This window comes from Streptomyces sp. NPDC050508, from assembly GCF_040655155.1.
Lineage (GTDB): Bacteria > Actinomycetota > Actinomycetes > Streptomycetales > Streptomycetaceae > Streptomyces.
In genome coordinates, this window is sequence record NZ_JBFAJJ010000019.1 from 1 (window position 1) to 57671 (window position 57671).

General features: G+C 70.9%; 45 protein-coding genes and 2 pseudogenes (1 of these 47 running past the window's edge). 32 read left to right on the forward strand and 15 right to left on the reverse strand.

Annotation, left to right across the window (positions count from 1 at the left end; all coding sequences use genetic code 11):
- Positions 1-93: 93 nt before the first annotated feature.
- The gene (locus AB0I69_RS39150) at positions 94-1119 is read right to left on the reverse strand and encodes an Lrp/AsnC family transcriptional regulator (protein WP_363100526.1); all 1026 of its coding nucleotides are present in this window, start codon (positions 1117-1119) and stop codon (positions 94-96) included.
- A gap of 115 nt (positions 1120-1234) precedes the next feature.
- Here AB0I69_RS39150 and AB0I69_RS39155 point away from each other — a divergent pair, with 115 nt between their 5' ends.
- From AB0I69_RS39155 to AB0I69_RS39170, 4 genes are all read left to right on the forward strand, one after another.
- Complete coding sequence (locus AB0I69_RS39155; RefSeq protein WP_363100527.1) at positions 1235-2794, forward strand: AbgT family transporter; 1560 nt, start codon at positions 1235-1237, stop codon at positions 2792-2794.
- 48 nt (positions 2795-2842) lie between these two features.
- Positions 2843-4027, forward strand: a complete 1185-nt coding sequence (locus AB0I69_RS39160) for a M20 family metallopeptidase (protein ID WP_363100528.1) — start codon at positions 2843-2845, stop codon at positions 4025-4027.
- Positions 4028-4108: 81 nt separating this feature from the next.
- Complete coding sequence (locus AB0I69_RS39165; protein WP_363100529.1) at positions 4109-4849, forward strand: hypothetical protein; 741 nt, start codon at positions 4109-4111, stop codon at positions 4847-4849.
- 135 nt (positions 4850-4984) lie between these two features.
- Positions 4985-6640: a carboxylesterase family protein gene (locus tag AB0I69_RS39170; RefSeq protein ID WP_363100530.1), complete on the forward strand. Its 1656-nt coding sequence runs from the start codon at positions 4985-4987 to the stop codon at positions 6638-6640.
- A gap of 10 nt (positions 6641-6650) precedes the next feature.
- Here the strand turns inward: AB0I69_RS39170 and AB0I69_RS39175 are convergent, their stop codons facing one another.
- Positions 6651-7880: a chitinase gene (locus AB0I69_RS39175; RefSeq protein ID WP_363100531.1), complete on the reverse strand. Its 1230-nt coding sequence runs from the start codon at positions 7878-7880 to the stop codon at positions 6651-6653.
- Positions 7881-8115: 235 nt separating this feature from the next.
- On the opposite strand from AB0I69_RS39175, the gene AB0I69_RS39180 reads away from it, so the two are divergent.
- The 4 genes from AB0I69_RS39180 (at position 8116) to AB0I69_RS39195 (ending at position 13810) form a co-directional block, all read left to right on the forward strand.
- Positions 8116-11490: a pyruvate carboxylase gene (locus AB0I69_RS39180; RefSeq protein ID WP_363100532.1), complete on the forward strand. Its 3375-nt coding sequence runs from the start codon at positions 8116-8118 to the stop codon at positions 11488-11490.
- A 99-nt stretch (positions 11491-11589) separates the two neighbouring features.
- Positions 11590-12189, forward strand: coding sequence for an isochorismatase family protein (locus AB0I69_RS39185; protein WP_363100533.1), 600 nt, complete (start codon positions 11590-11592; stop codon positions 12187-12189).
- 10 nt (positions 12190-12199) lie between these two features.
- On the forward strand, positions 12200-13105 hold the full coding sequence (locus AB0I69_RS39190) for a DJ-1/PfpI family protein (RefSeq protein WP_363100534.1): 906 nt from the start codon (positions 12200-12202) through the stop codon (positions 13103-13105).
- A 90-nt stretch (positions 13106-13195) separates the two neighbouring features.
- The gene (locus tag AB0I69_RS39195) at positions 13196-13810 is read left to right on the forward strand and encodes a DinB family protein (protein ID WP_363100535.1); all 615 of its coding nucleotides are present in this window, start codon (positions 13196-13198) and stop codon (positions 13808-13810) included.
- A 234-nt stretch (positions 13811-14044) separates the two neighbouring features.
- Here AB0I69_RS39195 and AB0I69_RS39200 read toward each other — a convergent pair whose 3' ends face one another.
- Positions 14045-15289 (reverse strand): cytochrome P450, encoded by a 1245-nt coding sequence (locus tag AB0I69_RS39200; protein WP_363100536.1) that lies wholly within the window; start codon positions 15287-15289, stop codon positions 14045-14047.
- A gap of 206 nt (positions 15290-15495) precedes the next feature.
- On the opposite strand from AB0I69_RS39200, the gene AB0I69_RS39205 reads away from it, so the two are divergent.
- Positions 15496-16956 carry an aldehyde dehydrogenase family protein gene (locus AB0I69_RS39205; RefSeq protein WP_363100537.1) on the forward strand — a complete coding sequence of 487 codons (1461 nt, stop codon included), beginning with the start codon at positions 15496-15498 and terminating at the stop codon, positions 16954-16956.
- Between the two features lie 76 nt (positions 16957-17032).
- Here AB0I69_RS39205 and AB0I69_RS39210 read toward each other — a convergent pair.
- The 3 genes and pseudogenes from AB0I69_RS39210 to AB0I69_RS39220 form a co-directional block, all read right to left on the reverse strand.
- Positions 17033-17481, reverse strand: a pseudogene (locus tag AB0I69_RS39210) (SDR family NAD(P)-dependent oxidoreductase); the annotation flags it as partial.
- A gap of 97 nt (positions 17482-17578) precedes the next feature.
- The gene (wrbA, locus tag AB0I69_RS39215) at positions 17579-18181 is read right to left on the reverse strand and encodes an NAD(P)H:quinone oxidoreductase (RefSeq protein ID WP_363100657.1); all 603 of its coding nucleotides are present in this window, start codon (positions 18179-18181) and stop codon (positions 17579-17581) included.
- Positions 18182-18301: 120 nt separating this feature from the next.
- Positions 18302-18745, reverse strand: a pseudogene (locus tag AB0I69_RS39220) (YceI family protein); the annotation flags it as partial.
- 162 nt (positions 18746-18907) lie between these two features.
- Here AB0I69_RS39220 and AB0I69_RS39225 point away from each other — a divergent pair.
- The 4 genes from AB0I69_RS39225 (at position 18908) to AB0I69_RS39240 (ending at position 23250) form a co-directional block, all read left to right on the forward strand.
- Positions 18908-19456: a MarR family winged helix-turn-helix transcriptional regulator gene (locus AB0I69_RS39225; protein ID WP_363100538.1), complete on the forward strand. Its 549-nt coding sequence runs from the start codon at positions 18908-18910 to the stop codon at positions 19454-19456.
- A gap of 72 nt (positions 19457-19528) precedes the next feature.
- A complete protein-coding gene (locus AB0I69_RS39230; protein ID WP_363100539.1) occupies positions 19529-20320 on the forward strand; it encodes an acetoacetate decarboxylase family protein in 792 nt (263 codons plus the stop codon).
- 373 nt (positions 20321-20693) lie between these two features.
- Positions 20694-22010: an MFS transporter gene (locus AB0I69_RS39235; protein ID WP_363100540.1), complete on the forward strand. Its 1317-nt coding sequence runs from the start codon at positions 20694-20696 to the stop codon at positions 22008-22010.
- 283 nt (positions 22011-22293) lie between these two features.
- A complete protein-coding gene (locus tag AB0I69_RS39240) occupies positions 22294-23250 on the forward strand; it encodes a DUF4232 domain-containing protein (protein ID WP_363100541.1) in 957 nt (318 codons plus the stop codon).
- 240 nt (positions 23251-23490) lie between these two features.
- Here the strand turns inward: AB0I69_RS39240 and AB0I69_RS39245 are convergent, their stop codons facing one another.
- Both AB0I69_RS39245 and AB0I69_RS39250 read right to left on the reverse strand, forming a co-directional pair.
- Positions 23491-24627 carry a 4-hydroxy-3-methylbut-2-enyl diphosphate reductase gene (locus tag AB0I69_RS39245; RefSeq protein ID WP_363100542.1) on the reverse strand — a complete coding sequence of 379 codons (1137 nt, stop codon included), beginning with the start codon at positions 24625-24627 and terminating at the stop codon, positions 23491-23493.
- Positions 24628-24799: 172 nt separating this feature from the next.
- The gene (locus AB0I69_RS39250; protein WP_363100543.1) at positions 24800-26188 is read right to left on the reverse strand and encodes a hypothetical protein; all 1389 of its coding nucleotides are present in this window, start codon (positions 26186-26188) and stop codon (positions 24800-24802) included.
- Between the two features lie 220 nt (positions 26189-26408).
- Between AB0I69_RS39250 and AB0I69_RS39255 the strand changes: the two genes are divergently transcribed.
- The 8 genes from AB0I69_RS39255 to AB0I69_RS39290 all read left to right on the forward strand — a co-directional run bounded on the left by AB0I69_RS39255 (position 26409) and on the right by AB0I69_RS39290 (position 34297).
- A complete protein-coding gene (locus AB0I69_RS39255; protein ID WP_363100544.1) occupies positions 26409-27392 on the forward strand; it encodes an acyltransferase domain-containing protein in 984 nt (327 codons plus the stop codon).
- A gap of 29 nt (positions 27393-27421) precedes the next feature.
- Entirely contained in the window at positions 27422-29278 is a 1857-nt protein-coding gene (locus AB0I69_RS39260) for an acyl-CoA dehydrogenase (RefSeq protein ID WP_363100545.1), read from the forward strand.
- Positions 29275-30369, forward strand: a complete 1095-nt coding sequence (locus AB0I69_RS39265; protein ID WP_363100546.1) for a ketoacyl-ACP synthase III — start codon at positions 29275-29277, stop codon at positions 30367-30369. Before AB0I69_RS39260 ends, AB0I69_RS39265 begins: the two co-directional genes overlap by 4 nt.
- Positions 30366-31208: an SDR family oxidoreductase gene (locus tag AB0I69_RS39270; protein ID WP_363100547.1), complete on the forward strand. Its 843-nt coding sequence runs from the start codon at positions 30366-30368 to the stop codon at positions 31206-31208. The genes AB0I69_RS39265 and AB0I69_RS39270 overlap by 4 nt, the downstream gene beginning before the upstream one ends.
- Positions 31205-32338, forward strand: a complete 1134-nt coding sequence (locus AB0I69_RS39275) for a beta-ketoacyl-ACP synthase III (protein WP_363100548.1) — start codon at positions 31205-31207, stop codon at positions 32336-32338. The genes AB0I69_RS39270 and AB0I69_RS39275 overlap by 4 nt, the downstream gene beginning before the upstream one ends.
- Entirely contained in the window at positions 32311-32571 is a 261-nt protein-coding gene (locus AB0I69_RS39280) for a phosphopantetheine-binding protein (protein WP_363100549.1), read from the forward strand. Before AB0I69_RS39275 ends, AB0I69_RS39280 begins: the two co-directional genes overlap by 28 nt.
- On the forward strand, positions 32568-33782 hold the full coding sequence (locus AB0I69_RS39285; RefSeq protein WP_363100550.1) for a beta-ketoacyl-[acyl-carrier-protein] synthase family protein: 1215 nt from the start codon (positions 32568-32570) through the stop codon (positions 33780-33782). The genes AB0I69_RS39280 and AB0I69_RS39285 overlap by 4 nt, the downstream gene beginning before the upstream one ends.
- A 62-nt stretch (positions 33783-33844) precedes the next feature.
- Positions 33845-34297 carry a MarR family transcriptional regulator gene (locus AB0I69_RS39290; RefSeq protein ID WP_363100551.1) on the forward strand — a complete coding sequence of 151 codons (453 nt, stop codon included), beginning with the start codon at positions 33845-33847 and terminating at the stop codon, positions 34295-34297.
- 94 nt (positions 34298-34391) lie between these two features.
- Here AB0I69_RS39290 and AB0I69_RS39295 read toward each other — a convergent pair whose 3' ends face one another.
- The 3 genes from AB0I69_RS39295 to AB0I69_RS39305 all read right to left on the reverse strand — a co-directional run bounded on the left by AB0I69_RS39295 (position 34392) and on the right by AB0I69_RS39305 (position 37631).
- On the reverse strand, positions 34392-35930 hold the full coding sequence (locus tag AB0I69_RS39295; protein WP_363100552.1) for a GMC family oxidoreductase N-terminal domain-containing protein: 1539 nt from the start codon (positions 35928-35930) through the stop codon (positions 34392-34394).
- Between the two features lie 97 nt (positions 35931-36027).
- Complete coding sequence (locus AB0I69_RS39300; protein ID WP_363100553.1) at positions 36028-36906, reverse strand: LLM class F420-dependent oxidoreductase; 879 nt, start codon at positions 36904-36906, stop codon at positions 36028-36030.
- Between the two features lie 173 nt (positions 36907-37079).
- The gene (locus AB0I69_RS39305) at positions 37080-37631 is read right to left on the reverse strand and encodes a DUF308 domain-containing protein (RefSeq protein ID WP_363100554.1); all 552 of its coding nucleotides are present in this window, start codon (positions 37629-37631) and stop codon (positions 37080-37082) included.
- A gap of 233 nt (positions 37632-37864) precedes the next feature.
- Between AB0I69_RS39305 and AB0I69_RS39310 the strand changes: the two genes are divergently transcribed.
- The 6 genes from AB0I69_RS39310 to AB0I69_RS39335 all read left to right on the forward strand — a co-directional run bounded on the left by AB0I69_RS39310 (position 37865) and on the right by AB0I69_RS39335 (position 47564).
- Positions 37865-40360 carry a lysylphosphatidylglycerol synthase transmembrane domain-containing protein gene (locus tag AB0I69_RS39310; protein ID WP_363100555.1) on the forward strand — a complete coding sequence of 832 codons (2496 nt, stop codon included), beginning with the start codon at positions 37865-37867 and terminating at the stop codon, positions 40358-40360.
- 161 nt (positions 40361-40521) lie between these two features.
- Positions 40522-43206: a LuxR family transcriptional regulator gene (locus tag AB0I69_RS39315; protein ID WP_363100556.1), complete on the forward strand. Its 2685-nt coding sequence runs from the start codon at positions 40522-40524 to the stop codon at positions 43204-43206.
- A 131-nt stretch (positions 43207-43337) separates the two neighbouring features.
- A complete protein-coding gene (locus AB0I69_RS39320; RefSeq protein WP_363100557.1) occupies positions 43338-45977 on the forward strand; it encodes an AAA family ATPase in 2640 nt (879 codons plus the stop codon).
- A 102-nt stretch (positions 45978-46079) separates the two neighbouring features.
- Entirely contained in the window at positions 46080-46733 is a 654-nt protein-coding gene (locus AB0I69_RS39325; protein WP_363100558.1) for a BON domain-containing protein, read from the forward strand.
- Between the two features lie 33 nt (positions 46734-46766).
- Positions 46767-47027: a hypothetical protein gene (locus tag AB0I69_RS39330; protein WP_363100559.1), complete on the forward strand. Its 261-nt coding sequence runs from the start codon at positions 46767-46769 to the stop codon at positions 47025-47027.
- A 63-nt stretch (positions 47028-47090) separates the two neighbouring features.
- Positions 47091-47564, forward strand: a complete 474-nt coding sequence (locus tag AB0I69_RS39335) for an SsgA family sporulation/cell division regulator (protein ID WP_363100560.1) — start codon at positions 47091-47093, stop codon at positions 47562-47564.
- A 67-nt stretch (positions 47565-47631) separates the two neighbouring features.
- Here AB0I69_RS39335 and AB0I69_RS39340 read toward each other — a convergent pair whose 3' ends face one another.
- On the reverse strand, positions 47632-47940 hold the full coding sequence (locus AB0I69_RS39340) for a WhiB family transcriptional regulator (RefSeq protein WP_363100561.1): 309 nt from the start codon (positions 47938-47940) through the stop codon (positions 47632-47634).
- A 65-nt stretch (positions 47941-48005) separates the two neighbouring features.
- Positions 48006-48494 carry a DUF1003 domain-containing protein gene (locus AB0I69_RS39345; protein ID WP_363100562.1) on the reverse strand — a complete coding sequence of 163 codons (489 nt, stop codon included), beginning with the start codon at positions 48492-48494 and terminating at the stop codon, positions 48006-48008.
- 242 nt (positions 48495-48736) lie between these two features.
- Here AB0I69_RS39345 and AB0I69_RS39350 point away from each other — a divergent pair, with 242 nt between their 5' ends.
- The 3 genes from AB0I69_RS39350 to AB0I69_RS39360 all read left to right on the forward strand — a co-directional run bounded on the left by AB0I69_RS39350 (position 48737) and on the right by AB0I69_RS39360 (position 53561).
- Positions 48737-49213, forward strand: a complete 477-nt coding sequence (locus AB0I69_RS39350; RefSeq protein ID WP_363100563.1) for a hypothetical protein — start codon at positions 48737-48739, stop codon at positions 49211-49213.
- Between the two features lie 265 nt (positions 49214-49478).
- The gene (locus AB0I69_RS39355; RefSeq protein WP_363100564.1) at positions 49479-52319 is read left to right on the forward strand and encodes an AAA family ATPase; all 2841 of its coding nucleotides are present in this window, start codon (positions 49479-49481) and stop codon (positions 52317-52319) included.
- A 12-nt stretch (positions 52320-52331) separates the two neighbouring features.
- A complete protein-coding gene (locus AB0I69_RS39360) occupies positions 52332-53561 on the forward strand; it encodes a helix-turn-helix domain-containing protein (RefSeq protein ID WP_363100565.1) in 1230 nt (409 codons plus the stop codon).
- A 228-nt stretch (positions 53562-53789) separates the two neighbouring features.
- On the opposite strand, the gene AB0I69_RS39365 is transcribed toward AB0I69_RS39360, so the two are convergent.
- Positions 53790-54785 (reverse strand): phospholipase D-like domain-containing protein, encoded by a 996-nt coding sequence (locus AB0I69_RS39365; protein WP_363100566.1) that lies wholly within the window; start codon positions 54783-54785, stop codon positions 53790-53792.
- 352 nt (positions 54786-55137) lie between these two features.
- Here AB0I69_RS39365 and AB0I69_RS39370 point away from each other — a divergent pair, with 352 nt between their 5' ends.
- Together AB0I69_RS39370 and AB0I69_RS39375 are read left to right on the forward strand one after the other, a co-directional pair.
- A complete protein-coding gene (locus AB0I69_RS39370) occupies positions 55138-55668 on the forward strand; it encodes an FABP family protein (protein ID WP_363100567.1) in 531 nt (176 codons plus the stop codon).
- Between the two features lie 158 nt (positions 55669-55826).
- Entirely contained in the window at positions 55827-57239 is a 1413-nt protein-coding gene (locus tag AB0I69_RS39375) for a condensation domain-containing protein (RefSeq protein WP_363100568.1), read from the forward strand.
- Here the strand turns inward: AB0I69_RS39375 and AB0I69_RS39380 are convergent.
- Positions 57226-57671 carry the 3' end of a discoidin domain-containing protein gene (locus tag AB0I69_RS39380; protein ID WP_363100569.1) on the reverse strand. 2683 nt of this gene lie beyond the right edge of the window, so 446 of the gene's 3129 nt are visible here — the last part of the coding sequence; its start codon lies beyond the right edge, outside the window; the stop codon is at positions 57226-57228. The two genes, AB0I69_RS39375 and AB0I69_RS39380, sit on opposite strands and share 14 nt — an antisense overlap.

Genomic DNA, 57671 nt, shown 5'->3' on the forward strand with positions numbered 1-57671 from the left:
GGGGGCCCGGCGCCTCGGCCCCCGGGGGGGGGTGGGGGTGGGCGGGGGGGGGCGCCCCCGGGCGTTGGGGGGGGGGCGCCCCCCGCCTCTTGCTCACAGCAGGGTCGGTGCGTGGAACGCGCCGAGGCCGGTGGTCAGGTCGCGGTCCAGCCAGTAGCGGCGCGGTTCGGCGAGCATGACGGCGACGCTGACGCCGAGGAGGCCGGGGATCCTGGCCAGTTCGTTGTCGACGAAGAGCGCCAGGGCGGAGCGGTCGGCGACCAGGCCGGTGGCGAGCACGGACGTGTCGCTGGCGACGTGCGCGGCGAGCCGGGTCTGGGGCAACTGGTCGATGCGGCGCATCACTTCGGGAGTCGCACCCGGCGCCACCCGCAGCCGGAGGATGAACGCGGTCTGGAAGCCGAGCCACTCCGACACGATCTCCAGCCGCGGCTTGACCCAGCCCTCGTCCAGGACCCGGCGGACGACACGGTGCGCGGTGGAGGTGGCCAGGTCGGTGGCCCGGGCGATGCTCGCGGCGGACGCGCGGCTGTCCTGCAACAGCTGGGCCACGACGCTGCGTTCGGCCTCGCTGAGCGGCTTCGCCGGGGGTGTCGCGGTCGCGGTGCCCTCGGGGCGGGAGCCGGTCAGCTTCAGCAGGTCGGCGCGCTCGGTGTCGGTGAGGAACTGCGGGTCCCAGGTGATGCCCCGGCGCAGGGTGCTGAGTGCGGGCAGGGCGTTGACGCGGCGGACGCCGGGGACGGAGAACATCCGGTCGATCGCCTCGCTGGTGGCCGCCTCGGACGGGGCGTGCACGACGGCGTAGAGCGGGTAGTCGCCCGAGATCTGTGCCAGCAGTTGGAGGTGGGGCAGGTCACGGAGCCGGTGGAGGACGGCGAGGGGGGTCTCGCCGGTGATGTCGAGGAAGACGTGGACGGGCATCGCCGTGGAGTGGATGCCCCAGTCGGCCTGTCCGATCACGCGCACCATGCGGGCCTCGTGCAACCGGTCGTAGCGCCGTTTGAGGGTGCTGGCGTCGGCGGTCAGGATCTCGCCGATGTCGTCCCAGGTGGCCCGGGGCGCCAGGTGCAGCGCGCCGATGAGACGCCGGTCGAGTTCGTCGAGGAGAGGACGGGTCATAAGGCCTCACTCTAAGGTGCTGTTTAATCCCACCGTTACTTCCAAGATATAGAGAATCTCTCATCTGGATGCCATTGTTCGCAGGAACATCCCCCCGTCGCGCCAAGAGGTACCGATGAGTGTCACCTCCGCTCAACCCCAGCCTCCTTCCACCGAGCCCCAGTCGAGAGTCCTGCGCACCGCCTTCCGCGGCCTGACGGCGATCGAGAAGATCGGCAACAAACTCCCCAACCCCTTCTGGCTGTTCTGGATTCTCGCGGGGGTCGTCGCCGTCCTCAGCGCCGTCCTGGCGGCGATCGGCATGAGCGCCGTGCACCCCGGCACGCACGAGACCATCAAGGTGCAGAACCTGCTCAGCAAGGACGGCCTCACCATGGCCGTCGAGGGCGCCGTCGACAACTACGCGACCTTCCCGCCGCTGGCCACCATCCTCACCGTGATGTTCGGCATCGCCGTCGCCGAGAAGAGCGGGCTGTTCTCCGCCCTGCTGCGCCGCATGGTCGCGCGCGTGCCGGGCCGGTACCTCACCTTCGCCCTGTCGATGACGGCCATGGTCAGCCATGTCGCCGGCGACGCCGCCTACGTCACCCTCATCCCGCTCGGCGCCCTCGTCTTCCGCGCGGCCGGCCGCAGCCCGGTCCTCGGCTGTGTCGTCGCCTACGTCTCGATCGCCGCCGGCTACGACGCCTCCCCGTCGCTCACCACCACGGACGTCCTGCTCTCCGGGATCTCCACCGCCGCCGCCCACACCATCGACGCGCACTACGTCGTCACCCCGGTCGCCAACTACTTCTTCAGCCTCGGCTCGTCGATCGTGGTGGCGCTGGTGATCACCCTCGTCGTCGACAAGGTCCTCGCCCGCCGCTCCGACCTGGAACCCGACGAGCCGGTCGCCGCGCTGGGCGCCGAGGAACTCGCCGAGATCGAGGTCACCGACCAGCAGCGGCGCGCCCTGCGCACGACCGGCCTGGTCGCCGTCGGCTTCCTCGCGTTCCTCGTGGCGGCCATGATCCCGTCATCCTCACCCCTGCGCGGTGAAGGCGGCGGCATCGTCAACTCCCCGCTGATCGGCGGCATGGCGCTCGTCCTGGGCGTGTTCTTCGCCGTGCTCGGCACCGTCTACGGCCGGCTGTCCGGCACCTTCACGGCCGCCCGCGACAGCATCGGCGCGATGGTGGACGGCACCCGCTCGATGGCGCCGATCCTCGTCCTGTTCTTCGCCATCGCCCAGTTCCTCGCCTACTTCAAGTGGACGAACATCGGCAACATCCTCGCCATCAAGGGCGCCGAGACACTGCGCGACCTGCACCTGCACGGCTGGACCGTACTGGTCGGCATCGCCGTGCTGATCACCTTCATGAACCTCGTGATCACCAGCGGTTCCGCACTCTGGGCGCTGGCCGCACCGGTCCTCGTCCCCATGCTGATGCTCATCGGCATCGAGCCCGAGACCACCCAGGCCGTCTACCGCGTCGCCGACTCCGTCACCAACTGCGTGACCCCGATGAGCCCCTATTTCGTCATGGCCCTTGGCTTCATCCAGCAGTACCGCAAGTCCGCCGGCATCGGCACCCTGGCCTCCTTCACGATCCCGATCGCCGCCGTCGTGTGGGTGGTCTGGGTCGCGTTCTTCGTGGCCTGGTACCTGCTGGGCATCCCGCTCGGCATCAGCTGACCACCTCCCGAGCGACCCCGTCCGTTCGGTCGTACGAGAAAGCAGATCATGACCGCATCACCCGCACCCGCCACCCTCACCACCCGCGCCCAGGACGTCTCCTCGCAGATCGTCGAGGACATCCTGACCCTCGTCCGCCACGAGACCAGCAGCTACGACCTCCCCGGCCTCGCGAGCGGCCTGGACCTGCTGCGCGAGCTGACCGTCCAGCGGCTCGGCCGGCCGGACCACGAGCAGCGCCACCCGGGCGGCGAGTGCGGCGACACCCTCACCCTGACCTACGGCGGCACCGGCGCCGGGCATGTCGCGCTCGTCGGGCACTACGACACCGTATGGCCGACCGGGACCCTCGCCGGATGGGAGCAGCCGGAGGTGGGCGAGGACGGGCGGGAGAAGCTGAGCGGGCCCGGCATCTTCGACATGAAGACCGGGCTGGCGCAAGGGATCTGGGCGCTGAAGCTGGCCAGGGAGAGTGGCGCGCCCCTGCCCACCGTCACCTTCCTCTTCAACGGTGACGAGGAGATCGGTTCGCTGTCCTCGCGGCCGGTGATCGAGGAGGTCGCGCAGAAGGTCGACGTCACGCTGGTGCTGGAGCCGAGTGCCCACGGCGCGGTGAAGACCGCCCGCAAGGGCACCGGGATCTTCCAGGTCACGGCCACCGGCGTCGAGTCCCATGCGGGGCTCGCGCCGCAGGACGGGGCGAGTGCGATCACCGCACTGTCCGAGTTCGTCGTCGCCGCGGCGAAGGTGGCCGCCCCTGACAAGGGGACCACGATCAACACCGGGCTCATCAAGGGTGGTTCGGCCATCAACGTCGTCGCCGGGCGGGCGACCGCCGGTGTCGACATCCGGGTCAGCAGTGCGGCCGAACAGGCCCGGGTGGACGAGGAGTTGGACGCCATCAAGGTCAGCGACCCGCGCGTCGCCATCGAGATCGACCACGCCTGGAACCGGCCGCCCATGACCCTCAACGCCGCCTCCGTCCCGCTGCTCGACCTCGCTCGGGAGGTCGCCCGTGAGCAGGGGCGTGACGCCTTGCGTGACACGGCCGTCGGCGGCGCCAGTGACGCCAACTTCGTCGCCGCGCTCGGTCTGCCCGTGCTGTGCGGCATGGGGGCGGTCGGCGACGGCGCCCATGCCCAGGGCGAGTTCATCCACCCCGACACCGTGCCCGCGCAGACCGCCCTGGTCGCGGGGCTGCTGGGACGACTGGCGGAACCGCTGCGCGGCTGACCGCGACCCGTCGGGACATCCGCGGGCGACTCGGGTGGGGCGCTTCACGCGATCGATCCCTGACCGGGGACAATCGCTGCCATGACGGACGGTACGGACGGTAGGGGCGACTCCGAGAGTCGCTTGGCCAGGATCGAGCGGCTGCTGGAGGACAGCGGGCGCGATGTGGTGCCCGCGTGGCGCCGGGTGACGCGCGGGGAGACACGGTGGGCGGTGTCCGCCGTGATCCTGGTGGCGCTCGCCCTGCAGTTGATGCTGCCGCACCGGCTCGCCTTCCAGCCGTACTGGCTGCTGCCGGCCCTCGAAATCGCGCTGATGGTAGGCCTGTTCGTCGCCAATCCCCGGCGGATCGAGCCCGGCACGCGGTGGCTGCGCTGGCCGAGCCTGGTTCTGACGGGGGTGATCAGCCTGGCCAACAGCTGGTCGGCGGCCCGGTTGGTGGTGGGCCTGGTCAAGGGCACCGAGGGTCTGGGCGCAGGGCCGCTGCTGCTGACCGGCGGCGCCATCTGGCTGACGAACGTCATCGTGTTCGCCCTCTGGTACTGGGAGTGGGACCGCGGTGGGCCGTTGGCGCGGGTCATGGGGCACCACCAGTACGCCGACTTCCTCTTCGTCCAGATGCAGAGCCCGGAGACCGCGCCGCCGGACTGGGAGCCGGTGTTCCTGGACTACTTGTACCTGTCCTTCACCAACTCCACCGCCTTCAGCCCGACCGACGTGATGCCGCTCTCCCGCTGGGCCAAGATGCTGATGATGAGCCAGTCCTCGGTCTCCGTGTCGATCGTCGTCCTGGTCGTCGCGCGGGCGGTCAACATCCTCTGACAGCAGGGGAGTTGGACTGTCGAACAGCTGTCGAAACTGTCGAGTCTGTGAGTCCGGGTGTTCCGCTTGCCGCGCCCCGGCGGTCGCCCGAGCATGGTGCGACTCGCCCGTCCCCCCACTCGACAGGGAGCTCCTGTGCGCTCGCGAGACCTCAACCGCCGTGGCTTTCTCGCCGGTACCGTCGCCGCTGTGCTGGCGACCGGTCTGGACTCAGGTGTCGCGTCGGCCGCCGACCGACGCACCAGCCGGAGCGCCGACGACCCCGTGACCACGGAGTCCGGCCAAGTCACCGGAATCCAGGGCGGGTTGAAGGGCATCGTCGCCTACAAGGGCATCCCGTACGCGGACACCACCGCCGGCGCCAACCGCTGGCGCCCGCCCCGGCCCGCACCGTCCTGGGACGGGATCCGCAAGGCGAACGCCTGGGGCCCGGCCTGCCCCCAGCCCGTCACGGGTATCCCGAGCGATCAGGTACCGGACCTGGGCGAGGACTGCCTCAACCTCAACATCTGGACCGGCGCGGCCACTTCAGGAGAGAGCAGACCGGTCCTCGTCTGGCTCCCCGGCGGCCGTGACACCGCGATCTGGGCCGGGCAGGAGATCTACAACGGCTCCCTGCTGGCGAACAAGGGCGTCGTGTTCGTCAGCGTCAACCACCGCGTCGGCCCCTTCGCCGACCTCGCCCACCCCGACCTGAGCGCCGAGTCCGGGCACTCCGCATCCGGCAACTGGGGTGCCCTGGACGCCGTAGCGGCGCTGGAATGGGTGTCCCGCAACATCGCCGCGTTCGGCGGCGACCCGGACCGGGTGACGCTCGCCGGCTGGCAGAACGGGGCGAACCTCGGCAACGTCCTGCTGGCCTCGCAGGCGGCCCGAGGTCTGTTCCACCGGGCTCTGTTGCCGTCCGGCGTGCACTACACGAGGGACCCCGCGCTCGGCCAACCACCGTACGGCTACCGTACGTTGGCGGACGCCGAGACCAACGGCACCGCCTTCGCCGCCTACTTGAGTTGCTCGTCCCTCACCGACCTGCGTGCGCTCTCCGCCGACGAGATCGTGGCGCGGACCTATGCCGCCGACGCACCGGCCGACGCCACCGGCTTCGGCGACGTACTTGACGGCTACGTTCTGCCGAGCACGTACACCGCCGCCATGGAGGCGGGCAGGGAGATCGACGTACCGGTCCTCACCGGCAACTGCCGGGACGGGAACGCCGCTTCACCCACGCTGACCGAATACCAGGCCTACGCCGATGCGCAGTTCGGACCGCTCGGCCTCACGGACACCTTCCTCGACCTGTATCCGGCGACCACCGACGCCGAGGCCGCCACGCAGTACAACGCCTACGCGCGGGACGAGGAACGCGTGTCCACGTTCCTGTGGGGCGGCCAGTTCGAGGACACCGCCGGCAATCACGGCCCGGTCCACACCTACTTCTGGACCCGCGTCCCGCCGGGCCACGACGCCACCAACCCCGTTGTCGGGAGCGGAAGTTCGGGCGCCTTCGACGGGGCCGACGTCTACTACCTGCTCGGGTTCCTCTACAACACCGACCGGCCGTGGGCGGGACGTGACTACGACATCGCCGACACCGCCGCCTCGTACGTGGCGAACTTCGCGGCCACCGGCAACCCGAACGGCGGCAGCCTGGCCACCTGGCCGGCCCTCGACACGGGGACCCCGCAGACGATGGAACTCGGCGACCACTTCGCCACGCTCCCCGCAGCGGACAGCGACGCCAAGTACGCCTTTCTCAAGGCCTACTTGACGTCGCAGCCCATGTCCTACTGATCCCGCCGGATCAGCAGGAGCCCTCGTCCTGCCAGGGGCCCCACTGGGAGGCACCGGGCACCTCGTTCTGGGTCCACCACTTGGCCGCCCAGTTGTGGTTGCCGTACGACACCTCGTTGCCCTGCGTGTAGACGGCCGTGGAACTCCACGCCGTCTTGCACGTGCCGGGGGTGGGCGTCGGGGTCGGGGTCGGGGTCGGCGTGGGCGTCGAGGTCGGCGGCGTCACGCCCGCGAACTGCACCGAGTACTTGGCGAAGTCCCACGCGTTCTGCGCCACGCTGGAGCAAGTCCCGGACGTGGTACCGCCGTTGTCGACCGGACTGCACTGCCGGTCACGGTTGAGGGACCAGAACGTGAAGCGGTCCATGTTGTGGCTGGTGGCGTAGTTCAGGACGGTCTGGAAGTCCGCCTGGGTGAAGTACTCGCCGGTGTCGCTGCGCCCGTTCATCCCCGAGAAGCCCTCGTGGGCGTACGCGGTCGCCTGGTCCCAGCCGAACGTGGACTGCAGGATGGAGTTGAAGTTGGTGAGCGCGCTGGTCTGCGAGGCCGCGCCGTTGAAGCCGCCGTCGAACGGCATGATGGAGAAGTTGTTCGGCGTGAACCCCTGCGACTTCGCCTCCAGCAGCATCTGCTTGCCGAACCAGCCGGTGCCGTCCGCGGTACCGGCCGTGGTGACGGAGACGTACAGGCCCGCGTTGTTCTGCTGGAGGATCTTCGCCGCGCCGATCTCGTTGTGGATGGCCGCGGTGTTCTCGTACTCCGGCTCCTCCAGGTCGAAGTCGATCGCGTGCAGACCGTACTTGGTGATGACCTGCTGGTACGCCGCCGCGGTCGAAGCCGGGTCCGCGCAGGCCTGGCCGAGCTTGGTGCCGCCGTAGCCGCCGATGGAGACCGAGACGTCGCCGCCCTTGGCGCGGATCGTGTTGATCACCGACTGGACGGCGGTGTCCGAGGAGACCGGTGAGGTGCCGCCCCAGGTGGGGGAGCAGCCGCCGCCGTTGGGGGCGAGGACGAAGGCGAGCTGGAAGGCCTTGAGACCGGTGGCGTCCATGATGGCGCCCGCGTCCGGCGGGTTGTTGTCCGTCGGCATCAGATACGGGGCCGCGGCGTACCAGCGGTTGCTCAGCGCGGTGGCGGCGTTGGGCGCGCCCTGGGCGTTGCCCGCGAACAGTGCGGTCGTGCCCGCGGCGGCGAGCGTCACGGTGGCTGCCGCGCCCAGACATGCACGAAGACGTGTCACGTTGTGCCTCCGGTGGGAGTGGGGGAGGCGCCCAGCTTCTGGCGCTGTCGCGGCCACGTCAATGGATTGGACTGGACCAAAGCTCACTTTGGACTAGACCATACGATTTCTTTACCGTCGGCCCGGCGGACCGCGTCACGCGACACGTTTGCGACTAGTGTCCCGGCTCACATGGCGTTACAGGGGCGACGCCGACACCATGGTGCACGTCATCGGCAGGCTGAAGGGATCGGGAATGTTCCGCAAGGTGCTGGTCGCCAACCGTGGAGAGATCGCGATCAGGGCGTTCCGCGCCGGCTATGAGCTGGGCGCGCGCACGGTCGCGGTCTTCCCCCACGAGGACCGCAATTCGCTGCACCGGCTGAAGGCCGACGAGGCCTACGAGATCGGTCAGCCCGGGCATCCGGTCCGCGCCTATCTCTCGGTCGAGGAGATCGTCCGCGCGGCACAGCGCGCGGGAGCGGACGCGGTCTATCCGGGCTACGGGTTCCTCTCCGAGAACCCCGAACTCGCCCGCGCCTGCGAGGAGGCGGGCATCACCTTCGTCGGCCCCAGTGCCCACATCCTGGAGATGACCGGCGACAAGGCCACGGCGATCGCCGCCGCCCGCGCGGCAGGCGTACCGGTGCTCGGCTCCTCCGCGCCCTCCACGGACGTCGACGAACTGGTCCGCGCCGCCGAGGAGATCGGCTTCCCGGTGTTCGTGAAGGCGGTCGCCGGCGGCGGCGGACGCGGTATGCGCCGCGTCGAGGATCCGGCCACCCTGCGCGAGTCCATCGAGGCGGCGGCCCGCGAGGCCATGTCCGCGTTCGGCGACGCCACGGTGTTCTTGGAGAAGGCGGTCGTCGACCCCCGGCACATCGAGGTGCAGATCCTCGCCGACGGCGAGGGCAACGTCATCCACCTCTTCGAGCGCGACTGCTCGCTGCAACGTCGGCACCAGAAGGTCGTCGAGCTGGCTCCCGCGCCCAACCTCGACCCCGCCCTGCGTGACCAGATCTGCGCCGACGCGGTCCGCTTCGCGCGCGAGATCGGCTACCGCAACGCGGGCACCGTCGAGTTCCTCCTCGACCCGGCCGGCAACCACGTCTTCATCGAGATGAACCCGCGCATCCAGGTCGAGCACACGGTGACCGAGGAGGTCACCGACGTCGACCTCGTGCAGGCGCAGTTGCGGATCGCCTCGGGGGAGACCCTCGCCGACCTGGGTCTGTCCCAGGAGACGGTCACTCTGCACGGCGCCGCACTCCAGTGCCGTATCACCACCGAGGACCCCGCCAACGGCTTCCGCCCGGACACCGGCCGGATCAGCGCCTACCGCTCACCCGGCGGCTCCGGCATCCGCCTCGACGGCGGAACCACCCACGCGGGTACGGAGATCAGCGCGCACTTCGACTCCATGCTGGTCAAACTCACCTGCCGGGGCCGGGACTTCACCACCGCCGTCAATCGCGCCCGGCGTGCCGTCGCCGAGTTCCGCATCCGCGGTGTGGCCACCAACATCCCGTTCCTCCAGGCGGTGCTGGACGACCCGGACTTCCAGGCCGGGCGCATCACCACCTCGTTCATCGAGCAGCGCCCGCATCTGCTGACGGCCCGTCACTCCGCCGACCGCGGCACCAAGTTGCTCACCTACCTCGCCGACGTCACGGTCAACAAGCCGCACGGTGAGCGTCCCGACCTGATCGACCCGACCACCAAGCTGCCGCCGGTCCCGAGCACCGAACCCCCGGCCGGTTCACGGCAGTTGCTCGCCGAACTCGGCCCCGAGGGCTTCGCCCGGCACCTGCGCGAATCACCGACCATCGGCGTCACGGACACCACTTTCCGCGACGCCCACCAGTCGCTCCTCGCCACCCGCGTCCGCACCAAGGACCTCCTCGCGGTCGCCCCGGTCGTGGCCCACACCGTGCCTCAACTCCTCTCCCTGGAGTGCTGGGGAGGCGCGACCTACGACGTCGCACTGCGCTTCCTCGCAGAGGACCCGTGGGACCGCCTGGCCGCCCTGCGCGAGGCCGTCCCCAACATCTGCCTCCAGATGCTGCTGCGCGGCCGCAACACCGTCGGCTACACGCCGTACCCGACCCAGGTGACCGACGCCTTCGTCCAGGAGGCCGCCGCCACCGGCATCGACATCTTCCGCATCTTCGACGCGCTGAACGACGTGGGCCAGATGCGCCCCGCCATCGACGCCGTGCGCGCCACCGGAACGTCGATCGCCGAGGTCGCCCTCTGCTACACCTCGGACCTGTCCGACCCCAACGAGCGTCTCTACACGCTCGATTACTACCTCCGCCTCGCGAAACAGATCGTCGAGGCGGGCGCCCACGTCCTCGCGGTGAAGGACATGGCGGGCCTGCTCCGCGCACCCGCCGCCGCGACCCTCGTATCGGCGCTGCGCCGCGAGTTCGGCCTGCCGGTCCACCTGCACACGCACGACACGGCAGGCGGCCAGCTCGCCACCTACCTCGCCGCGATCCAGGCGGGCGCGGACGCCGTCGACGGCGCGGTGGCTTCCATGGCGGGTACGACCTCGCAGCCGTCCCTCTCCGCGATCGTCGCCGCGACCGACTACTCCGACCGCCCCACCGGCCTCGACCTCCAGGCCATCGGCGACCTGGAGCCGTACTGGGAGAGCGTCCGCAAGATCTACGCCCCCTTCGAGGCTGGCCTCGCTTCACCTACCGGACGCGTCTACCACCACGAGATCCCCGGCGGCCAGCTCTCCAACCTGCGCACCCAGGCCATCGCGCTCGGCCTCGGCGACCGGTTCGAGGACATCGAGGCGATGTACGCCGCCGCCGACCGCATCCTCGGCCACCTGGTGAAGGTCACCCCGTCGTCGAAGGTCGTCGGCGACCTCGCCCTGCACCTGGTCGGCGCCGGAGTGAGCCCCGCCGACTTCGAGGCGTCCCCCGACCGGTACGACATCCCCGACTCCGTGATCGGCTTCCTGCGCGGCGAGTTGGGCACCCCGCCCGGCGGCTGGCCCGAACCGTTCCGCACCAAGGCACTCCAGGGCCGCGCCGCCCCCAAGCCCGTACAGGAACTGAGCGCGGAGGACCGCACGGCCCTCGACAAGGACCGCCGCGCCACCCTCAACCGCCTGCTGTTCCCCGGCCCGACCCGCGAGTACGAGACACACCGCCAGACTTACGGCAACACCAGCGTCCTGGACAGCAAGGACTTCTTCTACGGCATCCGGCCCGGCAAGGAGTACACGGTCGACCTGGAACCGGGCGTCCGTCTCCTCATCGAGCTGGAGGCCGTCGGCGAGGCCGACGAACGCGGGATGCGTACCGTGATGTCCGCCCTGAACGGGCAGCTCCGCCCGGTCCAGGTGCGGGACACGGCAGCCGCCTCCGACGTCCCCGTCACCGAGAAGGCCGACCGCACCAACCAGGGGCATGTCGCCGCGCCGTTCGCGGGCGTGGTCACCCTCGCGGTCGAGGAGGGCGACGAGGTGGAGGCCGGCGTCACCGTCGCCACGATCGAGGCGATGAAGATGGAGGCGGCGATCACCGCTCCCAAGGCCGGCCGGGTCGCCCGCCTCGCCATCAACCGCATCCAGCAGGTGGAGGGCGGCGACCTGCTTGTCGAACTGAGGTAGGGGGATGGTGACAGGCCGCGTCATCGGTGACCGGATCGGTCCGGTCCCGGACCCGATGCGGCCTGTCGCCACCCCGCCCGCACGGCGCAGTCTTGGCACATGACCCGAGCACTGATCGTCATCGACGTCCAGGAATCCTTCCGCGCCCGCCCGCTGTGGGAGACCATCTCCGACCCGAAGATCGCCGACCAGGCCAACCGCCTGGTCCAGCTCGCCCGCCGCGCCGGAGACCTGGTCGTGTGGGTACTGCACTCCGAGCCCGGCAGCGGCGACGTCTTCGACCCGGCCCTCGGCCACGTCCGGCTCATGGACGGACTGGAGCGCGCGGACGGCGAACCGCTCCTCCACAAGACCTCGCACAACGCCTTCACCACCACCAACCTGCAGCAACTCCTCACCGAGCGGGGCGTCCGCGAGCTCACCGTCTGCGGCATCCGCACCGAGCAGTGCGTCGAGACCACCACCCGCGTCGCGAGCGACTTCGGCTACCAGGTCACCTTCGTCACCGACGCGACCGCCACCAACCCCATCCCGCACCGCGACGCCCCCGCCGACCAGACCGTCGCCGAACTCCTCGCCGACCCCCGCACGCTCCCCGCCGACGAGATCATCCGCCGCACCGAGTACGCCCTCGCCGGCCGCTTCGCCACCATCGCGACGGTCGACGAACTGGAAGCCGCCGCCGCACATCAGGCATGATGACCGGATCGTGAGCCACGTCGTCTTCTTCCTGGTCCCCGGAGTCCACCTGCTGGACCTGGCAGGACCCGCACAGGTCTTCTCCACGGCCGCCGACTTCGGGCACCCCTACACGCTCTCCTACGTCGCCGAGCAGCCCCAGGTCACCAGCGCCCAGGGGCTGCCGCTGGCGGCCGGACTCGACTGGCCCGAGCTGGGCCCCGAAGACCTGATCGTGGTGCCGGGATGGCGTGCCGTCACCCTGGCCGACGCACCCGCCATCGGCGCTACGACTCTGCGTGCCCTCCGGGACCACCACGCCCGGGGCGGGACGGTGGCCAGCGTCTGCGCCGGAGCCGACGCGCTCGGCCGGGCCGGACTCCTCGACGGCCGCCACTGCACCACCCACCACGACGTCCAGGACGAACTCGCCCTGCGCCACCCGAAGGCGACCGTCGTCCGCGACGTCCTCTTCACCACCGACGACCGCGTCATCACCTCGGCCGGCATCGCCAGCGGCATCGACCTCGCCCTGCACCTCGTCGCCACCCGGCACGGTCCCGCCGTAGCCGCGCAGATCGCCCGGGACATGGTCGTCTACGCCCGCCGCAACGGCCACGAACCGCAGACCAGCGCGATGCTCCGGCACCGCTCCCACCTCGACGACACCGTGCACCGCGCCCAGGACCTCATCGACACCCGCTTCGACCGACCGCTGCCCCTGCCCGCACTCGCCTCCGCGGTCGGCGTCAGCGAACGCACCCTCACCCGCCTCTTCAGCCGGGCCACCGGCCTCACCCCGCTGCGCTACCAGCAGACCCTGCGCCTCGAACGCGCCGAGCACCTCATCAGCCACGGCGCCACGATCGACGCCGCCGCGCGCTCGGTCGGGTTCGAGGACCCGCGGATGCTGCGCCGACTGCGTGCCCGCACGTAATTCGGGGGCGGTGCGGCAGCGTCGCTGTTAGGTTGCCGGGTCGGCGGACCGACCCGTCGTGGGCCGACCGGCCCGTTACAGGAGTCCCCAGTGATCCCACCCCGTCTGGTTCCGCTGCTCAACCAGTTCGACTTCGCGTGCGAACGCCTCTCCAGCCGTATGACAGGGCCCGTCATGGACAGCGGCGACGGGACGGACACCCAGGTCGGGCCCATGACCGACGCGGAGTACTTCTGGGAACCGGTGCCGGACTGCTGGTCGGTGCGACGCCGGACGGACGGCCCCGGAACGAGGGCAACTGCCTTGACGGGACAGGGCGATTGGGGACGCGACGCCGCCGCCTATCCGCACCCGCGGCCCCCGCCCTTCACCACCATCGCCTGGCGCCTGAGCCACCTCACCGAGATGCTGACCCTCCGCGCCGACCACACGGCCGGCAGCCGCACGTCGACCCGGGACGACTACTCGGTCAGCGGCGATGCCGTTGGTGCGGTCGATGCCTTCGACACCGGGGCGGGTGCCTGGCGGAAGGCGCTGATGAGTGTCGACGAGACCGCGCTCGACACCGTGGGGTACTGCACCTATCCGCACGGCAGCGATGCGGAGGAGCCGTTCGTCGACATCGTGTGGTGGGTCAACCAGGAAGTGCTGCACCACGGAGCCGAGATCGCCTTGCTGCGCGACCTGTACCGAGAACGCGGTTGACCGTCACAGGACCGCGCCCGTTCATGCCCTGTCCCGTAGGAGGTGGTGGAGGACGAGGCGCCGCTGCTGCACGGAGTCATGGCCCAGGACGGCTAAGGGGCGCTGTACTCCTGGGAGAGAGCGGCCAGGGTCACTCCGCCCGGCTCGGTGCCGGTCACCGCAAGCCTGCCCATGCCCACGCTCCGCCCCGAGCAGGCGCTGCTTGTCGAACTCCGGCGCCAGGAGTGAAGTCGCTCAGCATCCCCGAGGGTTCGAGCTCCCGGAGACCACGACCGACACAGGAAGCTGCCGCACCCCGTGCATCAGCAAGCCCGGGGACCACTCCAAGTCGGCCGCGTCCACGGCCAGTTCCAGACTCTCGACGCGCTCCAGCATTGCCGTGATCGCGACCGTGGCCTCCATCCTCGCCAACGGAGCCCCCAGGCAGTGATGGACGCCGTGCCCGAAGGCGACATGGCCGGCCGACCGGCCGAGGCGGAAGGAGTCCGGCTCCTCGAAGCGGGCGGGGTCCCGGTCGGCCGCGGCCAGGGACACCAGCAGCATGTCGCCCCGGCGCACCGGTACTTCACCCACCTTCATGTCCTCGGTGGCGAAGCGCTCGGTCGCCGTGAGCACCGGCCCGTCCAGGCGGAGGAACTCCTCGATCGCCGTGGGCACGAGCGCGGGATCGGCCTGCAGCGCTTTGAAGAGGTCCGGCTGCTGGGCGAGTCCGAGGAGTACGGCGCCGATGAGGTTGGCGGTCGTCTCATACCCGGCGATGAGGAGGAGGAAGGCCATACCGACCAACTCCGGGTCGGTGAGCCTGTCTTCGACGGTGTCGTTGGCCAGCGCGCTCAGCAGGTCCTGTCCGGGGTCGATCCGCTTGCCCGCGATCAGCTCCGCCAGGTACCCGCTCATCCAGACGTAGGCCTCCTCGCGGTCACTACCGGCGACCGGGGAGACGATCTGCTCCGAGGCCCAGCGGAACCTGTCCCAGTCGCCGAGCGGTACGCCGAGCAGTTCGCAGATCACGGCGATGGGGACGCGGGCGGCGAAGCCGTCGATCAACTCCGGTGTCCTCTGGGCCAGTACGTCGTCCGCGAACCGGCCCGCGATCTTCTGTGTACGGGGTCGTAGGGCCTCGATCTGCTGCGGTGTGAAAGCGCGCGTCACCAGTTTGCGGAGACGGGTGTGGTCGGGTGGGTCCACGGTCAGCATGTAGTCGATACCGACCTCGTCCCGGACACCGCTCATCAGCCAGCCCGCTTCCAGGCCCGCGCGTTCGCTCCGCTTGGACACGCGGGGATCGGTGAGGACTTGGCGTGCCGCCTCGTAGCCCGTGATCAGCAACTGCGGGGGCGCACCGTCCGGTTCGCAGCGGTGCGCGGCTCCGGAGTCGGTCAACTGCCGCAGCACCGCGTGCGGATCCGTCTGGAACGCGGCACCTTCCAGTACCGCCCGCAGCGAGCCGTCCTTGTCGTTCTGGCTGCTTGTGGTCATCGAGGTCTCCCACCCGAAGTTATTGCTTTCGTCGGCAAGCATTGCGTCGAAGGAAGCCCATGTCAAGGCGTGCCGAGGTCCGGTGAGGTGCGTCGTGAGTCGGTCAATTGTCTTCATTCCCGGGCCGGTTGGCGCTTGACAATGCAGTGAGAGGAGGGTCGAATCTACTTGCCCACGCAAGCAAATAGGTTCGGGAGTTGATGGTCATGTCCGAGGTACCCGTACGGAAGTACTACGCCGGAGGCCAGTGGCGGGAGGCCGCCGGCGGGGCGGTGTTCGAGGACTACGAGCCCTACACGGGCGAGGTCTTCGCCCGGGTCGCCGACGCCGGGGCGGCGGAGGCCCGCATCGCGATCGAGGCCGCGGCGGAGGCGTTCCCGGCCTGGGCCGCGCTCGCACCGGCCGAGAAGGCGAAGCTGTTCTACCGGGCGGCCGAGATCGTACGGCGCCGCAGCAAGGAGATCGCGGAGATCCTGGCGCGTGAGACCGGCAGCACCATCCCGTTCTCCACCTTCCAACAGGAGGGCGTGGCAGCGACCTTGGAGCAGGCGGCCAACTGGGTCTTCCTGCCCAAGGGAGAAGTCCTGCAGTCGAACGTCCCCAACACCCACTCCGTGGGCGTGCGCCGCCCGTTGGGTGTCGTGGCGAGCTTCACCCCGTGGAACGGCGCCAACATCCTGTCGTGGCGGGCCGTGCTCAACCCGCTCGCCGCGGGCAACACGGTTGTCGTCAAACCGTCGGAGTTCGCGCCCATATCGGCCGGACTGATGGTCGCGGAGATAGCCGAGGAGGCGGGCTTCCCGCCCGGCGTCATCAATGTCGTCACCCACGCGCCCGGCGGCGCCGCGGCCATCGCCGACGAGTTCTTCGCCAGCCCGGACGTCCGCGTGATCAACCTCATCGGCGGCGTCAACACCGCACGGCTGCTGGCGGAACGCGCGGGCCGCACCCTGAAGCGGACGGTCCTGGAACTGGGCGGCTACAACCCCACGATCATCCTCGACGACGTCGACATGGACTACGCCGTCCGCGCGGCCACCTTCGGGGCCTTCTTCCATCAGGGCCAGATCTGCCTCAACACCCGCAAGATCATCATCCAGCGGGCGATCTACGACGAGTTCCTGGAGAAGTTCGTCGCGCGCACCAAGACGCTGCCGTCGGGGGACCCGCTGGACCCGACCACGATCATCGGCCCGCTCGTCACCCGGGCCGCGGTCGACCTGGTCGACAGCCGCGTGAAGGAAGCCGTCGCCAAGGGCGCCAAGCTCCACACCGGCGGCACGTACGACGGCCTGGTGTACCAGCCCACCATCCTGACCGACGTCCCGTACGACGCCACCGTCTCCAACGAGGAGACCTTCGGCCCGCTCGTCGTCGTCGAGCCCGTCGACACCGCCGAGGACGCGGTCAAGGCCGCCAACAGGACGATGTACGGCCTCACTTCCTCGATCCTCACCGGCGACACGTACCGCGGATTCGAGCTCGCGCCGACGCTGCAGCACGGCATCGTCAACGTCAACTCGCCCACGGTGAACGACGAGATCCACGCACCGATGGGCGGCGTACGCGACAGCGGCTGGGGCCGCACGGGCCCCGACAGCCTGGCCGACTTCACCGACGTCATCTGGATCAACGCCACAAGTGACCAGCGGGCGCTGCCCTTCTGACATTCCGTCAACATGGTGCGGGGGATGGGTCGGTGAGCGAGGGAGCCGACCCTGCTCCGTCGCCGGTGACCGTCGCGAGTTCGCGCACGCGGTCGGTTTCGATGTGGGCGGGCAGGAGGTCGACCACGCGAATGCCCCGGGGGCCCAGTTCGTCCGCGAGGCCGGGGATCGGTTCGTACACCGAGGTGGACAGGGCGAAGCCGATCACCCCTCCGTCGCCCAGTTCCGCGGCGACGGAGGGGTGACAGCCGCGCCGCGCCCAGAACCCCGACTCGAAGATCGCGCCACTGTTGTTTCGTCGATGGCGTCCGAGGTGCCCGTCGGCGGGCCGCCCACGCTCATGAGCGCCCCGTCCAGTCGCCCGAAGGCATCGCGCGCCGCCGCGATCAGTCGTTCCCGCGTTTGCGCGTCGGCATTGTCGGCGACGACGCCGACGGCCCGCCCGGAGCCGCCGAGTTCGGCCCCCGCCGCGGCCACCGATGTCGTACTGCGGCCACTCACGACCACGTTCGCGCCGTCCGCGACCGACGCACTCCCGCGCGACCGACGACCGAATGCCGAGCCGACGGCCGAATGCCGGCGACCGCCCCGAGGCTGCCGCCGGCATCCAACTGCCCTGCTGCTACGCGCCCTTGAACTGCGCGGTGACCGTGGCCACGCGCTTGCCCTGGTACACGGCGGCGGCTCGGGCCGTGTCGTCGACGGGGATCGCTCCCTGGCCGTTGACATGGCTGGTGCCGTAGGGGTTGCCGTCGGCGAACTTCACCGGGTCGGTGTAGCCCGGAGTGACGATGATGCCGCCGAAGTGGTGGACGGAGTTGTAGAGGGCGAGCAGCGTGGACTCCTGGCCGCCGTGCGCGGTGGCGGTGGCGGTGAAGCCGCTGTAGATCTTGTCGGCCAGCTTGCCCTGCGCCCACAGCCCGCCGAGTGTGTCGATGAACTGCTTCAGCTGGCTCGCGATGTTGCCGAACCGGGTGGGGCTGCCGAAGATCACGGCGTCGGCCCACTCGATGTCGGCGGGGGTCGCCACCGGGATGTCCTTGGTGGCCGCCGCGTGGGCCGACCACGCGTCGTTACTGGCTATGGCCTCCTCGGGGGCGAGTTCGGACACGCGCAGGAGCCGTACCTCCGCACCCTCCTTGCGGGCGCCCTCGGCCACGGACTCCGCCAGCTCGTGCACGGTTCCGGTCGACGAGTAGTAGATGACTGCGATCTTGGGGGACATGGGGAGTTCCTCTCGCTGTGCTGTGGTCTCGACGGCAGGCGCCGCCGTTCTCGGGTCGGGATGGGCGGTGGTGGTCAGGGAGAGCCGCAGCAGGCGGGCGGCGAGTCCCTTCGAGGCGGTCAGCCCGTGGCGATACCGGTCGACGGTGGCCGAGGCCGTTATCCGCAGGGATCCGTTCTCGACGGACAGGGAGTCCACCGTCAGCTCGACCGGTGCCTGGTGTCCGCGGACGGTGAGAAGCCCCTTGACGACCCAGGAGCCGTCCTCGCCGCGGACCACCCTGGTCGACTCGAACCTGATGTCGGGGTGGCGGTCCACATGGAGGAAGGCGGGCGAGCGCACATGATCGTCACGCTTGACCGTGCCCGTTCGGAAGCTGCCGGCGTCGACGACGGCCCGCGCGGTCGAGTCCGTGACCGGCTCGGCGATGGTGACGCGCCCCGATTCCACCTGGAACGTGCCGGTCACCTTGCCCAGGCCGAACATGTGCCGCGTGGTGAAGGTGAGGGACGACAGGTCAGGATCCACCTCGTACGTTCCAGCGGGGGGCAACTGAACGCTCATGCCCTTCTGGCCTCTCGTTATGTGGTCGCGCGGGACGGCCCGTGCGGCGCTAGTGCTTGCTTGTGCAAGTATCTTCGTCCTATGGAAAATGCTTTGTCAAGCAAGTAGTGATTGTGGTTCAGTGTTCCTATCAGGAGCTTCGGAGAGGAGGAGGGGGAGGAGATGCCGACGCTGCAGCCGCAGAGCGCCGCGAGCCCACCCGTGCCGGAACCGCTGAGCGGCACGGAGGAACGCCTGTGGCGCTCACTGCAGAGACTGCTGGTGGCGCTGCCCCGGGCGCTCGACGAGGATCTCCTGCGCTCCACGGGCCTGTCGCTCACCCAGTACATCGTGCTGATGCACCTCTCCGAGGCGGACGGCAACCGCATGCGCATGACCGACCTGGCCGTTGCCACGGCTCTGTCCGCGAGCCGTATCACCCGGCTCGTGGAGACCCTGCGAATGCAGGGCCTGGTGGTCAAGCGACCGCACGCGACGGACGCCCGGGGGAGCATGGCCGTACTGACGGAGGCCGGTCGGCAACGGCTGTCGGGCGCGTATCCGGCTCATCTGGCCAGTGCGCGCCGACGTGTCATCGACCAGCTCGACCCGGCCCTGGTCCACCAACTGGCCGAAGAGCTGCAGGCGGTGGCCGATCCGCTGCACTCCCGGTGCCGGGCGGGCGGTGAGTGCTGCGAGCCGCCTTCCGTGCACGGAGAAGCAGTCATGTGACGCAAGCCAGGATCCGTCTCCTCGGCGAAGGATGGTGCCGTAACGGTTCGATCGTCTGCTGAGGAGGCCTCCATGCTCCAGGGCTACACGTACCCGCTGTCGCCGCGCGGAGAAGCGAACCTCGCGTCCGCCCCGCCGTGGCACTACGCCGGGGACATCGTCGGCGTCGAGTTCTGGACGGATCCGGCCGCCGCCGAGGCGACACTCCCCGAGGGACTGACCCCGGACCCGGACTCCGACGGGCACGTGGTGGCGCTGTTCATCGACTGGCAGTTCTCCGCGGAGCACGACGAGTACCTGGACCCGGTGCGCAGCCAGTACCGCGAGTTCATGGTGCTGGTGGACGCCCGCCGGCAGGACGAGCCCGTGTCGTGGTGCCCGTACATCTACGTCGACAACGACCTTGCCCTGGCCCGCGGTTGGGTGCAGGGATTCCCGAAGAAGCTCGGCTCGGTCCACCAGACCCGCGTCTTCGCTGCGCCCGGCAGCGCGTCGCCGACCCTCGCGCCCGGCGGGCGGTTCGGCGCGTCCATGTCGGCGGCCGGGCACACCCTGGCGGAGGCCAGGGTGACGCTGGAGCAGCCGGCCCCCGACCCGGCCGCCCTGTTCGCACGCCCCACGGTCAACCTCCGGCACTTCCCGCGCCTGGTCTCCGGCCAGTACGACAAGCCCGCCGTCCACGAGTTGGTGATGGCCGAGTTCAACGACCGGCAACTCGCCGACGTGTGGACCGGCACCGGCGACATCAGTCTGTTCGCGGCCAGGGGCGAGGAGTTGGCGGACCTGGCTCCCGTGCGCACCGGTGCCGGTTTCCGCGCCTCGATGTCCTACAGCGTGACGGACGTACGTCGACTGGGCGCGTAGCGGAACGGGCACCGCTCGCCTCCGACATCCGCAGGACGCCCGCTGTGTCCCAACCTGTCGTCACGAGTCGTAACGAGCGGAAGTCCATGTCCACGATCGCCGACCTCCGCGTGTCCATGAGCGGTTCGAGGTGGCACCGACCGCGCATCTGAGAGGCCGAACGGCCGTACCGACTGGAGCCGTTCCGTACACTTTCCCTGATCCCTATCCGCCCACTGATCTCCCCTCAACAGCTCTGCCGGTGTCGGAGCCGACGCGGACACAGGCCCCAGGTCTGCTGTCCGGGTCGACCTGGACGACTCCTGGCGGTGGGGAGGACGCCCCAACGGGCGCCCGCTCCCGCACCGCCCCGCCGTGCAGCGGAAGGTTCCTCGTGGCATCGCGGCGCTGGTTCCGTCGTACCCCACCGGCCCGGACGCAGCGGAAGGAGTCGGCCTCCGCCTCCTATCGTTCGGCTCTCAAGACCCCCGGCGCAGCGGCCTTCTTCCTGGCCGCGGCCCCCGCTCGGGTGGGCGTGGCCATGGCCGGCCTGGCCGTCGTATGGCTCGTGCACGGGCAGACCGGGTCCTTCGGTGTTGCCGGTCTTGTCACTGGCTCGTTCGCGGTGGCGGAGACGCTGGCGGGCCCTCAAGTGGCCCGTCTCATCGACCGGTTCGGGCAGACCCGGGTCCTCGTACCCTGCCTGTGCGCCCACGCCGTGGCCATTGCCGTCCTCGTGGTGCTTGCCATGAGCGGAGCGACCGCCGTGCCCCTGATGGCGGCCGGACTCGCGGCCGGGGCGACCATCCCGCAGATCGGCGCGCTCGCCGCGGCCCGCTGGTCGGCTCTGCTGCACGGCAAGCCCGAACTCACTGCGGCCTTCACCCTCGAAGCGATGAGCAACGACCTGGCCTTCCTGGTCGGCCCGACCCTCGCGGTGCTGGTGGCCACCACGCTGCACCCGGCCGCGGGCACCGTGGTGGCGGCATCGCTCGTCGTCGGCGCCGGGCTGACGTTCGCCGCACAGCGTCGGACCGCGCCGCCACCGTTTCCCCCGCGCACCGGAAGCACGACCGCGCGGCACCCAGGAGGGCTGCTGTCCAAGGGCTTCGGCACACTGCTGGCCGTCAATCTGGCCCTGGGTGTCTTCTTCGGCTCGATGCAGGTGTCGGTGAGCGCCTTCGCCGCGGCACATCACGCCGCCCCGTCGGCCGGGTTCCTGTACGGGCTGATGAGTGCGGCGAGCCTGTTGGCGAGCGTGACCTACGGCCGTCAACGGTGGCGCACAGCGCCCAGTGTCCAAATACGGCTGGCCCTGACGTTCCTGGCCTGCGCGTCGCTGCTGCCGCTGCTGGCGGGTACTCCTTGGCAACTCGGGCTCGCGCTCCTGTTGCCGGGTATGGGCATCGCTCCGTGCATCATCGTGTCCTCGACGCTCATCGAGTCGGTCGTGGACCGGGCGCTCCTGACGCAGGCGTTCACCTGGACCAATTCGGCGAGCGCGACGGGCATCGCCCTGTCAGCCAGTGCGGTCGGCCGACTCGTGGACGGCCCGGGTGGTGCGCGTGCCGGCTTCGCGGTTCCCCTCCTCGTCCTGGTCGCGACCGCGGCCCTGGTCTGGCTCAATCGCGGCGCATTGGCCGCGGCGGCATCTGCGGCGGTCGACCGGGAGGAACCGGCGGAGCGTGGACCGGACCTGAACCGGACGTGAAAGAGGCTTGGACGCGGTTGTCCTGCTGTGCTTGAGGGCTGCGTTTCCCCTCGGCGCGGCAGGCTCGCCTCGCTCGTCATGACTGAGCGGCGCCGGCTCAGTGGGAGCTCGGTCCGCCACGAGCAGCACGAGAAGCCGAAGTCGCCGGTGGTGGAAGTCTTCGCAGTTGTCCTCACCGGCTTGCGACCAGGAGCGCCGCCGCCCCCGGACTTGTGACACCCCTGTGACCGGAATTATGGCCTCCACCACATGCGCAGGGTTCACACGCTGATCAGATGACCGGATGCCCAGACCCGCCGTCCTCCGTCCGGCTCCAGTCCGCACCGCCCCTTTCCTGTCGGCTCTCGCCGCGACCGCTCTGCTGCTCACGGCCTGCGGGACGGAACGCGCCGGTGCCGGGAACGCCGGTGCCGGCACGGCCGAGTCGCCATCCCCCACACAGGTCCACGATCCGGGCAAGGACGGCGTACGGATCACCGCGCTGACCCTCCCCTCGGCCTCCCCCTCGCCCACCCGCAGTTACTCCGTCTCCGCCGAGAGCCTCGCCAGGGACTCGGGGATCGTCGCCGCCTACGAAGTCACCAACAAGGGCACCGAGACCCTGACCTACTCGGTCATCATCACCTTCATGAGCGCCGACGGCGGGGCCATGGCCAACCAGACCGCGACCGTCCGCGACGTCGGCCCCGGTAAGACCGTACGAGGCACGGTCCGGGCCGGCGAACTGCCGCCCACCACACCGCGGGTGACGCAGGCCAAGGTGCTCGAAGTGACCAAGGTCCCCTCAAGTGAGGCGCCGGCCGCACCAGGCACGTGCCCCGCCTCCGGGATCCGGGTCAGCGCCGACAAGGGTGACGCGGCCATGGGGCTGCGCATCGTGGGCCTGCATCTCGACAACTGCGGTACGCGCGACTACACCATCGACGGCTACCCGCTGCTGGAGCTCCTGGACGTCGACCTCAAGCACGTCGACGGCATCAAGATCCTCGACGGCAGCCACGAGATCACCACCGGCGCCGGAGCCGACGAATCGCCCCGTCCCGTCACGCTCGGGCCCGGCGAGTCGGCGACCGCCGGCCTGGTCTGGCGCAACACCACCGAGTTCGGCACGCCGGTGAACGTGCCCTACGTGCGGGTCCGGGCGAAGGCCGGTGCCGACCCGGTGATCGTGACCCCGAACCTCGACCTCGGAACCACCGGAAAGCTAGGGGTCAGACCGTGGGAGAAGGCAGAGCGCTGAGCGGACCCTGCGAAGTCCATTGCTGACCCCGGGCGCGGGCCTCCTGATCGCCGGCTTCCTCATCTCCGCCCGGCGGCCGGGCCGGGCTGCGGATATGCGGATCAGGCGATCTGGCCGGAAACCGTCAGTCCGCGCCGGGACCTGTCCCTGCGACTGAACGGCCGACAGCTGTTCCCGCGGCTCCGTGGCCGACTCGACGGCGGAGCCGCGTGCGAGTCGGCCACGGGGACCGTAAGTGGTTCATCTCGCGACGATACTGCGGGTGGTGTCGTGTGACGGTTCGGGATAGGAGCGCACCTCGCGGCGGATGTGACTCGCCGGTCCCAGGCCGTTCAGGGCCTGGCCCACCTCCCGTCGGCCGCGTCCGTCCGGTGTCGTGTCCAGCAAGGTGATCGTCGCACCGTCGATGTCGCCGGGGCGCAGATTCGCCAGCTCGGTCACGTCGCGGACTCTCACCCCGGCCAGAGCTGCCTGCGTGATCGCGGTCCTGATGGCGGGGGCGGATTCCTGGCCGGTGACCAGCAGGGTGTCGGACTGGGCCAGTGTCGAAGCGACGACCGTGTGCAGATCGTCCATGGTGTAGCACCATTCGCGCGGGTGCTGGCCCCGCAGGCGGGGATACCGTCGGCGCAGTACGTGCAGGATCTCGGCCACCTTGGACACGGCGGCACCGGGGGCGACGACGAACGCGAGGCGGTCGGGGTCGTTGATGGTGAGGAGCTCCGCGTCCTGTGAGGTCTGTACCAGGGTCGCGCTTCCGTCGAGGGCCTGCGTCGGCCAGGTCCCGGTGCCGGCGACCGGTACTCCTAAGACGACCACCTCGTCTCCACGGTCCAGGAACCGGCGCACGGCGCGCTTCGTGTTTCCGGCCGCGGGACAGGGGGCGCCGGCGGGGCAGCCGCACGGCTGCCATGGGCTGTGGGTGGCGTCGGTCGTCTGCGACGGCACCGGGGAACCCGACGTTCGAGGACCGTCGATGGCGCTCCCGGTGGGCGGCGTGATCACGTACAGCACCCGGCGGGTGCGCAGTACGGCTTGCCATGACTCGATCTGTCGGCCTGCGAAGGCGATTGCGGCGGGGTCGTCGCTGCGCGCGGCGAGGGCGAGGCCGCGATGTCCGCCTTCCGGTTTCTCGTAGGAGACGGTGAAGACCGTGGTCGGCGCCTCCGGGAGGGCCTCCGACAGGTCCGTGTCCGATAAGGAGAGGCTGTCGGCGACGAGCCCCGCTCGCCGGGCGTGCGCGGCTAACAGGTGGTGCGCGGGACAGTCGACCGGCCCGCGTGTGGGGTGCTTGAAGGATCTGGCCACTACGAGCGAGCCCGGGGCGATGTGCAGGGTGGGGGAGCGAAGTACTTCGGAGAGGACGCTTCGGTTCATCTTCCTGGTGGGGGTCGCAGGAACAGGCGTAGGGGGAGGGTGAGAAAGGAGACGGCTTCACCACCATCCAACAGGCCTGAATCTTCTTCTTTCCACCGTGGATTCCGATTTCACCCTGCCGGGGCAGTGTGAGCGGATGGAGGCGGTGACCCGGCGACCCGGCGCGGATCTCTCAGGGAACGTTTCCGGGACGGTGCGCGCGATCACTGTGACGGTCGGCGCCGGGACGTATCTCGCGTGTTCGTGCGAGGAGTGCCGCGGCGGCGGGGTGTGCGGCGTTGGGGCGGAGCCCGGCGGTCAGGGCGCGCAGCCGGTCGTCGGCGCGAGCGCTGTGTATGTGGGGGTGTACGTCGAGGAAGTCGTGCCAGGTTCGGCACGCCTGTTCGAGGTGGCCGGCCGCCAGTTGGACCTCGGCCAGTTCGGCGAGGCCGAGGGCACCGGACCGGCGTTCGTCGGAGGGGCGACACCGGAGTGACAGGTCGAGTGCCCGGGTGGCCCCGCGGTTGTCGCTCATGCGCCTGGCCACGGCGGCGTGTTGAAGGGCCAGGGAGCCGTGGTGGAAGGCGCCGACCGGTGAGGCCCCGCTCGACGACCTTTCCAGGCAGCGTTCGGCCGTGGCCAGCAGGCGGGTGGCGCGGGTGTCGTCCAGCCCCGCCTCGGTGACGGCCAACTGGCCCAGGAAGAAAGCCTGTTGGTGTGGTGGGACGTGACGTGCGCCGGTGCGGACGGCGGCCTCGGCCAGTCGCTGGGCTTCGGTGAAGTGTCCCAACGCGTGGGCCTGCACGCTCAGTCCGCGCAGGGCGAGCGCGTGTCCGACCGGGTCGCCCGCCTCGCGGGCGAGTTCGACGCTGGTGAGGTAGAAGCGTTGCGCGGCGGCTTGGCGGTTCATGTCGAAATGGAGGAACGCGCAGAGGTACGTGAGCTGGGCGGCCACCGTGAACAGCTCGCGTCGGACGGCGGGTCTCATGTCGCACCTGAGCCAGGGGAGGAGCGTCGTCGAGAGGAACTGGCGCAGCGGTTCGCGCACCGGTCCGGCCCCGAAGGAGGCGTCGGCCCGGGAGAAGAGGGCGAGCAGTTCCCTGGCGGAGGACACCTGGGTCATGTCGACGCGGGATGCCGGGTTGGCTGCGGAGGTCAGTGGTTTCGCGGCGAAGGGCGGTCCCTGCGGTACGGCCAGCGCCGCCAGCGAGTAGGCGCCGACGAGCGTGACGCTGCGCCGGCTGGTGTCGCGCAGTATCCGGTCGAGGCGTTCCACGGCACTCCCTTCACCCGGTGGTGTTTCGAGGCCGTGGTGCCACTGCCCGGGGCCGAGCAGCCCAGTGTCCTCCGCTCGGACGGGTCTGCCGAGGTGCCGGGAGAGGGCTTCCGCGACGAGGCCGGGTACGGGTGGGCGCGGGCGGCTGCCGGCCAGCCAGTGGGCGACCGTGGTCCGGTCGTAGTGACGCGGGGTTCCCTGGGTGGTGCCGAGCGCGTTGACCTGGCGTGCCAGGTGGGCCGCGGTCCAGCCGGCCTCGGCCAGGAGGAGGCGCAGGGCCTGATTCGGTGTCCGGGGTGATCGCACGCTCTTCTTCCTGTCCCGCTCGGCTGGTCGTCAGTACGGGCGTTCAACGCCCGCATGTGTTCAACGGGTTTGCCGCCCGCATGAGCGCTGGAAGCGCTTTCGGTCAGGCAGGCTCAGGGTGTGGCTCCACTGGCGGCCGTGCACAGTGCGCACGGGTCGAGCGCACGTTGCAGCCGTACGCCTCTTGTGCACAGGTGACCTGTCCGAACGGAAGGGTGAGATGCACACCAGCCCCGCGCGCAGACCGGGTCGTCCGTCCGACTGGCGGCGTTCCGTCCATCTGTTCCCAGGACAAGGGGACTTCTCCGTCAGCTCTCTGGTAAGCGCTGCCCGCGCCGACGGCGGCGTGCTCGCCGCCGCCCGTCAGGTCTTCCAGGAGATCGACGACAGCGTGGTCGGACACGGTCTGCCACCGCTCGGTCCGTGGCTGCTGGGGGCGAATCCGCCCAGCGGGCGCGAGCTGGCGCACGCGGCCACGGGAACTCCTCAACTCGCCCTGTTCGGAGCCTCGGTGACGGTGCATCAGGTGTTGTGCGACTCCTATGGGACGCCATCGGCCGTCGTAGGCGTGAGCTTCGGAGAGATCGCCGCGCTGACCGCCGCCGGAGTTCTCACCGTCCACGACGGCGCCCGCGCGGCCCATGACCTCTCACTCGTGCTCGCCACCTGTCCCGGCGGACTGACCCTCCTCTCCTGCCCCGAGCCGTCCGCCCTCCGTCTGTTGGAACGTGCCGGAGCGGCGGACGCGACGGTGGCCGTGGTCAACGACGACCGGTCGGTGGTCGTCGCGGGCCCCGTGCCGGACCTGGTGCGTGTCGAGAAGACGGCCGCGGACTCGGACGTGGCCGCGACGCGGCTGCGCCTGCCGTTCTCCTCCCACCATCCGTCGTTCGCCTCCCAGGCCGAGGTGTTCGCCACGTCGCTGCGCGCCCGTACCTGGTCCCAGGCTCGTTTCCCCGTGTACTCCGCCGTGGCCGGACGCCGTTACCGTCCGGACGACGACCTGGCACGGCGGCTGGCCGACTGCCTGGTACGGCCCGCCGTCGTGCCCGCCGTCCTGCGTCAGGCGGTCCGGCATCGTCCGGACGTCCTCTTCGAAGCGGGGACGGGGGACGCCCTGGCCTCCAGCGCCCGCAAAGTGCTGTCCGCGAAAACCGCGCCACCCGTCCACGCGCCTCTCGCCGAACCCGACTTCCCCTGGTGACCCCCGCTCCCCGACCTGGAGAACCAGCGATGTCCCTCGCGTCCCTCCCCGTGGCCACCCGTGACGAGCTGCAACGACTCCTCCACGGCCCCTGCGACTCGTCCTTCCTCTCCGCACTCCACAAGGCGCTCGCCGCCGGCTGCGGTCCCGATGCCGGAGAAGCCGCCGACAGCGGCCGACAACTCCTGCACCGCCTACGGCTGTTGGGCGAGACCCTGCCGCCGGCGGGCCGTCTCCTCGACGATCCGGCGCAGGTGGCCGCCCTCCACGCCTGGGCCGCCGTCGCCGACCCCTCCCTCTGCCTGGCGGCCCTGGTCCACCACCTGCTCTGCCTGGGGTCCATGGCCCAACTCGCCGACGACAAGGGCGAACACCTCGGCCGGCAGATGGAGGCGCTGCGCGCGGGCCGGGCCAAGGGTGTCTACCTGATCACCGAGGCCGGTCAGGCCAACAGCCACCTCGCGACCCGGACACACGCCGAACTCGACCGGGCCACCGGCGAGTTCGTCCTGCACACACCGGACCCGCAGGCCGCCAAGTTCGGCAGCGCCGGAACCCTGGACGTACCGCAGACGGCGGTGGTGCTCGCGCGCCTGGTCACAGACGGCACGGACCGTGGGGTCTTCGCGTTCGTGGTCGAACTGACCGATGACCACGGGCTGTTGCCCGGCGTCGAGGTCTCCTCACCGCTCGGGCTGGGCGCGCTGCCCCTCGACTACGTCCTGGTGCGCTTCCACCACGTCCGGGTGCCGTACGCCCACTGGCTGGCCGACGGGGCGGGCATCGGTGACGACGGCACGTTCCACGACCTTGCCGGGGCGAAGGAGGGGCGCCTGCAACGCACCCTGCGGGTGGGGCAGGGACTGTGGGCGACCATGCCGGCGGTCGCGGCGGCGACCGCCCGCCAGTCGGCCGTGCAGGCCGTCAACTACGCGCGGCAGCGCCGCACTCAGGGTCGGCTGGCACCCGGCGTCCCCCTGCTGACGTACCGGACCCAGCAACGCGCCGTGCTGGGCGCGTTGGCCGACGCGTTCGCCCTGACCTGTGCCGCCGACGGGGCCCGCACCGTGTGGGCGGAGTCCCTCGCAGCCCCTGCGGCCCGGACCGACAACGGGGCCGACGCGATGGGGTTCACACCGTGGGCCGCCGTCAGCCGCCCGCTGGCGGCGTACAAGGCCGCCACGGTCCGGCTGGCGGCTCGGATCACCGCCGTCTGCCAGAGCCGCTGCGGCTTCTCCGGACACCTGGACGTGAACGGCCTGGCCGCGTACCACGGCTTCCACCACACGTTCGACGCGGCGGGCGGGGACAGCCAGCTCATTTTCTACGACATCGGCCGCTCCCTCGCCGAAGAGGGCGAACAGGCACCAGAGGACGCCTCGTCAGCACCACCTGTGTCCCCGCACTGGTGGCCCGCGATCGTACGCGCCCATCAGGACCGGCTGACCCGGCACCTGTCGGAGCAACTGCGTACGACGGACCCGAGCACCCCGTTCGACGCCTGGAACCCGCTGCTGGAGGACGCCGGGCTGCTCGGCGAGGTGTACGCGGACGCGCTCGTCGCCGAGAACGTGCCCCGCACCCTCGACGGGATACACGATCACGAACTGGCACAGGCCCTTCGGCCGCTGGCGGCCCTGCACGGCGTGATGGCCGCCCGCCGCTGGTCCGGTTCACTGCTCGCCCACGGGACGTTGCGACCGGCGGACATCCGGGGACTGTCGGTGGTCGCCGACGAGCTGTGCGACGCGGTCGTACCGCATCTGCCGCTGCTGACCGAGGCGTTCGCCCATCCCGACGACGTCGTATGCGCCCCGCTGGCCGCCCCGGACTACGACACCGCGCTGCGCGCCACGCTCACCTGGACCCGAGGGGGAGCCGAATGACGGGCGAGCGCCGTATCGGCGTCCTCGGCATGGGCACCCATCTGCCGCCCACCGTCCGCACCAACGCCGAGGTGGCCGAGGGCGTCGGCGTGACGGCGGAATGGATCAGGGAACGTACCGGGGTCCTGAAACGCCACGTGGCCGGCCCGCACGAGGCGGCCTCCGACCTCGCGGCACACGCCGTCAGGTCCGCCGCCCGGGCCGCCGGCATCGACGTCGCCGACATCGGCCTGCTGGTCTGCGGCACCTCGACCCCCGACGAACTCGGACCGTCGACCGCCTGCCGGATCCAGACCCTGGTCGGCGCCTCCGACGCCGTCGCCCTCGACGTCAGCGCCGCCTGCTCGGGCTGGCTGTTCGCCACCAAGGTGGCGCACGACTGGCTGCGGGGCACCGAGGAGATCCGGTACGCGGCGGTGGTGGGCGTCGAGACGTACTCGAAGTTCCTCGATCCGGCCGATCGGGGCACGGCCGTCCTGTTCGCGGACGGTGCCGCCGCAGCCATCCTGGGGCCGGTGCCCGCCCCTGAAGGGTTCACGCACTTCAGCCTCGGTTCCGACGGCGCTCTCGCCGACCGCGTGCTCATCCCGGCGGGCGGCAGCCGTCACCCGGCCAGCCCGGCCACACTCGCCGACCGCGACCACTGCATCCGGATGGACGGCCGCACCATCAGCCGGTTCATCACCGATGTCTTCCCGCGGCTCATCACCGAGGCCCTCGAACGGGGCGGGCTGAGCATCCGGGACGTCGACTGTGTCGTCGCCCACCAGCCCAACCCCGTGCTGCTCAGGCGCATGGGCGCCGACCTCGGCATCCCCGCCGACCGTCTGGTGATCGTCGGCGACGAGGTCGGCAACATCGGTGCCGCCAGCACCCCGTACGCACTCGCCCGTGCCGCCGCCCGCAGGCAGTTGAGGCCCGGCGACCGCGTCCTCCTGGCCGTCTTCGGTGCCGGCATGACCTGGGGCAGCGCACTGCTCACCTGGAGCGGGGCGCCCGCCATCACCCCGGAGCCGGCCGTCCTGCCCGTAGCCACCCCAACCGGAACCGTCATCGGACAGCGGCCCGCCGCCGAAGGAGCCCCGCAATGAACGCCATGGACCTCTTCCGCCTGGACGGCGCACGCGCGCTGGTCACGGGCGCATCCCGGGGCATCGGCAAGGCCGTCGCCGAGGCCCTGGCCGACGCGGGCTGCGATCTGGCGGTGACCGCCCGCACGCTGCCCGCACTCGACGGCACCGTACGGGCCGCGGAGGAGCGGGGCCGCAAGGCGGTGGCCCTCCACGGGGACCTCGCCGAACCGGGCGTCGCGGCCGACCTCGCCGACGCGGCGGCCACCGCACTGGGCGGCCTGGACATCGTCGTCCACAACGCGGGCACCCTCCCGACGGCCGAGGACGGAAGCCCTCTGCTGACACCGCTCCAGCACGCCCGTCAGCAGGACTGGGACACCGTCGTCACCGTCAATCTCAACGCGACGGCCGCACTGTGCCGGGCCGCGCACCGGTACCTGGCCGACTCGGGCCGCGCCAGCCTGATCCTGATGTCGTCCGTCGCCGGGCTCGTCGGCACGCCGATGATGGAGGCGTACGCCGCCACCAAGGCGGCCCAGCTCTCCCTCGCCCGCAGCCTCGCGGTCGGCTGGGCAAGGCAGGGAATCCGCGTCAACGCCCTGTGCCCCGGCTGGACCCGCACCGACATGACCGCCTTCGCCAGCGGGACGGGCCCGCTCTCGGACTGGCTGACCAGCCATGTCCCGCTCGGCCGGTGGGCCACCGCGGACGAGGTGGTCGGCGCCGCCCTCTTCCTCGCCTCCCCGGCCTCGTCGTTCGTGACCGGGCACGCACTCGTCGTCGACGGCGGCCTGGCCGTACCCGACGGCGGCCTGGCAGGCCACCCCAAGCCCCCCTCGCCGTTCGCCGCGGCATGAACGCCCAGGACGGGAACCTCACGCACGCGGCTTCTCCGACGGCCGTCATCACCGGGATCGGATCCTGCCTCCCGCCGCACGTCGTCGACAACGACACGGTCGTCGCACGTGGCGCCCTGCACACGGACGACGCCTGGATCCGCGACCGCACCGGCATCACCCGCCGACGGCACGCCGACCCCGGCACCAGCACCGGCGACCTGGCCGTCGGCGCGGGACGGGCAGCCCTCGCCTCCGCCGGGGACCACCGCCCCGAGATGCTCCTGCTGGCCACCAGCACACCCGACCACCCCTGCCCCGCCACCGCACCCGCGGTCGCCCACCGGCTGGGACTGGGCACCATCCCCGCCTTCGACATAGCCGCCGTCTGCTCCGGCTTCCTGTACGCGCTGGCCACGGCGACAGCCCTCGTCCGCAGCGGCACCTGCTCCACGGTCCTGGTGATCGCCGCCGACACCTACACCAGCATCGTCAATCCCGCGGACCGGGAGACCGCACCGATCTTCGGCGACGGCGCCGGCGCCGTACTGCTGCGTCCGGGCACCCGGGACGAACCCGGCGCCGTCATCGCCGTAGACCTCGGAGCGGACGGAAGCGGCAGCGACCTCATCACCGTCCCGTACGGCGGATCCCGCCACCCGCACCACCTGCCGCCGCCGGAACCGGACGCACGCTACTTCCGCATGCGGGGCCGCACCGTCTACGCCCACGCGGTCCGCCGGATGACCCAGTCCGCGGGCTCCGTCCTCCGCCGGGCCGACTGGGCACCGGAGACCGTACGGGCCTTCGTCGGCCACCAGGCCAACCAGCGCATCCTCGACTCCGTCGGCGACCGCCTGGGCATCGCACCCGCCCACCGGTTCGGCAACATCGGCGAACTCGGCAACACCGCGGCGGCCTCCATCCCCCTGGTCCTGGCCGACCCCGCGGTCAACCGAGCCGTAGCCCCCGGTGCACGCTCCCTGCTGACCGCCTTCGGCGGCGGACTCACCTGGGCCTCCGTCGCACTGAACTGGCCCGCCGCCGTCCCCCGGTCGGAAGCACCGCCCACCGACCTGGACACCACGCCCCTGTGCACACCCGACCTCTCAAGGAGTCATCCGTGGACCGCGTCTACGACCACCTCGTGACCCTCCTCGCCGACAAGTTCGAGGTCGACGCCGAACGCATCGGTCCCGACGCCACCCTCGACGACCTGGACCTGGACTCCCTCGCCGTGGTGGAGCTCTACGTCACGCTCCAGGAGGAGTGGCAGATCCCGCTCGACGACTCCGCCGCCGCCGACCTCACCGTCGCCGACGTGGCCCGCTCGGTGAGCGCGCTCCTCGACGAACCGGCGTCCGGACGCGAGGCCGTGCAGTGAGCGAGGAGATCGCCGTCACCGGCGTCGGCCTGGTGACACCCGCGGGCGTGGGAGCCGAGCAGACCTGGAAGGCCGTGTGCGCGGGCAGGCCCACTGCTCAGGCGGACCCGGCCCTCAGCGGCAGCCCGGTGACCATGTCCTGCCGCGTACCGCCCCTGGAACGCGGGCCGGGGCGGCTCTGGCGCTTCGACCACGGCACCCGCTTCCTGCTCACCGCCGCCCGAGAGGCCCTCGGCGCGGCCCGCTTGGAGCCCGGCGACTGGGATCCCGCACGTGTGGCCGTGGTCGTCGGTACCGCGGCGGGCGGCATCGGCACCCTCGAAACCCAGCACCGCAAACTGCTGACCACCGGCCACGGCGTCCTGTCGCCCATGACGCTGCCCGCCTTCCTCCCCAACATGACGGCCGGACATCTCGCCCTCGAACTCGGCGCCACCGGTCCCTCCCTGCAGACCTCCACCGCCTGCGCCTCGGGAGCAACGGCCCTCATCATCGCCTGCCTCCTCCTGCAGTCAGGGGCCTGCGACATCGCCGTCGCGGGAGGCACCGACGCCATGGTCACCCCGTTGTGCGCCGCCGCCTTCGCCAAGATGGGCGCGCTGTCCCTCCGGAGCCACGATCCCGGCAGCGCCTCACGCCCCTTCGACAAGGACCGCGACGGCTTCGTCCTCGGCGAGGGCTGCGGGATGCTCGTCCTGGAACGAGGACGCCACGCCGCCTCCCGCGCCGCCCGCCCGCTGGCCCTCCTCGCGGGCCACGGCACCACCAGCGACGCCCACCATCCCACGGCACCACATCCTGAAGGGGCGGGACTGAGAGCCGCGACGCTGACGGCCCTGGAGCAGACGGGAGCCGGCCCGGACGACGTCGACCACATCAACGCCCACGGCACCAGCACCCCCCTCAACGACACTGTGGAAGCCACCGCGATCCGGGAGCTCTATGCCCGCCGACCACCATCGGTCACGTCCGCCAAGGGCGTTCTGGGGCACACCATGGGGGCCGCGGGAGCCATCGAGGCCGCCCTCACCGTGCTCAGCATCGTCAACAACACAGTCCCGCCGACCGCCAACTTCACCGCACCGGACGACAGCACCGCAGGCATCGACATCGTGACGACAGCCGGCCGCGCGCAACCCGTCCGCCTGGCCCTCAGCCACTCCCTGGGCTTCGGCGGACACAACACCGTCCTGGCCTTCACAGCAGCCTGAAGCTCCGCGATCTCTGATGTCGCAGGTTGAGGTTCCTTGCTTGAGCACGCTAACCTGCACGGATGACCGCCGAGGATGCCCTGACCGCACAGGAGGAGCGTTTCTGGCGTGCCCTGATGCGTGTCATCGTCGCGCTGCCGCGCTCACTGGACGACGATCTGCTGCGCGCCACGGGGCTGACGCTCACCGAGTACGTCGTACTGATGAGCCTGTCCGAGGCCGAGAACCAGGAGCTCCGCATGGCGGACCTCGCCTCGGCGACCGCGCTGTCGGCGAGCCGTATCACCCGCGTCGTGGACGCCCTGCAGAGCCGCGGCCAGGTCGTCAAGCGGCGCTACGAGGGAGACGCGCGGGGGAACGTCGCGACCCTCACCCCGGAAGGGCTGAAGCGACTTCAGGCGGCCTATCCGGTACACCTCGCGAGCGCCCGCAAGCGGGTCATGGACCACCTCGACGGCCGGTCGCTGTCGGCCATGGTGAGGCAGTTCGAAACGGTGGTCGAGAAGTTCGACTGACGGTCCGGCACCGTCGTCGTCACGCTGCACGTGAAAGGTCCCGGACACACTCCTCGTGTCCGGGACCTTTCGTGTCAGGCGGCGCCAGGTGGCGTCAACTCCCGTACACCCGGCGGGCGATGTGCTCCGCGATCATGATGGTGGTCGCGTTGGTCACGGTCGACGGAACCTCGGGCATGATCGACGCGTCGACCACCCGCAGCCCCGCCAGCCCGTGCACCGCCCCCGACGCGTCGACGACGGCCCACTCGTCCCCGGGCCCGCCCATGGGCGCGGTCGAGGTCGGGTGGCCGTAGGTGGCGATTCCGGTCGCGATCGCCGCCTCAAGCTCCTCGTCGCTGCGTACGGCGTCGCCCGGAACGAGCTCGGCGGCCACCGCACCCGCGAACGGTGCCGTGCTCGCCAGACGGCGTACGAGCCGCACGCCCTCCAGCATCCGGCTGCGGTCCCTGGCCGTCGCGAGGAAGTTGTTGTCGATGACCGGAGCCGCGTGGGGATCACGGCTGGCCAGCCGTACCGAGCCGCGCGACTCCGGCCGGGTGACGGCCGCGGCGAGGAGGACCGCCCCGCCCGTGGGGCTGAACGAGCCGTCCGGCAGATGGGTCGCGACGATGCCGAGGTCCAGCTCACCGGCGTGTGCCTCGCGCGAGGCGAGCCACAGATGGGCCCCGAAGGCGGACGTCAGGGTCTGGTGCTCGGGAGCGAGAGCGAACAGCGAGTGGAAGAAGGGGTGATCCTGCAGCCGGCGACCGACCGGGAGATCGGCGACCACGTCGATACCGAGCGCCCGCAGGTCCTCGGCCGGGCCGACGCCGGAGCGCAGCAGGATGGCCGGGCTGCCGTAACTCCCCGCGGAGAGCACCACTTCACCGGCCTGGAAGACGGTGCCCGACGCATCCACGACACCTCGCGCCACGCCGTCCTCGATGATCACCCTGTCGATCGTGACGTCGCTCAGCACCGTCAGGTTGGGGCGGCTGCGCACCCGCGGTGTCAGATACACCAGGGCGGAGTTCTGACGCACCTCGTCGACGATGTTGACCGGGTAGCCGCCGGTGCCGTCCTGCCGCGCGCCGTTGAAGTCGTCGTTGCGCCGGAACCCCAGCTCCGCCGCGCTGTCCACGAACCCCCGTAGCGAGGACGTGAGTTCCTCGTACGTCCACTGCCGAACAGGGAAGGGTCCGGTACGGCCGTGATGGGCGTCGTCGCCGGTCGGCGTGTTCTCCATGTCCCTGAACGTCGGGAGGACTTCGTCGTACGACCAGCCCTTGATCCCGTAACGCTCGCCCCAGGCGGCGAAGTCCGCAGCCCGCGCCCGGATCGCCACACCCGCGTTCACCGCGGAACTGCCGCCCATGGCCCGGCCGCGCGGCGCGGGAATGCTCGGAGCGCGGTCGGTGGCACGTGCGGTGTAGCCCCAGTCGTGGTCCGGGTCGGCCAGGACGTGCGGGGTCGACAGTCCCTCGGGGATCCGGTCGGCGGGGTAGTCCGGGCCCGCCTCGATCAACAGGACCGTGCGCTCCGGATCCTCGCTGAGCCTGGCGGCGAGAACGGCACCGGCGGAACCTCCGCCGACGATGACGACATCGGCTCCTTGTGCGGGGCGTTCGGGGTGTTCGCTCGTGATGGTCATGTGTGTCGTCTCCTCACATCGATATGTACATGCTTTAGCAAGCAAATAAAACGGCGTTGGTTTTCGCCAACGAGCAGTGGGCGGTGTGCTGTGTGCGTCAGATGCTCAGTGCTTCCGGTACGAGGCGCTCGCCCAGCAGTCGTAGCGCGGCGTGCTGGTCGGTGCCGCGGATCGGGCCGATGACGTGGTCGATGCCGATGTGGTCCAGTCGGCGCAGTTCCGTGAGCAAGCTCCGGATGTTCTCGCCGTACGCGCCGGGGTCGAGGGGGAGCAGGACCGTCTTCTCGATCTCGGCGTAGTCGCGCCCGACGTCGTCGCAGTGCCGGCGGAGCACGTCGAGTTTGTGCTGGAGGTCGGGTCCGTGGAAGAGGTTGCAGGCGTCCGCGTACTCCGCGACGAGCCGGAGTGTCTTCCGCTCTCCGGATCCGCCGATCAGGATCGGTGGGTGGGGTCGCCGTACGGTGCCGGGGGAGTTGAGGGTGCGCTCAAGTCGGTAGTACCGGCCTTCGAAGGGTTTCTCGTCGTCGCTCCACATCTGCAGGCAGATCCGGAGAGTCTCCTCAAGCCGCTCGAACCGCTCCGCGACCGGAGGAAAAGGCAGGCCGAGCCCGCGCGCCTCGGCGAGGTTGAAGCCGGCTCCGACGCCGATGCCCAGGGCGGCGCGGCCCTCGGAGAGAACGTCGAGCGTGGTGATCATCTTGGCCAGCAGGCCTGGTTCGCGGTAGCCGACCGAGGTCACCAGGGCGAGCAGTTCCGCACGTTCGGTGGACGCGGCCAGGTAGCCGAGCGTGGTGTACGCCTCCAGCATCTCCTGCTCGGAGGCGCCCACGATGCCGATCTGGAAGAGGTGATCCATGACGGCGATGCGGGTGAAGCCGAACTCCTCCGCCGTACGGGCCAGTCGGGCCACATGGCGTGCGATGCCTGTCGGGCCGCCGGGCCGGGTGAAATCCGCGATGGCGATGCCGAGGTTCATGCGGGCCTTCCGTCGTGTGAACCGCTGGATCGATCGCCATCGAGTATGCCCGGGTCAATATGTGCTTTGTCAAGCAAGGAAATGAAGTGCAAGGTGATCGATTCCCACTCGGCCGGTGCCGCGTGGCGCCGTTTTTGCTGGTCGGCGCCACGCGGCTGTCCGCCGCCGAAGTCCTAGACGCCGACCGGCTGGCGCCGGCTCTGGTCGGTTCGGTGGCGCCGCTCCTCGAACGAGGCGAAGACCGCCGAGACGCCGTAGACGAGGCTGAACAGGCCGAAGACCGTGGCGAGTGAGGCCGCGCCGATGTCCGGGCGGACGAACAGCGAGAACGCGAAGACGATCGCCACCGCGCCGGTCAGCAGGAACAGGGTCCGCTCTCCGGCGCTCTCGCCGCGTTGGAAGGCCAGGCCTATCTCCATGGCACCGGTCGTCAGTGCCCAGGCGGCGATCCAGATGGTGAGCACGAGAGCCGTGATGCCGGGCCACGCCAGCGCGACCACACCGGACACCAACGAGAGCAGGGCGAGCAGCAGCCAGCCGAGGACTGGTCCGACCCTGTCGCCGGCGAAGGCGCGGGCACTGTCCGTCGCCGCGGTCATGAACGCGTAGACGGCGAAGAGGATGACGAAGGCGCCGACGGTGATGCCGGGCCAGGCGACGGAGACGACGCCGAGGGCGACGGCCAGCAGACCGCGGGCGAGCAGTACGTTGGGTGAACTGAGCATGGTCACCTTCCACATACGAGGGTGTCGCCTCGTTCTTCGCCCGAGGCCGGGTTCGCCACGAAGGCTAGAATCGCGCCTCCCCGCCGCGATCTGTCATACGACTGCATCCGCTACTTCCTTACTCCTCTACGGTCGTCACATGAAGCGGTGCAGCCATCTGACGGATGCGTGCGCCGCGTTCAGGCGAGAAGATCGGTACCTTCCGGCTTTCGGCCTGTCGACGAGGAGCCGACGTGACCAAAGGGATCGACGCCGTCGCCGCGGCGGAGGGCTCCCCGGCTCCGGTGATCGATGTTCCGCCCCGGCGGACCGTTCGCAGGGCGGTCGATCTGTGGCGGCTGCTGGTCTCCCTGGCCGTGCTCGTGGTGACGGTGCTGCTGGCCGTCGCGACACGCGCATTCGTCCGCGCGGCACAACAGGGCCTGCTCAGCACGGCGACCGCACTCCCTCCGGCGCTACGGGACGCTCTCGTGGGGACGGTGCAGGCCGTCGCCATGCTCGCGCCGCTCGTCGCCCTGGTGGTGTGGTGCGTACGGCGGCGGGCCGAGCCGGTGCTACGGGTCCTGCCCGCGGCACTGTTGGGCGCGCTCGGCGCGTGGTCGCTCACGCACCTGGCGTTGGTGCGCGGCAGACCGGACGCGTGGCCGGGGGTGCTGGAAGGCCGGGACGGTCTGGTGCAGGCGGGCTGGCCGTCGGCCGTGTACCTGGCGGCCTGCGCGGCGGCGGTCGTCGCGGCCGGGCCGTGGCTGGGGGCGCGTCCGCGACGGGCGCTGTGGTTCCTGACCGTCGCCTGCGCCGTGCTGAGCGTTGCCGCCGCCGCGATCGTGCCGTTGGACGCCGTCGCCGCACTCGCCATGGGCGGCGCGGCCGGCTCGGCCGTGCTGCTGCTGGCCGGGGCTCCCGCCGACCGCCCGACGGCGCGGGCGGTCGCCGACGCCCTTGTCGCCTCCGGGATTTCGGTCGCCACCCTGACCGAACTGCCCGCGGCCGAGCAGGTGCCGGGGGAGGGGACCATCTACCGGGCCGCGACCACCGGCGATTCCCGGCTGGCGGTGCGGGTGCTCGCCGCCGAGGACCACAACCGTGATCTGTTCCACCGGCTCGCCCGGCGGACGCTGCTGCGCCACCCCGGCGAGGCGACCGCCCAGCCACCGCTCGGAGCCGCCGAGCACGAACTGCTGATGCTCGTCTTCGCGGCCCGCACGGGCGCCCGGGTGGACGAACCCGTGATGGCGTATCCGGTGGCCGGGGGCGGCGCGCTCGTGGCCACCGTCGACCAGGACGCCCGAGCGCTGTCCGCGCTGCCGGACGAGGAGTTGACCGATCACCTCCTCACCGGGGTGTGGACCTCCGTGGCCCGGCTCCAGGAACACCGGCTGGGACATGGGGCGTTGCGCCCGGAGCACATCCTCGTCGAACCGGGCGGCGGGAGCCGGCTCTCCGCGTTCGCGCGCGGCCGGCTCAACGCTCCGCCCGAGGTACTGGGCAGCGACCTCGCCGAACTGCTGGCCACGACCGCGGTACGGGTCGGGCCCCGGCGCGCCACCGCGTGCGCACTGGCAGGCCTGGGGCCTGAACTGTTGGCGACCGCGCTGCCGTACCTGCAACCGCTCGCGCTGATGGGGTCAGCGCGGCGTGCGGTCGCCCGGTACGACCTGGCCCGCGTCCGGGCGGCCAGGGAGACGGCCGGGCGGCGGACGCTGCGCGCCGGCGGCCGGCCCAGCCTGCTGCACGATCTCGCCGCCGAAGTCTCAACAGCCAGTGGAACCAAGGCAGTTCCGCTCGCGCATCTGGCGCGGTTCACATGGAAGAGCGCCCTGGGTCTGGTGGGCGCGTTTCTGGTGCTCCACCTCGTGTTGCCGCAGTTGGCCAACGCGCCCGCGGCCCTCGACGCGCTGCGGGACGCCAACTGGTGGTGGGTGCTCGCGGTGCTGCCCATCACCTTCCTCTCGCAGGCGTTCTCGACCTTCCTGCAGCAGGGCACCATCCCGGACCGGCTGCCGTTCGGCGCCACGTACCAGGTGCAGTTCGCCAGCTCGTTCCTCAACCGGATCACCCCGAGCAACGTGGGCGGCATGGCGCTCAACCTGCGCTACCTGCAGAAGACGGGGATCGAGACCGGTGCCGCCTCGGCCTCCGTCGGGCTGCAGAGCCTGGCCGGTGCGCTGTCCAACACCGTTGTCGCCGCCGTCTTCTTCGCCTCGGCGGGACGACGCCACGCCGGAGTGCACCTGGATCTGTCCGCGGGCCGCTATCTGCTGTGGGCCATCGCCCTGGCGCTCGCCGCCGGGGGCCTGCTCGCCTTCACCCCGCCCGGCCGTCGCTTCCTGCACGACAAGGTGTGGCCGTTCCTGCGTGCGGCGGGGTCGACCGTCGCCGGGCTCGCGACCGAACCCGCCAAGGTCGCCGTCGGCGTCATCGGCGCTCTCGGACTGCCCCTCATCCAGGTCGTCGGCCTGGCCATGAGCCTGCACGCGCTGGGCGGCGGCCTTCCCTTCGTCCAGGTCGGCGCCGTCTACATGGCGGCCCGGCTGATCGCCAACGCGGCCCCTGTACCGGGCGGACTGGGCGCACTGGAGGCCGGCCTCATCGCCGGCCTGACGACGCTCGGCGTGCCGGCCGGCGCCGCCACCTCGGCGGTCCTCGTCTACCGGCTGCTCACGTTCTGGCTGAACGTCCCGCTCGGCGCCCTCGCCCTGAACGTGGTGCAGCGCCGAGGGTACGTGTGACGGGTCAGCCGATACGGCGGCCACAGCGCACCCGCGTGTCAGGGGCGCCGTAGCACCGCCGTGTGGTTCCAGGTGCAGTCGTATGACGCAAGCCCCGCCGCCGCGGCTTGCCTACGCTGGGCACCGGGAAGACGTGGGCGAACTGGACACTGGGGAGACACGTGGACGAACCCGGGCTCCTCGGCCGCGACGATCAGCTGAGGATCCTCCAGGAGTTGCTGGGAAGGCTGCCCGATGCCGGTGGCGCCCTGGCAGTGAAGGGCGGCCCGGGCAGCGGCAAGTCCGCGTTGCTGCGGGCCGCGGCAGAACGCGCCCGCACCGCCGGATGGCAGACCCTGGAGGTGGTCGCGCGCTCGTACGACACACCGTTCAGCGGTCTACGGGAGTTGCTGCGGCCGGTGCTCGGCACGGTGGACGCGCTGCCCGCGGGACAGGCCGGGATCCTGCGGTCCGCCCTCGGGACCGGTTCCGGGCCGGCGCCGGAGACCTTCAAGGTGGCCCTGGCCGCGTTCAACCTGATCACCGCGAAGGCGGCCGAGCAGCCCGTGGTGCTGATCCTCGACGACGTGGAGCGGCTCGACGAGCCCACCCGGGACGTGGTGGTGTTCATCGCGCGCAGGGCGAGCGACAATCCGGTCGTCGTCCTCGGGGCACTCCGCAGGACCCGGGACCGGGCGGGTGTGCCCGTACTGGACGTGCCGGCGCTCGACGAGCCGTCGGCACGGCGGCTGCTGGCCCGCCATGCGGCCACGCTGCCTCCCGCCGTCCGGGAACGGATCCTCGGGGAGGCGCTCGGCAACCCGCTCGCGCTGGTCCAACTCCCCGCAGCCTGGCGCCCCACGGAAGCGCCCGGCTCGTGGACCCACCTGCCGGTGAACTCCACGCTGGCGACAGCGTTCGCGGCCGGGCTCGGCGCATTGCCGTCGCCGGCCCGGGACGCCCTGCTGGTCGCGGCCGTCGACCGGGTCGGAGACCTCTCGGAGATCCTGGCCGCCGCCTCCGCCCTGGCCGGACGCGCTGTCGCGGTGGACTTCCTCGACAGCGCCGTCGAGGCCTCGTTGATACGGCTCGACAGGACGACACTCCGCTTCCTCCACCCCGTGGTCCGATGCGCGGTACTGGAGGCGGAGACCCCGGCCCGCCGACAGGCCGCCGACGCCGCCATGGCGCGGGTACTGGCCGAGCACCCGGACCGGCGCGCCTGGCATCGCGCCCAGTCCGTCGACGGCCCCGACGACGAGATCGCGGACGAACTGGCGGACGTCCACACCTCGTTGCTCCGGCGACACGGAGCCGTCGCGGCCGTCCGGGCGCTCGAACGATCGGCGCAGCTCACCACCGACTCGGCCACCCGGGGACACCGCCTGCTGGGAGCGGCCGAGCACGCGCACGGCCTCGGCCGCACGCACCTTGCCCACTCCCTGCTGGACACGGCGGAACGTCAGGAACTCAGCGCCGCGAACCGGGCGAAGGCCTGGTGGCTACGGGACGCCACGGACACGGAACCGCGGCCAGGACCGGCCAGGACACCACCGCGGGACATCGCCGGGTTGTCGGCGGGCGACCCCGACCTGGCTCTCGATCTGTTGCTGAGCGCGGCACTCCGGGCAGACAGGACCGGTGCGGGTCCCGCTGCGCGCGCCGACATCGTCGACGCCGCCCAGCGGTTGACGGACACGAGCGACCCACGCCACATCGCGGCCCTGGCGCTGACCGAACCCGTCCTGCACGGCCGGGTGGCGGCCGACCGGCTGCCGTCGAGCGAGACGGTCTGGTACCGCCCCGACGTCGACGCGCTCCGGCTGTTCGGCATGGCCGCGCACGCGATCGGCGATCCGGTCCGCGCCGTCGACCTGCTCGGCCGGGCGGAACCCGTCCTTCGCGAACAGGGCCGACTGGGCCTGCTGGCCGAGACCCTCCTCACAGAAGCGGCCGACCTGCTGCTGCTCGGGGACTGGCCGCGCGCCGCTCAACTCACCGAAGAATCACGCCGGATCGTCGCCGACACCCAGCAGCCGGCCCTGGTCGCCGCGCTGGCCGGCACGGACGCGGTCGCCGCCGCACTGCGCGGACAGGCCGTGCGCGCGCGGGAGTCGGCCGACCCGGTGACCGCACGCCGGCGCACCGAACTCGCCCCGACGCTGAGGCTGGCCCGTGGCCTGGCAAGGCTCGGCGAGGGACGCCACCGCGAGGCGTACGAAGAGCTGCGGCCGCTTGTCGACCAGCCGTACGAGGGCCTGCGCCGGCAGGGCTTCGCCGCGGTGATGCCGTTCGCCATGGCAGCGGACCGAGGCAACAGCCGTCATGACGCCGCGCACATCCTCGCGGGCCTTGAGGAAGCGGCCCGGGTGACTCCCGCTCCACTGCTGCACGTCCAACTGCCGTACGCCCGAGCTGTGTTGGCCCCCGACGCGGCGGCCGAGGAACTGTACCTGGTCGCGTTGGGCCAGGACCTGACCCGCTGGCCGCTGGTCAAGGCGCGGACGGAACACGCGTACGGGCAGTGGCTGCGGCGGCGCCGTCAGGCCGCTCGGTCGCGCACGATGCTGCTCTCGGCGCGGACCGCCTTCGATCTCGTCGGAGCCTCCGACTGGGCGGGCCACAACGCGGCAACGGCCGACCACCCGCTGCCGTCCGTCGCCGAACTGCTCTCGCCTCAGGAGACCTTGATCGTCCGGCTCGCCGCCGAAGGCCTCTCCAACCGGGAGATCGCGGAACGGCTGTATCTGTCGCACCGCACGGTCGCGGCACACCTGTACAGAGCCTTCCCCAAGCTCGGCATCACCTCACGCGGCGAACTGGCACCGCTGTTGAAGCTGCCGGAGCCGACCACGAGCGACCGCTGAGAGCAACGCCCGTCGCACCGCGGATGGGTGAACGGGAGCAGTCGAACGACGCAAGCCGTCGACGGTGCGGCGTGATTAGCGTGGAGTTCCAAGGGAGTTGACACAGAGTCAAGAAGGCCATGGGTGCGGCGATGCTGATCGGAAGGGAGCGGGAGATCGCCGTACTGGAAAGGCTCCTCGAATCTGCGCCGCCGAGCGGTGCGGTGCTCCTGATGATCGGGGAACCGGGCATCGGCAAGTCATCGCTGCTGCGTGCGGCGGCGGCCAGGGGGCGGGCCCGTGGGTTCCGGGTCCTCCGGCTGGTCGGCGTCGAGTGCGAGGCGACGTTTCCCTTCGCCGGCCTGCACCAACTGGTCGGTCCCGTGCTCGACCACGTGTCGCTGCTGCCACGGCACGAGAGAGAGGCACTGCTGACCGCGTTCGGGCTGGCCGACGGGCCGCCGCCGGAGCCGTTCCTGATCGAGCTGGCGGTCGTCGACCTGCTCGCGGCCGTGGCGGCGGAGCGACCCGTGCTGGTGCTGGCCGACGACGTGCAGTGGCTGGATCCGCAGTCGCACGAAGCGCTGACGTTCCTCGGACAGCGGGTGGCCGGGCCCGTGGTGATCGTCGCCGTGCTGCGCCGTGGCCACACCGGCCCCTTCCTCGACGCCGGTTTTCCACGGCTGACCGTGGACGGCGTGGACGACGACGCGGCAGCGCGGATCCTGTCCGCCCATGCGCCTGGCCTCGGTCCGGCCGAGCAACGGCGCATCCGCCGGGAGGCGTTGGGCAATCCACTGGCCCTGCGCGAGCTGCCGATCGCGATGGCGGGCCTGCCCTCCGGCGGACTGGGGCCGCTGACCCTGTCCGACCGGCTGGAGCACACGTTCGCCGGGCGCGGGGCCGAACTGCCCTCGGCCACCCGGGACGCTCTGCTCCTCGCGGCCGTCGACCCGGCGGGCGACCTCGCCGAGGTCATCGCCGGGACATCGGCCCTGCGCGGCGAGCCGGTCCCTCCTGAAGTGTTCGATCCGGCGCGGGCCGCAGGACTGGTGACCGTGAGCGAGAACAGGGTCGTGTTTCTGCACCCGCTGATGCGGTCGGGACTCCTGCAGGCCGAAGGCCAGGCCCGGCGCCGGTCGGCGCACCGGGTGCTGGCCCGCACGCTGGACGACGCGTACCGGCGGACCTGGCACCGCGCGCAGTCCATCGTGGGGCCCGACGACCGGATCGCCGACGCTCTGGAGGCCAATGCCGCGCAGGCACTGAGCCGGGGGGCGGTCATCGCGGCGATCCACGCCCTTGAGCGGTCGGCACAGCTGACGAGCTGGTCGGCGCTGCGCGGGCACCGGCTGCTGATGGCCGCCGGGCACGCGTTCGGAATGGGCCGGGACGACCTTGTCCACGGGTTGCTGCAGTCGGCCGCCAGGACCGACCTGACCGACCTGGACCGGGCACGCAGGGAATGGCTCGGCGAGATGTTCGACCACGGCATCCCCAGGGACGAGGCCCGTGTGTACGAGTTGTGCGACATCGCCGTCCGGTCCGCCCGCGCCGACCCCGGCCTGGCGCTCGACATGCTCCTGATGGCGGCCTTCCGCTGCCACATCTCCGACACCGGGCCGGCCGCCCGGGCGCGGGTGGTCGCCTGCGCCGACCGGCTGCCCGAGACGGCGGGCGACCCGCGCCATCTCGCGACCCTGGCGATGGCGGAACCCCTCCTGCGCGCCCGGCAGGTCGTCGAAGCACTGACCCGGACGGCCCCCGGCGACGACGGGGACGCACTCCGGGTCATGGGCATGGCCGCACACGTCGTCGGGCACCTCGCTCTGGCATCCGAACTGCTGGACCGCTCCGAGGAGATACTGCGCCGGCAGGGCCGCCTGGGACTGCTGTCGCATGTGCTGACCATCCAGGCGCTGACGCACGTGCTGCGCGGCGAACTGGGCCGGGCGGCCGACGCGGCGGAGGAGGGAAAGCGGCTGGCGGCACAGACGGGGCAGCGACTCTGGGAGACGGGAACGCTGGTGTGCGACGTCCTGTTGAAAGCGTTCGTCGGCGATGCGCGGGAGGTCCTACGGCGGGCCGCCGAGGCCGAACTGCACGAGGCCCGCGGTCGGAACGCGATGCTGTCGCTGCTTCAACTCGCCCGCGGACTGGTGTTGTTGGCAGCCGGGCGGAACCGGGACGCCTACCGGACGTTGCGCGCGGTCTTCGATCTGGCCGATCCCAGCTTCCACCGGGCCGAGCGGTTCGTCAGCCTGATGTTCCTCGCGGACGCGGCCGTCCGCGCCGGACACCGCGAGGACGCCCGCGAACTGGTCGCGGAACTGGAGTCGGTCGCCCAGGCGTCGCCGTCGCCGATACAGCACATCAACCTGTCGTACGCCCGCGCGGTCCTGGCCGCCGACGAGGACGCCGAGGACTTCTACCTGGCGGCGCTGCGACAGGATCTGTCCCACTGGCCCTATGCCCGCGCGAAGGTCGAGCTGGCGTACGGCTCCTGGCTGCGCGGCCAGGGACGGGTCCAGGAGGCGCGGTCGCTGCTGACCTCGGCGCAGTCCGCCTTCGACCGGATCGGCGCGCTCCCGTCCGGTGACGAGGCACGACTCGAACTGCGGGCGACGGGCGCCCCGGTCGAGTGGCCCGAGTCGTCCGCGGAGCGATGGAGGCAGATCACCGAGCTGTCCGCCCTGAGACTTTCCGACGACGAGATCGCCGAACGGCTCTGCCTGCGCAAGGCAGTTGTGGCGATGTACCGGGACCGGACACGGCCCGACACCCCGCGGTGACGACATCGCGGCAGTCGGATGACTCAAGCCCGGCGACGGGGCCTCCGGCAGCATGACACGGGTGATCCGCCTCAGCTTTCACCGGAACGGAAGGATCCCCCGATGAGCAGGACAAAGGACATTCGCCAGTCGGTCGAGGCGGAACTCGTCTTCGATCCGCTGGTGGACTCGACGGACATCACCGTGCACAACCTGGGCGGTGAAGTAAGGCTCACCGGCACCGTCCCGAGCTACCTCCAGTACCTGGAAGCCGCCACCGCCGCACAGCGCATGGCGGGCGTCACCAAGGTCCACAACAACCTTGAGGTGGTGCTGCCGACCGCACACGAGCGCGACGACACGACGCTGGCGGAGACGGCGAACACCGTGCTGCGCATCACCATCGCCGTGCCGGCCGGCGTCGAGGCGACCGCCGTCCACGGCAACGTGACGTTGAACGGTGTCGTCCGGTACGGCTCCGAGCGGCAGGCCGCGGAGCGGACGGTCGCCGGACTCGCGGGGGTCCGCGGCATCAAGAACAAGATCGAGATCTCCGACGACGCCGACCCGGTCGACGTCACCCTCCTCGTCTCGGACGCGCTGGACCGCAACGCGCTGATCCTCGACGACAGCGAAGTCGACGTCACCACCAACGCGAACACGGTGATCCTCACCGGCCATGTCCGCACGTGGGCGGAGCACGACGCCGTGCTCGCGGCCGCCTGGATGGCCCCGGGCGTCTACGACGTGCGCGACGACGTGTACATCACCGGCTGACGCCCGACAGCGTCCCGACCGAGAGGCACCGCGATGCCCGACGCAACTCGATCCACGAAGAAGGGCACCGGCCGTTTCCGCGAGCCGGCCGCCGAACTCGAACACCTGCTGCGGGACGCACTCGCACTGGTCGCCGGCACGAAGGCGGTCACCCGCACACCTTCCGACCACCACCGGTCCCACGACGCCCCGCGCCACCGGCTCGCCCGCTCCACGGCCCACCTGCTCGGCTACGCACTGCTCGGCTACATCGTCGTCCACCAGCGACGGAGCCTGAAGAACCAGGCCGGCTGACGAGGTCGCCGGGGCGCAGCTCACGCGCCCCGGCGCAGACCAGCGGAGAAAGGGAGGAGCTGGATGTCCCGCTCGCACAACGAACCGGCCAGGGACGCACGTTCACATTCCGGGGAGCGGGACTGCGCGGAACTCTCCCTGACGATGTGGCGGCACGTGTCCCCGCACGAGTCACTGCCGATCCACGCCCGCTTCGGCTACGACCGCACCGAGCCCCTCGAAGTGCGCGTCGCATTCCTCAACGACGTCGGCGGCGCCGTCACCTGGGTGCTCTCACGGGAGCTGCTCATGGCGGGCCTGCACCGGCCGAGCGGTGACGGCGACGTACGGATCTGGCCGCCATGCCCGCGTCACGGCGGGGACAGCCTCTGGCTCCTGCTCCGGGGACGGACCGGCGCCGCACTCCTCGAAGGCGGTGTCGCGCCCTTGCGTGCCTGGCTCGGAGAGACGCTCAGGGCTGTTCCCTTCGGTGCCGAAGGCCTCGCGATGGACTGGGACGAGGTCATCGCCCACGTTCTGGCACCGGGGGACCGCTGACGGTTCTACGGTGCCCGGTGGGGTGCGAGCGCCAGGACGATGTGATCGTGCCACGGGCACCGGACGGTCACTCGTTCCGTTCTCCCCGTGACTCCGACGCCGGCGTGCGGGGCCGCAGTTGCCGAAGCGCTCTGCGTTCGCCCTCGGACATGCCGCCCCAGACGCCGTACGGTTCAGGGCCGCTCATCGCGGTCCAGGCGCAGGCCTCGATCACGAGGCAACGCCCGCACACGGCCCGGGCCTTCTTCTCGCGCGTCCGCTTCTGGGTGCCGCGCTCCCCGGACGGGGAGAAGAAGACGGAGCTGTCCATCCCCCGGCAGAGTGCGTGCTGTTGCCAGTCCCAGTAGGTGACGAGAGGGCGATGTCGAGGGATCATGTCGATCCTCCCAGTGACAGGTATCCGGTACGGGCCATCGTCATCGCAGGGTCGGCGGCGCGGCTTCAGTCGATTGGCTGATTGGCGGTCGGTATCCGACCGGAGCCGTTCATTTTCGCCCGGTTCTGCGCCAGGAGGATTTTGACGTCCTGCTCGACCTGCTCGGCCGCGACTCCGAGGGCATGTCCCATGTGGGCCGCCCACACTTCGGAGCGGATATTGGTCTCGAAGTCGAGGTCGGCGCGGACCGTCTCGCGGATCGCCTGGCGGTTCTGGCTCACCATCACGAAGGTGGACAGGAAGATCGCCTCAAGGCTGACGATCATGGTGAGCAGTCCGAAAGGGTAGGGGTCCCAGATCGCGGAGTGGCCGAACAGCCCCTCATTGAAGGTGATCCAGACCGTGAACCACACCGCGTGGAGATAGACGAACTGCATGGTCCCGGCGAACGTCGTGATCGCGTCCGCGATCCGGTCCTGGGTCCCGCGCATCCGCGCGAGAACGGCCTGCTCGTTCGGAAGGCGTATGTCCAACCCATTGATTCCAGGGGCCACGGGCACTCCTTGATCCGCTGTTCACGAGAGATGCCCGTCAGCGTACGGACGGGACGGGCGCCTTCCTTGGGTCAATCGACTGCGGGCGAGGCCACATCCGCGTGCGTGTCCGTACGCCGTTCATTGCGTCGATTGACCGAAGCGGGTCGGGCGGCGCGACGGAAGAGTGACGGCAGCTCAGGTATGCAGGTCAGTACGTCGCGTCACCGAGCAGCACACATCCGTCAAGGAAAGGGATCACCATGTCGGACCCGACGCCGCAGAAGAACCAGGTGCCCGGCACCACCTCGGACGGCCCCGCCGGCCGTCTCGCCGAGCTCTCGCAGAAGGCCCAGGAAGCCCAGCGGACCGTGGCGGCAAGTGTCGCGGAGGACCGGCAGAAGCTGTCCGCCGCGGTGGCCGACGCGAAGGACAGGGCCGAACAGGGCGCGCAGAGGCTGCAGTCGAGTGGGGAACGGGCGAAGGCGAACGTCACCGGATCCTGGAACCAGGTGCAGACCTCGTGGCAGGACCATGTGGACTCGGTCCGCACCAAGCTGGAGGAACGCAAGGCCGAGCGCGATGTGAAGCGTCTGCAGAACGCTGCCGACGATGCCGAGGACTACGCCGCGGACGCCGTCGACTTCGCCATCGCGGCCGTGGAGGAGGCCGAGTACGCGACGCTGGACGCGGTGCTGGCAAGGGTGGAGGCGGACGAAGCGGCCGACGCCGTGCAGTAGGCGGCTGCCGACGCACCTGCGGGTGCGAGCGGCTGGACGGCCGGGCAGCGGGTTGTGGGAGGACACCCACGGCCCGCTGTTCCTGTCGCGCCGGTACGGCGCGGTGGTGTGACCGGCCACTGCCGTCGGCGCCGAATGCTGTGGCCGGGAACATCGACCTCCACCCCTCGATCAGCGACGATCTTGCTGTCGAGCGACAGTACGCACTTCTCTCTCGCCGACCCGATATATTTCTTTCGGCAAGCAATTTGATGGAGGGAAGTCGGTGACCTCACGGGCTGGAGCGGACCTGGTCGGTCGCACGGCCGAGCTGGAACTGCTGGACTCGGTGTTGGCAGGGCGTGACGGGGACTGTCCCGGCCTGCTGCTGCGCGGCGGCCCGGGAGTGGGGAAGACCGCACTGCTGGATGCCGCCGGGGCACGGGCCGTAGCCGCCGGAATGCGCGTACTGCGGGCCTCCGCCGTGGAGTTCGAGGCCGAGATGGACTTCTCGGCGCTGCATCAGCTGCTCTACCCGCTGCGCCGTCACGCCGACCGGCTCGCCCGCCATCATCGCGACGTCATCGACCGGATCTTCGGTCTCGCGCCGGGACCGCTGCCGAACCCGCTGGCCGCTTCGACGGCGGTGCTCGCCCTGCTCGGCGAGGCCACCGTCGAGCGCCCGCTGCTGATGATTGCCGACGACGCGCACTGGGTCGACCGCGCCAGCGCGACCGTACTGGGCTTCGTCGTGCGCAGGATCAGCGACGATCCGATCGTGTTCCTGCCCACCGTGCGGACCGGTGCGGACAGTTTCTGCGCCCAACTCGACCTGCGCATGGGCGAGATCGGGCCGTTGGCGGAGCGGGCGGCTGCCGAGTTGCTGGACGTCGGCTGGCCCGAACTGGGGCCGTCGGTGCGACGTCGGATGCTGGCTGAGGCGGCGGGCAACCCGCTCGCGCTCCGGGAGCTGCCGAGGGCGTTGAGCAGTCGGCAGCGCTCGGGCCAGGTCTCCCTGCCCGCACTCCTGCCTCTCACCGGGCGGCTGGAGGCGGCTTTCGGCTCTGCCGTCGAAGGGCTGCCCGCGCCGACCCGGACGGCGCTGCTCATGGCCGCGCTGGATGCCGAGATCGACCCGGCGACGACCCGGACGGCCGCGCAGGACTCCACGGGCGTCGACGCGTTCGTCCCGGCGCGGGAAGCGGACCTGCTCCATGCCGACGACGCCGTCGGCCACCTCTCCTTCCGCCATCCGTTGGTCCGCGCCGCGATCGTGCACCGGGCGTCCCCCGGCGAACGCCGTCGCGCGCACCGTTCCCTGGCCGCGGCCCTGACCGACATGCCGGAGCGCCGGGCGTGGCATCTGGCCGAGGCCGCGACCGGCCCGGACGAGACGGTTGCCAGGGCGTTGGACGAAGCGGCCCTGTCCGCCTGGCGGCGCGGCATGGCGCCCGCCGCGGCGGCCCGCGCGCTGGACCGGGCGACCGTCTCCGACGGGCGGCGCATCGCCGCGTCCGCCGCCGTGGCCGCGCTCATGCGGGCCGGTGAACTCAGCCCCCATGCGGGCGACCGGTCCCGCCGACTGGTCGAAGCCGCCTATCTCGCGACCTTCACCGGCCAATTCGAAGACGTCGCACGGCTGTTGGCCGATGCCGGACAGGCCCCCGACACACCGACCGGGCTCGTCTTCGCCGCCACCGCCCACCTCCTCACCAACGACGAGGGCGACGTCGACGCCGCCTACCGCCTCCTGGCCCGGGCGCTCGACGACAACACGGCCACCGCCGAGAACGACAACTGGGACCTGTACGGCGTCCTGTACGCGCTGCTGCTCGTCAGCCTCTACACCCTCCGCCCCGAGCCGTGGCAGCTCCTCAAGACCGCGATGGCCCGCTTCGAACCGGCCACGCTGACACCGATCCGACTGTGCTACGACGCGTACGTCGACCCCACGCGCGGCTCCGACGCGTTGCGCAAGGACCTCGCCGACGCCTTCGCGGCGCTGCCTACCGACGCGGCACCCTGGGAGCTCATCCCGCTGGCCTTCGCGGCGGTCGCGATGGACGCCCTGTCGGACCACCGGTACCTGATCTCCCGCATGATCGAACGCGAACGCGACGGCGGTGCGGTCGCCATGGCCATCCCCGCGCTGATGCTGCTCTGCCACGACTCCTACGTCCACGGCCGCTGGGACGAGGCCGAAAGCCTGGCCCAGGAGGGACTGGACCTGGCGACGGTCCACGGCTACCACTTCTGGGAGCGACAGATCCGGGCCCTGCTGGCATCGGGCGCGGCCCTGCGCGGCGACGCGGACCTCGCCCGGACCCGCAGCGAGGAGACCACGACCTGGGCGGCGCCCCGCGGCATCGAGGTGACCGAGGCCTACGCCCGGTCGGCCCGCCACCTCGCGGCCATGGGGCAGGGCGACTACGAGGAGGCGCACGTCCAAGTGGGCCGGATCGATCCGCCCGGCGCACCGAGCCCCGGCATCCCGGGCCGATGGATGGTCCTGGACCTGGTCGAGGCGGCGGTCCGCACCGGCCGCAGGGACGAGGCCCGCGACCATGTCGCCGCCGCGCGGAAGGCGGGCATCCACCGGATCTCCCTCCGCACCGCGATGATCTCCGCCGGGGCCGAGGCGGTGGCCGCCGACGAGCACGAAGCAGGGCCCCTGTACGAGGCGGCGCTGTCCCTGCCCCAGGCGGCCCGCTGGCCGTGGGAGCACGCACGCATCCAGCTCGCCTACGGGCAGTGGCTGCGCCGCACCCGCGACCACCACGCCCGCCGGCATCTGAGCGCCGCTCTCGAAACCTTCGACCGGATCGGCGCGAAGGCCATGGCACAGCGGGCCCGCAACGAACTGCGCGCCACCGGCGTCGCCACCACCGCCGGACCCACCGCGCCGAACGCCGCGTTGACCGTGCAGGAACGCCAGATCGCCGAGCTGGCGGCCGTGGGCCTGACCAACAGGCAGATCGGCGAACGGCTGTTCCTGTCCCACCGCACCGTCGGCTCCCATCTGCACCGGCTGTACCCCAAGCTCGGCATCACCTCACGCGCCGCACTCCGCGCCGCCCTGGAGGCGATGAACTCCGAGTACCAGGGGCCACAGCCGGCGGTACCGTAGAAACGAGACCCCTTGAGCGGTGAGCCGGAGAAGACATTGGTCGACAAGGAGATCAGAGCCCTGGCGACCGTGCTGCTCGAACGCGTCGGGGAGCTGGCGAAGGAGATGGCGGCGCGGATCCGGGCCGGCGCGCGGGAGTACCACTACGACGCGGTGCCCGAGGAGGATCTGGAGGAGGCCTGCCGGATCCACGTCGGCAACGCCCTCCAGGCGCTCAGCGGGCAGGTACCGCTGGACACTCGGACCGCGGCCGACATAGGCCGCCGACGTGCTCGCCAGAACGTGCCGCTGCCCAGCGTGATGACTGCCTACCGCGTCGGCGTGAAGTACTTCTGGGAGGTGGTGGTCGACGAGGCCACCACAACCGCCTTGGTGGGCAACGACGTTCTGGTCGCGGCGGCCACCGCCATGTGGGAGATCCAGGACGGCATCACCGAGGGCATGGTCTCCGGATACCACGACGAGGTTGCCAGGCGGCTCCTCGCCGGCGATCAGGAACGCTCCGCGCTGGTGGAAGCGCTCCTGGAGGGCAGGAGCATGGGCGCCGATGCCGTCTGGTCCGCGGCGGAGGTCCTGCGCGTGCCGCGCGAGGGCCCGTTCACCGTGGTCGCCGCCGAAGTGCCGGGGATCGGCCGCCGGGCCCTGCCGGACATCGAGGCCCTCCTGACCCGGCGCGGCATCCGGTCCGCCTGGCGGCTGCGCCCCGATCTCCAGCTGGGCATCGTGCACCTGCGCACCCCGCGGGACCTGCCCGGCCTGGTCGAGGTGTTGCGGGACCATGCGGAGCGGCGGGTGGGGGTGAGCCCCTCCTTCGACGACCTGAACCGCACGGGCGACGCCCTGCGCTTCGCCAAGGTCGCGATGCGCGGCGGAGACGCGGAGAGCAGCGCCGTGACCGTGTTCGACGATTCGCCGCTCGCGGTCGCGACCGCCGGCGCGCCCGACGTCATGGCCCGCGTCGTCACCAAGGTCCTCGGCCCCATCGAGGCACTGCCCGCCGACGAACGCACCGTACTGCTGGACACGTTGGACGTCTGGTTCGACTGCGGCGGATCCGCCGAGGAGGCCGCCAAGCAGCTCTACGTCCACCCCAACACCGTGCGCACCCGCCTGCGCCGCATCGCCGAACGCACCGGCCGCTCGCTGACCGATCCCCGCGGCATCACCGAACTCGCCCTCGCGCTGCGCGCCGTCCGGCAGACTCCGAGGTCCCCGGCCCCGGAGTCGACCGACGGGTCCTAGGCCCTGTCGTCAAATTCCCTCCCCCACTGCCTTAAGGGCGTGGGAGGTGCCCCCAGCCGCGCGACGCCATGCACGCACTCTCGCCGCACCGGGCGCAGACCCAAGTACGTCCAGTACGAGGGTCTACGCCCGGCACTCCCCCAGCCTTCGGCCGGGGGGACCCCCAGAGCACGCACCTGACGCCGCGAGGCCGCCCTGCGGGCGACGACGGGAATTTGACGACAGGACCTAGGCGGCGGTACCGCCCGCGTAGTCGCTCTTGAACGTGGTCTCGATCGTGGTGGCGACGGACTGGGCCACCCCCGTGCCGGTGAGGATGATGCCCAACTCCCGGTTGTTGGACAGCGAGTTGCTGCTGATGTTCATCGAACCCGCCTCCACCTCCTGGGTGGACAGCCCGTAGTCGGCGACCATGGCCTTGGCGTGGATGTAGAAGCCGTTCGGGTCGGAGTAGCCGACGACGGTGCCGCCGGCCGCCTTGATCGCGGAGACCTCGCTGGAGTAGCTGGACGGGCTCTCCAGCACCACTCGTACGGTCACGCCCGCCTTCGCTCTGGCGACGATCGCGTTGACCACCGTGCTGTCGCTGAACTCCAGTTCCTCGACGTCGAGCGTCGTGGTGGCCGCGTTGATCACGGTCAGCAGACGGCTGCGGGAGTCGGTGGGGGACCAGAGCAGATGGTCGCCGTCGGTCGGGGTGATCGAGGTGCCGGCGTAGTCCGCGTTGAACACCTTCTCGATCGCGGCGACATCACGCGTGTCGTCGGTGAAGACGCCGTAGTCGCGGCCGGTCGAGTAGTACTGCGAGGTCAGATTGCCGGTCAGGACAAGCGACTTGGTGCCGTCCACCGTGATCGTCTTCTGGTGGGTGTAGACGAAGCTGGACGACGACCACACCACGCCCACGCCCGCGTTCGTCAGGGCCGTGTACGCCGAACTGTTGGCGGACTGGTGCGCGGTGTCCAGGACCACCCGCACGGTGACGCCCTTGTTCTCCAGGGCGATCAGGTCGTTGACGGCGGTGGTGTCCTCCAGCTCGTACATCGTCATGTCGAGCGAGGAGGTGGCCGAGTTGATGAAGTCGTAGATGGTCGGCTGGGTGGTGCCGGCCTGCGAGAAGGCGAAGGCGGTGTAGGTCGCGGCGTTGGCGGGGACTGCCGTGACGAAGAGGGTGGCGCCGGCTGCCAGCGCGACACCCGCGCGGCCGAGGAACGTCCTCAACATGCGTGACTCCTAGTCGAGTTGATGCCCACGTGGGGGGTGGCGGGCAGGTGCATGACACCACGCGCGTAGAACGGGGTGGAAGAGCAGCTCGGTGAACTCGGCGTTGCCTGCCGCGAGTACGGTCGGACAAAGGGGACTTCGCCCAGGTGGGGGCCGGTTCATGAGGTCCCCGCGAGTTAGCAAAAACTTCGTAGCCAGCGAATCCCGGGCCAACTGCAGCGCCTCGAAGGGGCGCGGGGAACTGCGCGCCCAGCCACGACGGCGCAGCAGTCAAACGACGGCATATCGGGGCACTGCCAGCGGAGCGCTTAAGCTGCGCCCCGACACCCGCACCAATCACAGGAGCACCCCCGTGTCCAACCCCCCATACCCCGACGCCCACCACCCGGACGAGAAACCCGCCCCCCACCCGCTCCTCACCCCCGTACTCGCCCTCCTAGGCCACTGGCACGGCCAAGGCAAGGGCGAATACCCCACGCTGGACGGCGACTTCACCTACGCGCAGGACGTCACCTTCAGCCACGACGGCCGCCCCTTCCTGCACTACGAGGCCCGAGCCTGGATCCTCGACGCCGAAGGCAAACCGCTGCGCCCCGCAGCCCGCGAGAGCGGCTGGTGGCGCCTGCAACCCGACGGCCGGATCGAGGCACTGATCACCCAGCCCACCGGCATCGCGGAGATCCTCGTAGGAAGCGCCACCGGCGACACGGTCGACCTCGCCACCCATGAGGTAGCCCTCACCCCGACCGCCAAGAAGGTCACCGCCACCCGCCGCCGCTACACCCTGACCGACGCCACCACACTCACCTTCGCCCACGACTTGGAAGCCGTAGGACAACCGCTGCAACACCACCTCGCGGCGCAGCTCCACCGCACCGGCTGAAATGAACTGATCAGCAAGCCTGTTCACGGCGTTGCTTTCCGAATATCCGATCGTTGATCTCCTCATGCAGTGAGCGGTGCCCGAGCGGCATGGAGGCGTGGATCGACAGTGGTGCCCGGCGGCCTCCCGTGGGCAGGCGAACGGAGAGCCCTGTGCGCATGAGTGACCTTCAGCGGTGCGAGATCCGACCCGGACGACTCGTCGAGTGGACGCTGCACCCGACGGCCGTAGGAGCGGCGCGGGCACTTCCGGACGACGCGCGGCCACCGGCGTACGTGCAGGAGTCCCACATCCGTACGGCGCGCACGGTGCGCGAGGACGGGCTGTTCGTGCCGACCTGGCTCGGTACCGCCTTCGACATGCCGGGGCGGATCGAACTCGACGTCCTGCAGAGCGCGTTGCGGGCCTGGATGCTGCGGCACGAGACGCTGCGCAGCGGCTTCCGGTGGGCCGGTGACGAGATGCGGCGCTTCACCCTGGACGCCGACGCCGTGGCCCTGCACCGCGAGGACGTGGGGGAGTTCGCGGACGCGGTGACGCTGACCCGGTACATGCAGGACCGTTTCGATGTGACGGCGGACGCGCTCACCTGGCCGAACTTCCTGTTCGCCGCGGTCGTCCGCGACGACGGCACGAGCGTCTACCTCGCGTTCGACCACAGCAACGTCGACGCCTACTCGCTCCATCGCATCGCGGGCGAGGTCCACGAGCTGTACGCGGCCGGCCTCGCCGGGAAGGCGGTCGAGTCGGTGCCCGTCGCGAGCTACATCGACTTCTGCGCGGGCGAGCGCACGGACGCCGACCAGATCGACGACACGCACACCGTCGTGTCCCGCTGGCGCGAGTTCATCGCCCGCTGCGACGGCAAACTGCCGAACTTCCCCGTCGACCTCGGCCTCGACCCCGAAGGGCCGCTGCCCACCCAGAAGTTCCTCGAGGAGATGCTCGTCGACGACACGGACGCGGCGGCCTTCGAGGCGTACTGCCGCCCGTACGGCGGAAGCCTCGTCGGCATCCTGGCCGCCGTCGCCCTCGCCGCCCGCGAGATCAGCGGCCTCGACGTGTACCGCACCGTCGTGCCCTTCCACACCCGGGCCAAGTCCCGCTGGGCCGACTCGGTGGGCTGGTACGTGGGCGGCGCGCCGATCGAGATCCCCGTCGAGCACGCGACGGACTTCGACGACGCCCTGCGTATGGTCCGCGCCACCCTCCGCGAGAACCGGCCGCTGGCCCGCATGCCCATCGCCCGCGTACTGCGCCTGCTGGGCGCCGACTTCAGGCCCACGTCCCCCGACCTGTACTCGATCGTCTCGTACGTCGACTCGCGCGCCCTTGCCGGTTCGGAGCGCTGGCAGGAGCTGAAGGCATACGGGCTGATCCGCGTGTCGTACGGCGACCAGGTGTGCGCGTGGGTGACCAGGGTCCACGAGGGACTGCAGTTCGCCTGCCGCCTTCCGGACAACGACATCGCGGACAAGAACATGCGGCTGTGCATGGAGCTGGTGCGGGAGCGGCTTGTCGCGGTGGCCCGGGAGGCGCGGGTCGCGGTGGCCGGTCCTACCCGATCGTGAGGGCGACGAGCGAGCAGGGGGCCGAGGCCGATGCGGTGACCCGCAGTGCCACGTAGCGCGCACGGCTGTCGGTGCGCAGGACACCCCGCGCCGACAGCCGTGCCGCTCCGCCGTACGTACGGCCGTCGAGGCTGAACTCGGCCTGGGACGCCGGGACATGACCCCCTCGCCACCGGGTCCGGATCTCGGTGATGTGCTGTTCGGCACCCAGGTCGACGACCATGCGGCCGTCCTGACCGGGGGACCACGCGGTGGCGGGGTCACCGTCGACCGCCGCCCCGGGGTCGGTCATACCCGGCGGCAGCGGTGCGGTCGGGAAGGTGGTCCGGCCGAGCGCCAGGTCGGCCAGGGGGTACGCCGTGGCCCGTGGCACGGTGACAGTCGTCGTGCGGCCCGCACGGACCGTGACGTCGAGGCTCCTGCCCTGCGCCG

Excerpts from the sequence above, each read along its gene's own strand:
- AB0I69_RS39150 (WP_363100526.1), bottom strand. The coding sequence starts at position 1,119 with ATGACCCGTCCTCTCCTCGACGAACTCGACCGGCGTCTCATCGGCGCG.
- AB0I69_RS39155 (WP_363100527.1), top strand. The coding sequence starts at position 1,235 with ATGAGTGTCACCTCCGCTCAACCCCAGCCTCCTTCCACCGAGCCCCAG.
- AB0I69_RS39160 (WP_363100528.1), top strand. The coding sequence starts at position 2,843 with ATGACCGCATCACCCGCACCCGCCACCCTCACCACCCGCGCCCAGGAC.
- AB0I69_RS39165 (WP_363100529.1), top strand. The coding sequence starts at position 4,109 with ATGACGGACGGTACGGACGGTAGGGGCGACTCCGAGAGTCGCTTGGCC.
- AB0I69_RS39180 (WP_363100532.1), top strand. The coding sequence starts at position 8,116 with ATGTTCCGCAAGGTGCTGGTCGCCAACCGTGGAGAGATCGCGATCAGG.
- AB0I69_RS39185 (WP_363100533.1), top strand. The coding sequence starts at position 11,590 with ATGACCCGAGCACTGATCGTCATCGACGTCCAGGAATCCTTCCGCGCC.
- AB0I69_RS39200 (WP_363100536.1), bottom strand. The coding sequence starts at position 15,289 with ATGACCACAAGCAGCCAGAACGACAAGGACGGCTCGCTGCGGGCGGTA.
- AB0I69_RS39205 (WP_363100537.1), top strand. The coding sequence starts at position 15,496 with ATGTCCGAGGTACCCGTACGGAAGTACTACGCCGGAGGCCAGTGGCGG.
- wrbA (WP_363100657.1), bottom strand. The coding sequence starts at position 18,181 with ATGTCCCCCAAGATCGCAGTCATCTACTACTCGTCGACCGGAACCGTG.
- AB0I69_RS39225 (WP_363100538.1), top strand. The coding sequence starts at position 18,908 with ATGCCGACGCTGCAGCCGCAGAGCGCCGCGAGCCCACCCGTGCCGGAA.
- AB0I69_RS39230 (WP_363100539.1), top strand. The coding sequence starts at position 19,529 with ATGCTCCAGGGCTACACGTACCCGCTGTCGCCGCGCGGAGAAGCGAAC.
- AB0I69_RS39240 (WP_363100541.1), top strand. The coding sequence starts at position 22,294 with ATGCCCAGACCCGCCGTCCTCCGTCCGGCTCCAGTCCGCACCGCCCCT.
- AB0I69_RS39245 (WP_363100542.1), bottom strand. The coding sequence starts at position 24,627 with ATGAACCGAAGCGTCCTCTCCGAAGTACTTCGCTCCCCCACCCTGCAC.
- AB0I69_RS39255 (WP_363100544.1), top strand. The coding sequence starts at position 26,409 with ATGCACACCAGCCCCGCGCGCAGACCGGGTCGTCCGTCCGACTGGCGG.
- AB0I69_RS39260 (WP_363100545.1), top strand. The coding sequence starts at position 27,422 with ATGTCCCTCGCGTCCCTCCCCGTGGCCACCCGTGACGAGCTGCAACGA.
- AB0I69_RS39265 (WP_363100546.1), top strand. The coding sequence starts at position 29,275 with ATGACGGGCGAGCGCCGTATCGGCGTCCTCGGCATGGGCACCCATCTG.
- AB0I69_RS39270 (WP_363100547.1), top strand. The coding sequence starts at position 30,366 with ATGAACGCCATGGACCTCTTCCGCCTGGACGGCGCACGCGCGCTGGTC.
- AB0I69_RS39275 (WP_363100548.1), top strand. The coding sequence starts at position 31,205 with ATGAACGCCCAGGACGGGAACCTCACGCACGCGGCTTCTCCGACGGCC.
- AB0I69_RS39290 (WP_363100551.1), top strand. The coding sequence starts at position 33,845 with ATGACCGCCGAGGATGCCCTGACCGCACAGGAGGAGCGTTTCTGGCGT.
- AB0I69_RS39295 (WP_363100552.1), bottom strand. The coding sequence starts at position 35,930 with ATGACCATCACGAGCGAACACCCCGAACGCCCCGCACAAGGAGCCGAT.
- AB0I69_RS39300 (WP_363100553.1), bottom strand. The coding sequence starts at position 36,906 with ATGAACCTCGGCATCGCCATCGCGGATTTCACCCGGCCCGGCGGCCCG.
- AB0I69_RS39305 (WP_363100554.1), bottom strand. The coding sequence starts at position 37,631 with ATGCTCAGTTCACCCAACGTACTGCTCGCCCGCGGTCTGCTGGCCGTC.
- AB0I69_RS39320 (WP_363100557.1), top strand. The coding sequence starts at position 43,338 with ATGCTGATCGGAAGGGAGCGGGAGATCGCCGTACTGGAAAGGCTCCTC.
- AB0I69_RS39325 (WP_363100558.1), top strand. The coding sequence starts at position 46,080 with ATGAGCAGGACAAAGGACATTCGCCAGTCGGTCGAGGCGGAACTCGTC.
- AB0I69_RS39330 (WP_363100559.1), top strand. The coding sequence starts at position 46,767 with ATGCCCGACGCAACTCGATCCACGAAGAAGGGCACCGGCCGTTTCCGC.
- AB0I69_RS39335 (WP_363100560.1), top strand. The coding sequence starts at position 47,091 with ATGTCCCGCTCGCACAACGAACCGGCCAGGGACGCACGTTCACATTCC.
- AB0I69_RS39340 (WP_363100561.1), bottom strand. The coding sequence starts at position 47,940 with ATGATCCCTCGACATCGCCCTCTCGTCACCTACTGGGACTGGCAACAG.
- AB0I69_RS39350 (WP_363100563.1), top strand. The coding sequence starts at position 48,737 with ATGTCGGACCCGACGCCGCAGAAGAACCAGGTGCCCGGCACCACCTCG.
- AB0I69_RS39365 (WP_363100566.1), bottom strand. The coding sequence starts at position 54,785 with ATGTTGAGGACGTTCCTCGGCCGCGCGGGTGTCGCGCTGGCAGCCGGC.
- AB0I69_RS39375 (WP_363100568.1), top strand. The coding sequence starts at position 55,827 with ATGAGTGACCTTCAGCGGTGCGAGATCCGACCCGGACGACTCGTCGAG.